This window comes from Providencia sp. PROV114 (assembly GCF_032704305.1).
Taxonomy (GTDB): domain Bacteria; phylum Pseudomonadota; class Gammaproteobacteria; order Enterobacterales; family Enterobacteriaceae; genus Providencia; species Providencia rettgeri.
This window is the reverse complement of record NZ_CP120528.1, coordinates 1,326,441-1,384,111: the sequence shown is the minus strand read 5'-3', so window position 1 is coordinate 1,384,111 and position 57,671 is coordinate 1,326,441. Positions and strand designations below refer to the sequence as shown.

49 protein-coding genes (2 of these 49 cut by a window edge) are annotated in these 57,671 nt (G+C 41.1%); 16 read left to right on the top strand and 33 right to left on the bottom strand.

The genetic code is table 11. From position 1 onward, the window contains the following. The 5 genes from lpdA to nadC form a co-directional block, all read right to left on the bottom strand. On the bottom strand, positions 1 to 800 hold the 5' portion of the coding sequence (gene lpdA / locus P3L37_RS05940; RefSeq protein WP_004913111.1) for a dihydrolipoyl dehydrogenase. 628 nt of this gene lie to the left of the window's left edge; 800 of the gene's 1,428 nt are visible here — the first part of the coding sequence; its start codon is at positions 798 to 800; its stop codon lies off the left edge, out of view. A gap of 204 nt (positions 801 to 1,004) precedes the next feature. Beyond that, positions 1,005 to 2,864, bottom strand: a complete 1,860-nt coding sequence (aceF, locus tag P3L37_RS05935; protein WP_109912932.1) for a pyruvate dehydrogenase complex dihydrolipoyllysine-residue acetyltransferase — start codon at positions 2,862 to 2,864, stop codon at positions 1,005 to 1,007. A 13-nt stretch (positions 2,865 to 2,877) separates the two neighbouring features. After that, positions 2,878 to 5,544 (bottom strand): pyruvate dehydrogenase (acetyl-transferring), homodimeric type, encoded by a 2,667-nt coding sequence (aceE, locus tag P3L37_RS05930; RefSeq protein WP_004913119.1) that lies wholly within the window; start codon positions 5,542 to 5,544, stop codon positions 2,878 to 2,880. Between the two features lie 170 nt (positions 5,545 to 5,714). After that, a complete protein-coding gene (gene pdhR / locus P3L37_RS05925; protein ID WP_004261987.1) occupies positions 5,715 to 6,485 on the bottom strand; it encodes a pyruvate dehydrogenase complex transcriptional repressor PdhR in 771 nt (256 codons plus the stop codon). 724 nt (positions 6,486 to 7,209) lie between these two features. Further along, a complete protein-coding gene (gene nadC, locus P3L37_RS05920; RefSeq protein WP_110732100.1) occupies positions 7,210 to 8,112 on the bottom strand; it encodes a carboxylating nicotinate-nucleotide diphosphorylase in 903 nt (300 codons plus the stop codon). Between the two features lie 106 nt (positions 8,113 to 8,218). On the opposite strand from nadC, the gene ampD reads away from it, so the two are divergent. From ampD to yacG, 7 genes are all read left to right on the top strand, one after another. Then, a complete protein-coding gene (gene ampD / locus P3L37_RS05915; RefSeq protein WP_110732286.1) occupies positions 8,219 to 8,761 on the top strand; it encodes a 1,6-anhydro-N-acetylmuramyl-L-alanine amidase AmpD in 543 nt (180 codons plus the stop codon). A gap of 268 nt (positions 8,762 to 9,029) precedes the next feature. Next, the gene (gene ppdD, locus P3L37_RS05910) at positions 9,030 to 9,455 is read left to right on the top strand and encodes a prepilin peptidase-dependent pilin (RefSeq protein ID WP_109912934.1); all 426 of its coding nucleotides are present in this window, start codon (positions 9,030 to 9,032) and stop codon (positions 9,453 to 9,455) included. Between the two features lie 12 nt (positions 9,456 to 9,467). Beyond that, positions 9,468 to 10,868 (top strand): ATPase, T2SS/T4P/T4SS family, encoded by a 1,401-nt coding sequence (locus tag P3L37_RS05905; protein ID WP_272667422.1) that lies wholly within the window; start codon positions 9,468 to 9,470, stop codon positions 10,866 to 10,868. Between the two features lies 1 nt (position 10,869). After that, positions 10,870 to 12,057, top strand: coding sequence for a type II secretion system F family protein (locus P3L37_RS05900; protein ID WP_110732101.1), 1,188 nt, complete (start codon positions 10,870 to 10,872; stop codon positions 12,055 to 12,057). Positions 12,058 to 12,212: 155 nt separating this feature from the next. Then, positions 12,213 to 12,818 (top strand): dephospho-CoA kinase, encoded by a 606-nt coding sequence (coaE, locus tag P3L37_RS05895; RefSeq protein WP_004913145.1) that lies wholly within the window; start codon positions 12,213 to 12,215, stop codon positions 12,816 to 12,818. Positions 12,819 to 12,826: 8 nt separating this feature from the next. Further along, entirely contained in the window at positions 12,827 to 13,585 is a 759-nt protein-coding gene (zapD, locus tag P3L37_RS05890) for a cell division protein ZapD (protein WP_109912936.1), read from the top strand. A gap of 16 nt (positions 13,586 to 13,601) precedes the next feature. Beyond that, complete coding sequence (gene yacG, locus P3L37_RS05885; protein ID WP_004262008.1) at positions 13,602 to 13,799, top strand: DNA gyrase inhibitor YacG; 198 nt, start codon at positions 13,602 to 13,604, stop codon at positions 13,797 to 13,799. Between the two features lie 77 nt (positions 13,800 to 13,876). Here the strand turns inward: yacG and mutT are convergent, their stop codons facing one another. From mutT to secM, 3 genes are all read right to left on the bottom strand, one after another. After that, positions 13,877 to 14,284, bottom strand: coding sequence for an 8-oxo-dGTP diphosphatase MutT (gene mutT, locus P3L37_RS05880; protein ID WP_109912937.1), 408 nt, complete (start codon positions 14,282 to 14,284; stop codon positions 13,877 to 13,879). Between the two features lie 61 nt (positions 14,285 to 14,345). Beyond that, positions 14,346 to 17,057: a preprotein translocase subunit SecA gene (gene secA / locus P3L37_RS05875; RefSeq protein WP_109912938.1), complete on the bottom strand. Its 2,712-nt coding sequence runs from the start codon at positions 17,055 to 17,057 to the stop codon at positions 14,346 to 14,348. Between the two features lie 86 nt (positions 17,058 to 17,143). Next, positions 17,144 to 17,674 (bottom strand): secA translation cis-regulator SecM, encoded by a 531-nt coding sequence (gene secM, locus P3L37_RS05870; RefSeq protein WP_211889125.1) that lies wholly within the window; start codon positions 17,672 to 17,674, stop codon positions 17,144 to 17,146. Positions 17,675 to 17,749: 75 nt separating this feature from the next. Between secM and P3L37_RS05865 the strand changes: the two genes are divergently transcribed. Continuing rightward, positions 17,750 to 18,271 (top strand): DUF721 domain-containing protein, encoded by a 522-nt coding sequence (locus P3L37_RS05865; RefSeq protein WP_109912939.1) that lies wholly within the window; start codon positions 17,750 to 17,752, stop codon positions 18,269 to 18,271. Positions 18,272 to 18,309: 38 nt separating this feature from the next. Here P3L37_RS05865 and lpxC read toward each other — a convergent pair whose 3' ends face one another. The 21 genes from lpxC to leuO all read right to left on the bottom strand — a co-directional run bounded on the left by lpxC (position 18,310) and on the right by leuO (position 43,620). Then, positions 18,310 to 19,227 (bottom strand): UDP-3-O-acyl-N-acetylglucosamine deacetylase, encoded by a 918-nt coding sequence (gene lpxC, locus P3L37_RS05860; RefSeq protein WP_004913165.1) that lies wholly within the window; start codon positions 19,225 to 19,227, stop codon positions 18,310 to 18,312. Between the two features lie 99 nt (positions 19,228 to 19,326). Then, entirely contained in the window at positions 19,327 to 20,484 is a 1,158-nt protein-coding gene (gene ftsZ / locus P3L37_RS05855; RefSeq protein ID WP_004262022.1) for a cell division protein FtsZ, read from the bottom strand. Positions 20,485 to 20,544: 60 nt separating this feature from the next. Beyond that, positions 20,545 to 21,801 carry a cell division protein FtsA gene (ftsA, locus tag P3L37_RS05850; protein ID WP_004262024.1) on the bottom strand — a complete coding sequence of 419 codons (1,257 nt, stop codon included), beginning with the start codon at positions 21,799 to 21,801 and terminating at the stop codon, positions 20,545 to 20,547. Between the two features lie 35 nt (positions 21,802 to 21,836). After that, positions 21,837 to 22,643 (bottom strand): cell division protein FtsQ, encoded by an 807-nt coding sequence (gene ftsQ / locus P3L37_RS05845; protein WP_004913170.1) that lies wholly within the window; start codon positions 22,641 to 22,643, stop codon positions 21,837 to 21,839. Position 22,644: 1 nt separating this feature from the next. Further along, positions 22,645 to 23,565: a D-alanine--D-alanine ligase gene (locus P3L37_RS05840; protein ID WP_004913172.1), complete on the bottom strand. Its 921-nt coding sequence runs from the start codon at positions 23,563 to 23,565 to the stop codon at positions 22,645 to 22,647. 2 nt (positions 23,566 to 23,567) lie between these two features. Further along, positions 23,568 to 25,031: a UDP-N-acetylmuramate--L-alanine ligase gene (gene murC, locus P3L37_RS05835; RefSeq protein ID WP_196723720.1), complete on the bottom strand. Its 1,464-nt coding sequence runs from the start codon at positions 25,029 to 25,031 to the stop codon at positions 23,568 to 23,570. A 46-nt stretch (positions 25,032 to 25,077) separates the two neighbouring features. Next, positions 25,078 to 26,151, bottom strand: a complete 1,074-nt coding sequence (gene murG, locus P3L37_RS05830; RefSeq protein WP_109912941.1) for an undecaprenyldiphospho-muramoylpentapeptide beta-N-acetylglucosaminyltransferase — start codon at positions 26,149 to 26,151, stop codon at positions 25,078 to 25,080. Continuing rightward, entirely contained in the window at positions 26,148 to 27,341 is a 1,194-nt protein-coding gene (ftsW, locus tag P3L37_RS05825) for a cell division protein FtsW (protein WP_109912942.1), read from the bottom strand. The genes murG and ftsW overlap by 4 nt, the downstream gene beginning before the upstream one ends. After that, entirely contained in the window at positions 27,341 to 28,651 is a 1,311-nt protein-coding gene (gene murD, locus P3L37_RS05820; protein WP_004913186.1) for a UDP-N-acetylmuramoyl-L-alanine--D-glutamate ligase, read from the bottom strand. The genes ftsW and murD overlap by 1 nt, the downstream gene beginning before the upstream one ends. Before the next feature lies 1 nt (position 28,652). Next, complete coding sequence (gene mraY / locus P3L37_RS05815; RefSeq protein WP_004262035.1) at positions 28,653 to 29,735, bottom strand: phospho-N-acetylmuramoyl-pentapeptide-transferase; 1,083 nt, start codon at positions 29,733 to 29,735, stop codon at positions 28,653 to 28,655. After that, complete coding sequence (gene murF, locus P3L37_RS05810; protein ID WP_198635043.1) at positions 29,729 to 31,093, bottom strand: UDP-N-acetylmuramoyl-tripeptide--D-alanyl-D-alanine ligase; 1,365 nt, start codon at positions 31,091 to 31,093, stop codon at positions 29,729 to 29,731. Before murF ends, mraY begins: the two co-directional genes overlap by 7 nt. Next, entirely contained in the window at positions 31,090 to 32,577 is a 1,488-nt protein-coding gene (murE, locus tag P3L37_RS05805; RefSeq protein WP_272667423.1) for a UDP-N-acetylmuramoyl-L-alanyl-D-glutamate--2,6-diaminopimelate ligase, read from the bottom strand. Before murE ends, murF begins: the two co-directional genes overlap by 4 nt. Further along, positions 32,564 to 34,330: a peptidoglycan glycosyltransferase FtsI gene (gene ftsI, locus P3L37_RS05800; protein WP_004913194.1), complete on the bottom strand. Its 1,767-nt coding sequence runs from the start codon at positions 34,328 to 34,330 to the stop codon at positions 32,564 to 32,566. Before ftsI ends, murE begins: the two co-directional genes overlap by 14 nt. Before the next feature lie 11 nt (positions 34,331 to 34,341). Next, a complete protein-coding gene (gene ftsL / locus P3L37_RS05795; RefSeq protein WP_004913196.1) occupies positions 34,342 to 34,662 on the bottom strand; it encodes a cell division protein FtsL in 321 nt (106 codons plus the stop codon). Next, positions 34,662 to 35,615 (bottom strand): 16S rRNA (cytosine(1402)-N(4))-methyltransferase RsmH, encoded by a 954-nt coding sequence (rsmH, locus tag P3L37_RS05790; protein ID WP_004913197.1) that lies wholly within the window; start codon positions 35,613 to 35,615, stop codon positions 34,662 to 34,664. The genes ftsL and rsmH overlap by 1 nt, the downstream gene beginning before the upstream one ends. A gap of 2 nt (positions 35,616 to 35,617) precedes the next feature. Then, positions 35,618 to 36,076 carry a division/cell wall cluster transcriptional repressor MraZ gene (mraZ, locus tag P3L37_RS05785; protein WP_004262043.1) on the bottom strand — a complete coding sequence of 153 codons (459 nt, stop codon included), beginning with the start codon at positions 36,074 to 36,076 and terminating at the stop codon, positions 35,618 to 35,620. A gap of 699 nt (positions 36,077 to 36,775) precedes the next feature. After that, on the bottom strand, positions 36,776 to 37,786 hold the full coding sequence (gene cra / locus P3L37_RS05780) for a catabolite repressor/activator (RefSeq protein ID WP_004913203.1): 1,011 nt from the start codon (positions 37,784 to 37,786) through the stop codon (positions 36,776 to 36,778). An 84-nt stretch (positions 37,787 to 37,870) separates the two neighbouring features. Then, complete coding sequence (ilvN, locus tag P3L37_RS05775; protein ID WP_004262045.1) at positions 37,871 to 38,362, bottom strand: acetolactate synthase small subunit; 492 nt, start codon at positions 38,360 to 38,362, stop codon at positions 37,871 to 37,873. 2 nt (positions 38,363 to 38,364) lie between these two features. Beyond that, complete coding sequence (ilvI, locus tag P3L37_RS05770) at positions 38,365 to 40,092, bottom strand: acetolactate synthase 3 large subunit (protein ID WP_004913206.1); 1,728 nt, start codon at positions 40,090 to 40,092, stop codon at positions 38,365 to 38,367. A 370-nt stretch (positions 40,093 to 40,462) separates the two neighbouring features. Then, on the bottom strand, positions 40,463 to 42,295 hold the full coding sequence (locus tag P3L37_RS05765; RefSeq protein WP_222960410.1) for an AMP-dependent synthetase/ligase: 1,833 nt from the start codon (positions 42,293 to 42,295) through the stop codon (positions 40,463 to 40,465). 356 nt (positions 42,296 to 42,651) lie between these two features. Then, on the bottom strand, positions 42,652 to 43,620 hold the full coding sequence (gene leuO, locus P3L37_RS05760; protein ID WP_004913213.1) for a transcriptional regulator LeuO: 969 nt from the start codon (positions 43,618 to 43,620) through the stop codon (positions 42,652 to 42,654). 893 nt (positions 43,621 to 44,513) lie between these two features. Between leuO and leuA the strand changes: the two genes are divergently transcribed. The 7 genes from leuA to P3L37_RS05725 all read left to right on the top strand — a co-directional run bounded on the left by leuA (position 44,514) and on the right by P3L37_RS05725 (position 53,435). After that, positions 44,514 to 46,091, top strand: a complete 1,578-nt coding sequence (leuA, locus tag P3L37_RS05755; protein ID WP_004262054.1) for a 2-isopropylmalate synthase — start codon at positions 44,514 to 44,516, stop codon at positions 46,089 to 46,091. 2 nt (positions 46,092 to 46,093) lie between these two features. Continuing rightward, positions 46,094 to 47,182, top strand: coding sequence for a 3-isopropylmalate dehydrogenase (leuB, locus tag P3L37_RS05750; RefSeq protein WP_222960408.1), 1,089 nt, complete (start codon positions 46,094 to 46,096; stop codon positions 47,180 to 47,182). A gap of 1 nt (position 47,183) precedes the next feature. Beyond that, positions 47,184 to 48,587, top strand: coding sequence for a 3-isopropylmalate dehydratase large subunit (leuC, locus tag P3L37_RS05745; protein ID WP_004913219.1), 1,404 nt, complete (start codon positions 47,184 to 47,186; stop codon positions 48,585 to 48,587). Between the two features lie 7 nt (positions 48,588 to 48,594). Continuing rightward, positions 48,595 to 49,200, top strand: coding sequence for a 3-isopropylmalate dehydratase small subunit (leuD, locus tag P3L37_RS05740; RefSeq protein WP_109912697.1), 606 nt, complete (start codon positions 48,595 to 48,597; stop codon positions 49,198 to 49,200). Positions 49,201 to 49,700: 500 nt separating this feature from the next. Beyond that, entirely contained in the window at positions 49,701 to 51,380 is a 1,680-nt protein-coding gene (gene sgrR / locus P3L37_RS05735; protein WP_109912698.1) for an HTH-type transcriptional regulator SgrR, read from the top strand. A gap of 560 nt (positions 51,381 to 51,940) precedes the next feature. Beyond that, on the top strand, positions 51,941 to 52,627 hold the full coding sequence (gene mutH / locus P3L37_RS05730) for a DNA mismatch repair endonuclease MutH (RefSeq protein ID WP_004913228.1): 687 nt from the start codon (positions 51,941 to 51,943) through the stop codon (positions 52,625 to 52,627). A 76-nt stretch (positions 52,628 to 52,703) separates the two neighbouring features. Then, on the top strand, positions 52,704 to 53,435 hold the full coding sequence (locus P3L37_RS05725) for a TerC family protein (protein WP_004913230.1): 732 nt from the start codon (positions 52,704 to 52,706) through the stop codon (positions 53,433 to 53,435). On the opposite strand, the gene P3L37_RS05720 is transcribed toward P3L37_RS05725, so the two are convergent. After that, a complete protein-coding gene (locus P3L37_RS05720) occupies positions 53,432 to 53,680 on the bottom strand; it encodes a helix-hairpin-helix domain-containing protein (RefSeq protein WP_110732106.1) in 249 nt (82 codons plus the stop codon). The genes P3L37_RS05725 and P3L37_RS05720 overlap by 4 nt on opposite strands. Before the next feature lie 164 nt (positions 53,681 to 53,844). Between P3L37_RS05720 and P3L37_RS05715 the strand changes: the two genes are divergently transcribed. After that, positions 53,845 to 54,720 (top strand): alpha/beta fold hydrolase, encoded by an 876-nt coding sequence (locus P3L37_RS05715; protein WP_272667425.1) that lies wholly within the window; start codon positions 53,845 to 53,847, stop codon positions 54,718 to 54,720. Between the two features lie 62 nt (positions 54,721 to 54,782). On the opposite strand, the gene P3L37_RS05710 is transcribed toward P3L37_RS05715, so the two are convergent. From P3L37_RS05710 to speA, 3 genes are all read right to left on the bottom strand, one after another. Continuing rightward, on the bottom strand, positions 54,783 to 55,562 hold the full coding sequence (locus tag P3L37_RS05710) for an acetoin reductase (RefSeq protein ID WP_004913238.1): 780 nt from the start codon (positions 55,560 to 55,562) through the stop codon (positions 54,783 to 54,785). Positions 55,563 to 55,898: 336 nt separating this feature from the next. Next, the gene (speB, locus tag P3L37_RS05705; protein ID WP_109912701.1) at positions 55,899 to 56,819 is read right to left on the bottom strand and encodes an agmatinase; all 921 of its coding nucleotides are present in this window, start codon (positions 56,817 to 56,819) and stop codon (positions 55,899 to 55,901) included. A gap of 442 nt (positions 56,820 to 57,261) precedes the next feature. After that, a protein-coding gene (gene speA, locus P3L37_RS05700; RefSeq protein ID WP_004262076.1) for a biosynthetic arginine decarboxylase crosses the window boundary here: on the bottom strand, positions 57,262 to 57,671 show its end. 1,495 nt of this gene lie beyond the right edge of the window; the window shows 410 of its 1,905 coding nt (coding positions 1,496–1,905); the start codon falls outside the window, past its right edge — the gene reads right to left on this strand; the stop codon is at positions 57,262 to 57,264.

The window sequence follows — 57,671 nt, the reverse complement described above, 5'->3', positions numbered from 1 at the left end:
ACAGCATCATAACGTTGTGGTTCTGCGGAAGCTTTTTTACCTTCCATAGAAACATAGATACCGTCTTCTTTCGCTTCAACGGCTGTAACTTTAGTTTCTAACAATAGGTTGAATTTTTTACTGATTTGTTTGGTGAATACTTTAACCACATCTTTGTCAGCCGCTGGGATGACTTGGTCAAACATTTCAACCACATCGATTTGAGAACCCAGTGCATGATACACAGTCCCCATTTCTAAACCGATGATACCCCCACCCATAACCAGCAGACGCTCAGGAACTTCTTTCAGTTCTAATGCATCGGTTGAATCCCAAATACGTGGGTCTTCATGTGGAATGAATGGTAATTGAATTGGACGGGAACCCGCAGCAATGATTGCGTTATCGAAATTGATAGTTGTGCTACCATTTTCACCTTCAACAACCAGCGTGTTGGCACCTGTAAATTTACCTAAGCCGTTAACCACGTTAACTTTACGGCCTTTAGCCATACCAGCCAGACCACCCGTCAGCTGATTAATTACTTTTTCTTTCCATAAGCGAACTTTGGAAATGTCAGTTTTTGGCTCACCAAAAACGATACCGTGTTCTGCTAAAGCTTTTGCTTCTTCGATCACTTTTGCAACATGGAGTAAAGCTTTAGAAGGGATACAACCAACGTTTAAACAAACACCACCAAGGGTTGAATAACGTTCTACTAAAACAGTTTCTAAACCTAAGTCAGCGCAACGGAAAGCCGCAGAATAGCCTGCAGGGCCTGCACCAAGCACAACGACTTGGGCTTTAATTTCAGTACTCATCATGACCTCTTTTTGTTTTGTCCAGCGGTACTGCTGAATAAACGATCTTCCACTGGAAAAGTACACACCGAGAGCAGTTTACAGAATTGTTAACACCCTGAAAAGGCTCATTTCGTGATGTAACTCCCAACCTTTCGTAGCAGCAGCAAAAAACTCTGCCTCAGCCTAAATAAAACAGACCGGCTCATTCGCCGGTCTTATTATTTACATCACTAAACGGCGAATATCGCTCATTAATTGCCCTACCAGGGTGATGAAGCGCGCTCCATCAGCCCCATCGATGACACGGTGGTCAAAGGACAGTGACATTGGCAGGATCAGGCGAGGAACAAACTCGCTACCATTCCAAACAGGTTTCATTGAAGAACGTGACAGCCCCATAATAGCAACTTCAGGTGCGTTCACGATTGGTGCAAAACCGGTAGTTCCGATACCACCAAGGCTTGAAATCGTGAAGCAGCCACCTTGCATATCAGACGCAGTCAATTTACCTGCACGCGCTTTCTTAGAAACTTCCATCAGTTCGCGAGATAACTCTAAAATACCTTTTTTGTTAACGTCTTTGAATACAGGAACAACAAGGCCATTTGGAGTATCGACTGCAATACCGATGTTGATATATTTTTTCAGGAACAGACGCTGCGCATCTTCAGAAATGGAGCTATTAAAGCGTGGCATTTCTTCCAGAGCACGAGCAACCGCTTTCATGACAAAAACTAATGGTGTGATTTTCACATCCAGTTTTTTCTTCTCAGCTTCTTTGTTTTGTTGCTTACGGAACTCTTCAACTTCAGTGGTATCCACTTCTTCCATCAGTGTAACATGTGGGATCATCACCCAGTTACGGCTTAAGTTAGCGCCAGAAATCTTTTGGATACGCCCCAGTTCAACTTCTTCGACTTCACCGAATTTGCTGTAATCCACTTTCGGCCATGGCAGCATACCTGGTAAACCGCCACCTGCAGCTGCAGGAGCTTCCGCACGTTTTACTGCATCTTTCACGTAAGCTTGAACGTCTTCACGCAGGATACGGCCCTTACGTCCAGTACCTTTCACTTTCGCTAAGTTAACACCAAATTCACGCGCTAAGCGGCGAATGACTGGAGTTGCATGGATGTATGCATCGTTTTCAACAAATTCAGTTTTGTTGTCAGTTGCTTTCGCTGGCGCAGCTTGTGCAGGAGCTGCCGCAGGAGCCGGAGCAGACGGTTGAGCAGCTGGAGCCGCTGCTGGTGCTGCACCTGCCACTTCAAAGGTCATGATCAGCGAGCCAGTTTTCACTTTATCGCCAGTCGCAATCTTGATTTCTTTAACTGTTCCCGCAAATGGTGCTGGGACTTCCATTGAAGCTTTGTCGCCTTCAACCGTAATGATTGATTGCTCAGCGGAAACAGTATCACCCACTTTGACCATCACTTCGGTAACTTCAACTTCATCGCCACCGATATCTGGAACGTTAACATCTTTAATTGCTGAAGCGGTTGTAGCTGCTGGTGCCGCTGCTTGTGCAACTGGAGCCGCAGCAGGTGCCGCGCCTGCAACTTCAAATACCATGATCAGCGAGCCAGTTTTCACTTTATCGCCAGTCGCAATTTTGATTTCTTTAACCGTTCCAGCAAATGGCGCAGGAACTTCCATTGAGGCTTTGTCACCTTCAACAGTAATTAAAGATTGCTCAGCTTCGACTTTGTCACCGACTTTAACCATGATTTCAGTAACTTCAACTTCATCGCCACCGATATCTGGTACAGCGACATCTTTAGATGCTGCTGCGCTTGGTGCTGCCGCTGGAGCCGCTGGGGCTTCTGCAGGAGCAGGCGCTGCTGCACCCGCCTCCGCTTCGAATACCATGATTAATTTGCCTGTTGTCACTTTATCGCCAACAGCAATTTTAATTTCTTTTACCACACCCGCTTGTGGCGATGGGACTTCCATAGAAGCCTTATCACCTTCAACGGTAATAAGCGATTGCTCAGCTTCTACTTTATCGCCAACTTTAACCATCACTTCGGTGACTTCAACTTCATCAGCACCGATATCAGGCACTTGGATTTCAATAGACATTGATTTTTACCTCTTATGCCAAACGTGGGTTAACTTTATCTGGGTTGATGTTGTATTTTTTAATCGCTTCTTCAACGACTTTTACATCAATCTCACCACGTTTAGCTAATTCACCTAACGCTGCAACGATCACATAGGATGTATCCACTTCAAAGTGGTGACGCAGGTTTTCACGACTGTCTGAACGACCGAAACCATCTGTACCCAGAACACGGTAATCACTTGCAGGAACATATGTACGAACTTGTTCTGCGAACAGTTTCATGTAGTCAGTTGATGCAACTGCTGGTGCATCATTCATCACTTGTGCAATGTATGGAACACGTGGTGCTTCAGATGGATGCAGCATGTTCCAACGCTCACAGTCTTGGCCATCACGAGCCAGTTCAGTGAAAGAAGTCACGCTATAGACATCAGAACCAATTCCATATTCTGCAGACAGAATGTCAGCGGCTTCACGCACGTGGCGCATCATAGAACCTGAACCTAACAGCTGAACTTTACCTTTGCTACCTTCAACAGAAGCCAGTTTATAGATACCTTTACGGATACCTTCTTCTGCACCTTCTGGCATTGCTGGCATGTGATAGTTTTCATTCAGCGTTGTGATGTAGTAGTAAACGTTTTCTTGTTTCTCACCGTACATACGTTCTAAACCGTTTTGCATGATCACCGCAACTTCGTAAGCGAAAGCTGGGTCATAAGAAATACAGTTAGGAATAGTCAGTGATTGAATATGGCTATGACCATCTTCATGCTGTAGGCCTTCACCATTTAGTGTTGTGCGGCCTGAAGTACCACCGATTAAGAAACCGCGTGCTTGTTGGTCACCCGCTGCCCACATCAAGTCACCAATGCGTTGGAAACCAAACATTGAGTAGTAGATATAGAATGGGATCATTGGCAGGTTGTTAGTGCTGTATGATGTCGCAGCCGCTAACCAAGAAGAACCCGCACCCAGCTCATTGATACCTTCTTGCAGGATTTGACCTTTCGAGTCTTCTTTATAGTAAGCAACTTGCTCACGGTCTTGCGGAGTATATTGCTGACCTTTAGGACTATAGATACCGATTTGACGGAACAGACCTTCCATACCAAATGTACGCGCTTCATCCGCGATAATTGGTACTAAACGCTCTTTGATCGATTGGTTTTTCAACATGACGTTCAACGCACGAACGAACGCGATAGTTGTTGAAATTTCTTTAGATTGTTCTTCCAATAATTGGCTGAAATCTGCCAGTGCAGGGATATCTAGTTTTTCGTCAAAGGTTGAGCGACGAGCGGGTAAATAACCACCTAACGCTTGACGGCGCTCATGCAGATATTTGTACTCTTCGGAATCTTTTTCAAACGTAATGTATGGCAGTTTTTCAATTTGCTCATCAGCGACTGGTACATTGAATTGATCACGGAAATGACGAACGCCATCCATGTTCATTTTCTTCACTTGGTGAGCAATATTTTTACCTTCTGCTGTTTCGCCCATACCATAACCTTTAATGGTTTGCGCTAAAATAACAGTTGGTTTGCCTTTAGTTTCTTGTGCTTTTTTGAATGCAGCATATACTTTCTTCGGATCGTGACCACCACGGTTCAGAGCCCAAATTTCATCATCAGTCATATCTTTAACTAATGCTGCAGTTTCTGGGTAACGATTAAAGAAATGCTCACGAACGTATGCACCGTCACGTGATTTAAAGGTTTGGTAGTCGCCGTCTAAGGTTTCGTTCATTAATTGAACAAGTTTACCGCTCGTGTCTTTACGCAGTAATTCATCCCAACGGTCGCCCCACATAACTTTGATAACTTGCCAGCCAGCACCATTAAAGATACCTTCTAGTTCATTAACAATTTTACCATTACCTGTAACTGGGCCATCTAAACGTTGCAGGTTACAGTTGATAACAAATACTAAGTTATCTAATTTATCGCGAGTCGCGATAGTAATTGCACCTTTAGATTCTGGCTCATCCATCTCACCATCGCCAAGGAATGCATATACGCGCTGAGCTGATGTATCTTTCAGTCCGCGGTTATCAAGGTATTTCAGGAACTTAGCTTGATAGATAGCATTAATTGGACCCAGACCCATTGATACGGTCGGGAACTGCCAGAAGTCAGGCATTAATTTAGGGTGTGGATAAGAAGACAGACCATTTCCACCAATTTCTTGACGGAAGTTATTCATTTGTTCTTCAGTTAAGCGACCTTCCAAGAACGCACGTGCGTAAATACCTGGAGAAATGTGGCCTTGGAAGAAGACTAAGTCCCCGCCGTCATTGTTATTGTGCGCGCGGAAGAAGTGGTTAAAGCACACTTCATACAAAGTTGCTGATGACTGGAAAGAAGCCATGTGGCCACCCAGCTCTAAGTCTTTTTTGGAAGCACGTAAAACAGTCATTACTGCGTTCCAACGAATTGCAGAGCGAATACGGCGCTCTAAATCCATGTTACCAGGGTATGCCGGCTCATCTTCAACAGCTATTGTGTTGATGTAATCAGAATGACCAGATGCGCCAGCGGCAATATTAACACCGCCTTTACGTGCTTCGCTTAATACCTGTTCGATAATAAACTGAGCACGATCAACACCTTCTTCACGGATGACCGATTCAATCGCCTGTAGCCAGTCGCGAGTTTCAATCGGATCCACGTCATTTTTTAACATATCTGACATGGTGTATTCCTTATCTGTTATCTATTTTATATGTTTATGTGGAGCCTATCTTCCTGCTATTTTTCAGTTGCCGTAAAACAGCGGGAAGATAGGCCCTGATGTAGTTGCCGCTTTAACTCTCAATTAGAGTATTCACAATAATATAGACGCAGCAGTCAGGATCTATATTATTAATTCAAATCAGGATGTTGCTGTAACCGACGTAAAGAACGTTCTCTGCGAGTTTGCTCTCGGCTAATATCCAACAGTAAATCTTCGATAAAGGCTAAGTGACGATGAGAAGCTTCACGTGCCTTTTCGGGCTCTCTTGCCATTATAGCGGCAAAAATCTGTGCTCGATGTTCACTAACTGCTTTATACATTTCTTTACGGGTATATAAGAACTCAAAATTCTGACGAATATTTTGTTCTAACATCGGGATCATACAGCGCAATAGGTGTAGTAAAACGACATTATGAGCGGCTTCAGTTACAATTAATTGATATTGTAATACCGCATCTGACTCTGCTTCTAATCCACCATTTTCTTGCGCTGTCTTAATTAATTCATAGCTTTGGCGAATCCGCTCAAGATCCTCATCTGTACCACGAAGTGCCGCATAATATGCAGCGATACCTTCAAGGGCATGACGAGTTTCAAGAAGATCGAATTGAGATTCAGGATTGCCTTCAAGTAGCTGAGCTAAAGGGTCACTAAAGCTTTGCCACATTTTCTTTTGCACGAATGTTCCGCCACCTTGGCGGCGAGATAAAAGGCCTTTCGCCTCTAACGTTTGAATTGCTTCACGCACTGATGGCCGAGATACGTCAAACTGTTTTGCAAGTTCGCGCTCAGGAGGCAGCTTTTCGCCAGGGCGTAGTGTCCCTTCGAAAATAAGATGTTCGAGACGCTGCTCTATTACATCTGATAACTTTGGTTGGCGAATTTTACCGTAAGTCATAATCTGCCATATTCATGAGTGAGTAATTATTGATTACGTATTACCCAGTGTTAATTGGTAATACCAATTTATTTATGGGTTAATAAAGTAACAAAGTATTCACTATCTGTCCATAAAGACCTTGCGCTAAATCATAAAATCCTGCAAATCTTAACAATTTTTTTTAAAATTTAGCATGAATTGATAACTAAATATGCAATTTGACATGACATATTTTAACATTAAAACCGATTTATTATGCTGAAAAATAGAAACTGAATCGTTAAATCAACCAATTAATTGAATTTAAATTCACCAATAATAATTATTTAACCACATAATGCCATTGATAGTACTTTTTACTCATCAAGACCACAGTGATGTTAATAAATCGTTAAATTCACAACCGCTTTTAAACTTAACTTAAATTCACTTGGTTAAATTACACTCAAACCTATTCCTTATCATCTTAGAATAAAGTTGATGTAGAAAATAAAATAGCGTTGTAATGTTTCAATTGATAGGTGGATAAAAGAAATGCAAATGGGTCAATTGACTAGGGGCTACAAAATATTTTGTTGTAACCCCATAAAGATTTAAATCAACACTTAGATACTGTTAATCAACGAATGATCTAGATTCCTAAAGCCTACTTAACGTAAATAGCCACTCAAGATGAAACTACATCAACAATACTATAACTTAGGATCTCAGCTGAGGCAGCTTCGTGTATTAACCAAATTACTTACTGATTTTTATCAATAAAACGCATAGACAAATCCATGGCTTTAATATGTTTGGTTAGCGCACCAACAGAAATAAAGTCAACCCCTGTTTCTGCGAACTCTTTTATCGTATCTAATGTGACATCGCCTGAAACTTCAAGTGCAGCTTTACCTGCCGTTAACACCACAGCTTCTTTCATCATGACTGGAGTAAAGTTATCTAACATGATGATATCCGCTTGCGCTTTTAAGGCTCGTAATAACTCATCTAAACTTTCAACTTCAATTTCTATAGGGACATCTGGATGCACGCTACGCGCTAATTCAACAGCTCGTTCGACTGAACCAGCTGATATAATATGGTTTTCTTTTATTAAGTAGGCATCAGATAAACCTAAGCGATGGTTAACCCCCCCCCCCATCAATACCGCATATTTTAAAGCGGTCCTTAAGCCCGGAATAGTTTTACGTGTGTCAAGTAACTTCGCTCTTGTACCAGTGATTTGTTTTACATATTCAGCAGTTATACTTGAAACAGAAGAGAGCGTTTGAATGAAATTCAAAGAGGTGCGCTCACCTGTTAATAGAATTTGGGATGGGCCCTGCATCTCACAGAGAACTTGGTTAGGAGTAACAGTTTCACCGTCTTGAACTTTCCAATCAATTTTGACTTGCCCGCCAAGTTGAAGAAAGACCTCATCTAACCATTGCTTCCCACAAAAAACGCCATGTTCGCGAGTAATAATTCGAGCACTCGCTTGCGCATCTATATTTAACAGCTGACCAGTGATATCTTTTTTATAATCAATAGACTGACCTAAATCTTCTTTCAAAGCCACGCTGACCATAAAAGGAATATCAATTTGTAACCGCTCAAAAAGCATTTCACGTCTTTGCTGTTCATCATATCGCCGTATCGTCATTTTTAACTCCAAAATGTGCACTCGCTTTGTTTCATCTATGCTAATCTTTTCGTTTGCAGATAACGAGTGTTAACAAAAAAGAAAAGAGAATACTATGGATAACGATATGAAAATACACAATGGTTGGCTAAATAATGTGACTCATATCCCTTCTCCACACCATGATGAGCGCCCCACGAATACCATACCTTCTCTGTTAGTCATTCATAATATCAGCCTTCCACCAGGCCAATTTGGTGGCCCTTATATAAACCAATTATTTACAGGGACTTTAAACCCTGATGAACACCCATTTTTTAATGAAATCAAACATCTTCGAGTTTCTGCTCATTGCTTAATACGCCGTGACGGCACCATCATTCAATATGTCCCCTTTCATTTACGAGCTTGGCATGCTGGGCAGTCTTCCTACCAAGGCCAAGAAAAATGTAACGATTTTTCTATTGGTATTGAATTAGAAGGCACTGATTTTGAACCATTTACCGAAGTACAATATCAATCCCTTACTTATTTAACTAATTTACTTATAATTGAGTACCCACTAATTAAAAATAATATTACCGGCCACAGTAATATTGCTCCTGGTCGCAAAACAGATCCTGGACCATTTTTTGATTGGACGCATTATAAAAGTAAATTAAATAATTAATGATTCAATTATTATTCCGGGTAATATCTATATTGATCTTACCCGTGAATACAAAACAGGCGCATTTATCTTCACTTAATTTATCGAAAAACTCCACCTCCTATTTTATCTTTATTATTTATTGCGAAGCTGATCGAAGAAAAATGCAATCTTATCTATTTCCCAATAAATATTTACAAAGTGCTTCTCACTGTTTTTTTTAGCATCTAACTTTAACTTAAAAATTTAATTATGATGAAACCTCACTTAACAACGGAGGTTTTTATTTATGAATCAACAAGGATTTTCACTTATTGAAATTATGGTAGTAATTGCAATTATATCAATTCTAAGTGCTATTGCGATCCCTGGCTATCAAAGCTATATGCAAAAAGCAGCAATTACCGATGTACTCCAGACCGTTATTCCTTATAAGAACAGCATAGAAATATGCAGTTTTAATCGAGGGAGTTTATCGCATTGCAATGGAGGTAGTGATGATATTCCTACAAATATAACAGGGAAATACATTAATAAGATAGACGTTAAATCTGGAGTTATTACGTTCTCTACTGGTAAATCATTATCAGACTTAAAAGTCACATTAACACCAACCCTTCCAACCTTAGATAAACCCTTCAACTGGGCAGTTGTTTGCGAAAATAAAACTAATGCTAACTTAAAATCACTATGTGAAAAAACATTTATCTTTTAATTGGGAATATTTATGAATATATCTAATAATGACCAATTTATTTATAAAGAACTTAAGAGCTTATGTGATAAAAATTACATTATAATCATAGATTATAATCAAAAAAGATTATCTATCGCCGCTGCTAAAAAACCGGATGATAACTTAATAGCCACATTAAAATTTATTGCTAGCGTCCCTGTCTGTTATGATATTTGGCCAAAAGAAAAAATAGACCATTATTTTAATAACACAGTACATGAAATAAAAGAGGAGGAAACAAATTATCATCCTCAAGAAACCGAACTATTAAACACATCATCCCCTGCAATTAATTTTGTTGAGGAATTATTAAAAACAGCAGTTCATAAACGCTCATCTGATATACACCTTGAACCAACCAAACAAGGGTTAAAAATTAGATTACGTGTAGATGGGAAGCTATATTTTATTCCCTCTCCTCCTTATGAAATTAATAGCGAAATTATTGCTCGTATAAAAATACTAGCAAAAATGAATATAGCGGAAAAAAGGCTTCCACAAGATGGTCAAATGAGTTGGTATTTTGACGGGCAAAATTATAGTATTCGTCTTTCTAGCATTCCGACCATTCATGGTGAAAAGTTAGTCTTACGTATTTTGAATACGCAATTAAAATATTCTTTAGAGCACATAGGGATGTGCTCTTCCCTTCTTGAACGGTTAAAAGAATATTTAAATCGGCCACAAGGATTAATTTTAGTCACAGGGCCAACAGGAAGTGGTAAAACAGTAACACTTTATAGTTATCTAGAATATTTAAATCAATCCTCAAGAAATATAACAACCATTGAGGACCCTATTGAAATCCCCCTACAAGGGATCAACCAAACCCAAGTTAATGAAAAATACAAACTTAATTTTTCTTTTATTTTGAGGGCGCTTCTACGGCAAGACCCTGATGTCATTATGATTGGTGAAATCCGTGATGAAGAAACCGCTAAGATTGCGACCCGAGCGGCTCAAACTGGTCATCTAGTTTTGTCAACACTGCACACAAATTGTACAATTAGTGCTATAGAGCGAATGAATCAATTGGGGATAGAAAATAGTCAACTTAAATCTTGCTTAAAAATGGTTATTGCACAGAGGCTAGTACGAAAACTTTGTCCTCACTGCAAAGAAACAATACCTAAAAAAACTGAATTGCATAATAACCATATAATCAATGAATGGTCTTCAAAAGGCTGTGGGCTTTGTTTTTCTGGTTTTATGGGAAGAATTGCAATTTATGAATATATAGATCAAAGCAATATCTATGAAATCTTTAAAAATAATACATTAGAAAATCCAAATAATTTTGTTAGCCTTTTTGATGCAGGTATAGAATGCGTTGAAATGGGTGAAACCACACTTCAAGAAATCTATTCTATTATCGGAAATGGAGTAAATTAACATGTTTATTTATTCATATATTGCCATTGATTTTAAAAACCAATTAAAACACAGTACACTAATAGCAAAAAGTAAAAAACATGCTTTTATTAACATAACTGAAAGAAATTTAATTCCTATACAAATAAAATTAAAAACACTATTTACATTAGATAAAAAAAACATTAATTATCGAATTCATTTTTTTCATCAATTATCTTTATTATCATCATCAGGTATTAACCTCATACAATGTTTAAAAATATTGCATACCAACTGTCCCTTTCCATTTTGGACTGATATTATCGAAAATTCAATAATCCATATTGAAAAAGGAGAGAAATTTTCACAATATTTAAAAAAACATCCCACCATTTTTAATGACACAGTAATCAGTATTATTACCGTTGCCGAGAAAACAGGGCAGTACGAGGAAAGCTTTAGTACAATCAATTCAATTTTAGAGCATAACAATAAAGTATCTTTACTCATCAGTAAATCGACACGATACCCAATAATTCTATCATCTTTTTCTATAGTTTTATTAGCCATTATGATGATCTATGTTGTTCCTCAATTTGAAAGTATCTATCAAAATGTTAGACACGAACTACCACTCATTACAAAAACTATAACTTTCATATCAAGTTTCCTAAGGGAATATTTACCCTACTTACTTAGTCTTATTCTATTTTTATTACCTTTCATATTTAAATTTAAGGAAAAGGCACTGAACTTAATAAAAAAAACAATAATGCATTTACCCATATTAAAAAAATCATTACAACTTCATAATTTAAGTTTATATTTTTTAACGATGCATTCAACTATTAATGTAGGGTTATCATTATCTGAATGTTTAAAGTGTACTATTCAAACCATTAATAATAATCAATATAAAAAAGACTGCAAACACGTACATATGTCGGTACATAAAGGAGAATTACTCTCCTATGCTATGAGGCAAACTAAGTTTTTTCCTGATTTAGCTGTACAGCTAATGTCTATTGCTGAAGAATCTGGGAAAATACACTATTTTTCCAATTATTTATTCAAATATTATTCAGAGCAATATATTTTCATTACCGAAAAAAACCTAAAAAACCTTGAACCTATTTTACTCGTTTTAATTGCTATACTCGTGGGTATCGTCATGCTAGCAATGTATCTACCTATATTTAATTTAGGTAATGTTATAACTGAGTTATAAATAATTTCAGATAGATATAGATATTATGTTTCCCCTTTAATATATAATATATCGATTTATTTTTTAATCTATTCACAGTAATATTACTTTGGATGAAGACAAATGATTTATTTCAGTGTAATCTGTTTTTTTTCAACGAGTAAATGAATAATCATATGCCTTATATAGTTGCTTTAACAGGTGGTATTGGAAGTGGTAAAACAACTGTTGCAAACGAGTTTGCAAAACTTGGAGTTCCCCTAGTTGATGCGGATGTGATTGCACGACAAGTTGTTGAGCCTAACAGCCCAGCTCTAAAAAGCATTACTCGCCACTTCGGTAAGGATGTCATTCTTCCTAACGGAGCTCTAAATAGGCAGCGCTTAAGAGAAATTATTTTTTCCAAACCTGATGAAAAAAAATGGCTGAATGCTCTACTTCATCCATTGATCCAACAAGAAACACAAAAACAATTTCAACAAATAAATTACCCTTATCTATTATGGGTAGTCCCTTTATTGATTGAAAATAATATTCATCATTTGGCAGATAGGGTATTAGTTGTTGATGTTACTGTTGAAGAGCAAATTCAACGTACTCTAAAAAGAGATAAGACCAGTTTAGAACAAGTTACTAATATACTTAATGCACAAGTTAGCCGTGAAAAACGACTTGATTATGCCAATGATATAATAACAAACCATTCTCATGATAGGGATCTCTCAACCAAGGTAGCCGCGTTACATAACCAGTACTTAACACTAGCAAAAATAAAAAAATAGGAATTAAAATGGGCGAGTTAATTGCAACAAATTTTATTACTTATGAATACCCAATGAATGAAAAAATTCGTTCGTGGTTGCGCCTTGAAACACTTTTATCTCAAATTTATGAGCTAAGTAATATTACTTCCTACTCTACTGGTATTGCCTTTTTTCGTTCTGTTTCAGAATTAATTGAAATTCTTGATAGAGGCGAAGTACGTTCTGAGCTCATGAAAGAGCTCGAAAAACAACGAATTCAGCTAGCTAGTTGGGCTGAAGCCCCTAATGCCGATAACCAATTAATTTCTACATTACTTGAACAATTATCTGATACAACCGCCAAATTGATGTCAGCCTCACGTTTTGGCCACCATTTACGAACAGATAAAATTATCAGTATGGTACGCCAACGACTAAGCATCCCAGGAGGCTGCTGTAGCTTTGATCTCCCCACTTTACAGCTTTGGTTAAATATCCCGCAAATTGAAAGAAATAAAACCATCAATGGATGGCTGCAAAGCCTTGACCCACTTAATAATGCATTAAAACTAGTCCTTACATTAATTCGTCAAAGTGGTAATTTCGAAACAAAAGAATCTCATAATGGTTTTTATCAAGATAATGTCGAGGGTAAAGAGTTACTACGTATCAAATTATCAATTGAGCACCTTATTTACCCACAAATTTCAGGCCATAAAACAAGATTTGCATTGCGCTTTCTACATATCGACAGTGAGAATGGTATACTTCCAGATGTAATTAGTTTTGAGTTATCCTGTTGCTAGCTAGAGATATATATTTATGAGCGAAATCATTGAAGTAAACTGCCCAACATGCAAAAAGATAGTTGTTTGGAATGAAAATAGCCCTTTCCGGCCATTTTGCAGTAAGCGTTGTCAACTTATTGACCTTGGTGAGTGGGCTAGTGAGGAAAAAAGAATTGCGAGTCAAGGGGATATCTCTGACAGCGATGACTGGAGTGAACAGCCAGATAAATAAGACGTTAAGTCGCGACACAGTAAATTAAGTGGAAAATATATCATTGTGTATTTTCCACTTAATATCAATATCAGTTATTAAGCTGATTCACTTCTCTGCGTTAATAAATCGACAATAATACGGTTTGCCGGTGGGAACTCATCAGCAATAAGGTCATGTTGACAAACCCAACGCGAATCTTGCCCTTCTTTACCGTACGGTTCATTTTCCCACGCAGTAACGATAAAAAAATAAAGCGTAATGAAACGGTCATCAAACTCATGATCAACGCGATGAAATAACTCGCTCTTAGTCACTACAATTCCGACTTCTTCTTCAAGCTCACGAATTAATGCCGCTTCAGGTGATTCATTAATCTCAAGTTTTCCACCTGGAAATTCCCAAAAGCCAGCCATATGCGTGCCTTCAGGCCGTTTAGTAATAAAAATTTGTTGCTGGGAATTACGAATAATTCCAGCCGCGATATGCAAATGTTTTTTTTCCATAATTTTTTCGTCAAAAAGGCGGGTTACCCCGCCTTTTTTATATTAATGAGTTAATAATAAATTAATTTAAGCGACCGTGACATTGCTTATATTTTTTACCTGAGCCGCAAGGACAAGGATCATTACGACCAATTTTGTGACCTTGAGTTGCTATTTTAGCCTCGGTTTCAGTCATTAAAGATTCAGCACCCGCTTCATGGCTTAATTGTTGCCTTTTCGCTAAACGCTCAGCTTCTTCACGACGCTGTTGCTCTAATGCTTCAACCTCTTCAGGTAAACGAACTTGTACCTTAGATAAGGTGCTAATCACTTCATATTTCAATGCTTCAAGCATGTTAGCAAACATACTGAAAGATTCGCGCTTGTACTCTTGTTTAGGATCTTTTTGCGCATAGCCACGCAAATGAATGCCTTGGCGTAAGTAATCCATTGACGCTAAGTGCTCTTTCCATAATGTGTCTAATGTTTGCAACATGACACCTTTTTCGAAATTACGCATCGCTTCTGCGCCAACAATTTCTTCTTTACGATCATAAACTTCAATCGCTTTTGCCATAATACGTTCACGTAATGTTTCTTCGTGTAACTCTGGCTCTTTATCTAACCACTCTTTGATTGGTAAGTCGAGGTCAAAATCATTGACTAAACGTTGGTGTAACCCTTCGATATCCCACATTTCTTCAAGTGATTGAGGTGGAATATAGGCATCCATCGTAGTGGTTAATACGTCTTGGCGGATGCTATCAACCGTTTCTTTAATGTCGCCGCCATCCAGTAATTCATTACGTTGAGTATAAATTGCACGACGTTGGTCACTTGCAACATCATCATATTCAAGTAGTTGTTTACGGATATCAAAGTTACGGCTTTCAACTTTACGTTGTGCATTAGCAATAGCTTTGGTCACCCATGGGTGCTCAATAGCTTCACCTGGCTTCATACCTAACTTTTTCATCATTCCTGTAACGCGGTCTGAGGCAAAAATACGCATCAGCGCATCTTCCATTGATAGGTAAAAACGAGATGAACCCGCATCCCCTTGACGCCCTGCACGACCACGTAACTGGTTATCGATACGACGTGACTCATGACGCTCAGTACCAATAATATGTAAACCACCTGAGGCTAAAACAGCATCATGGCGAACTTTCCAGTTTGCTTTGATTTCGTCAATTTGCTCTTGAGTTGGTTCTTCTAATGCAGCAACTTCAGTTTGCCAGCTGCCGCCTAACATAATGTCAGTACCACGACCGGCCATGTTAGTTGCGATCGTTACTGCACCTGCTTGACCTGCATTTGCGATGATATCCGCTTCCATTGCATGGAATTTTGCATTCAGTACGTTGTGAGCAATTTTAGCTTTTTTCAATGCATTAGAAATTAATTCAGATTTTTCGATAGAAATCGTACCAACAAGAACAGGTTGCCCATTGGCGGTTCTCTCACGAATATCTTCAATAATTGCCGCAAACTTATCCGCTTCGTTCATATAAACGAGGTCAGGTAAATCTTTACGAACCATTGGACGGTTAGTTGGGATAACAATTGTATCAAGTTTATAAATTGAGCTAAACTCAAATGCTTCGGTATCCGCAGTCCCCGTCATACCTGCAAGTTTTTCATATAAACGGAAATAGTTCTGGAAAGTAATTGAAGCCAAGGTTTGGTTTTCATTTTGAATTTCAACCCCTTCTTTTGCTTCAACCGCTTGGTGTAAGCCATCAGACCAACGGCGCCCTTCCATTGTACGGCCCGTATGTTCGTCAACAATGACAATTTGGCCGTCTTTTACAATATAATCAACGTCTAAGGTAAACAATGCGTGAGCACGTAAGCCTGCCATTACATGGTGCATTAACATGATGTTAGAAGGTGAATATAAAGATTCTCCTTCATCCATTAAGCCTTCTTTTGCTAGAAGTTCTTCGATTAATACTAGCCCACGTTCTGTTATGGTTACTTGACGCGATTTTTCATCAACCGAAAAATGGCCTTCCCCTTGGAAAGTATCTGAATCTTCTTTCTCTTGACGTTGCAAATATGGAATAAGTTTATCTACTTTTTGGTACAGTTCAGAGCTGTCTTCCGCAGGACCTGAGATAATCAGCGGTGTACGTGCTTCATCGATAAGAATTGAGTCGACCTCATCCACCAAAGCATAATGCAATTTACGCTGAACACGCTCTTCAGGGCTAAATGCCATGTTGTCACGTAAGTAGTCAAAACCAAATTCATTGTTAGTACCATAAGTAATATCTGCCGCATACGCTTCACGTTTTGCAGGTGGAGCCATACCTGGCAGGTTGATACCCACAGTTAAACCTAAGAATTCAAATAATGGACGGTTATTTTCAGCATCACGCTTGGCTAAGTAGTCATTCACCGTAACTACGTGAACCCCTTTGCCACTTAATGCGTTGATATAAGCTGGTAGTGTTGCCGTTAATGTTTTACCTTCCCCCGTACGCATTTCTGCGATACAGCGTTCATTCAGTACCATTCCACCGATAAGCTGTACATCAAAGTGACGCATACCAAATACACGTTTACTTGCTTCGCGAACAGTTGCAAATGCCTCAGGGATGATGCTTTCTAAACTTTCGCCCTTCGTTAAACGCTCACGAAACTCTACCGTTTTTGCTTTTAATTCATCATCAGATAACTTTTCGAAATCGGGTTCAAGACGATTAATTTTTTCAACTTCTTTACGTAAACGGCGCAAGGTACGGTCATTACGACTACCAAAAACTTTGGTCAAAATCTTTGTTAACATATTTTAATCTCTAATAATCAATTAATTGTTTTAAATTTTATGGCGCAAGACAGCACAGCACTAAGCTGGCTTGCTATGGGTAAAGATTAAGCTGTTAACGGGCCGGCACGAATGCCGTGGACTTGAGCAATCCAAATTGCAGGTTGGTAGGCAATAATATGGGGATAGTTATAATGACTAAATTGGATAACACTTTCATCCCACTGAAGTGAACGCTGTGCTAACATGGCATACAGCGTATCTAGCATCAACTGTGGGGCAATAAGCTTTTCAGTCTCTTCTGCTGCCGTGTTTACATCATCGTCTTCCGTTGCCGAAAAAGCAAAAGTAAGCTGCCGAATGACATTCCTTACCGCATGTTGCTGCCAGTAATTAACTGAATAGGATGACGATGATGATGAAGAGCGCTGAGAATTCTGTTGAGAAAATAAATTGTCAAAGGCATTAACAGCTTGGCTCTGGCGATTAACGGGGGAAGAGTTAACCTGTGTGTGTTGAGATTCTGATAACGCATTTAAAATTGTAGGCAAGCCGACACCCGTGGCAACCACACCTAATAGCAGGTGGGACCAAAAGTATTTTCTTCCGAGTTGTCGCCAAAAATTTAAAATGCCCATCAAACTCTTATATAATGAATAAGTGACAAAATTATTATTTGTAATTCGTTGTTTCATTCTCAGCCGGAGCTAAAAATGAGAGATAGTCATCCACAAGCACTTTTTGATGTTCTTGAAGGATCATTGGCAACATCATCGAACACTTTACAAACTATTCAACGTAATGCAAAAGCGATTATCAAACTGAATCGTGCTGTAAAAGGGTTACTGCCGGCTGAAATCAAACCTATGTGCCGTGTTGCAAACTACCGTAATAGTATTATGGTCATTGAAGTGGCAAATGCCAGTTGGATGACCCGACTTAATTACGAAAAACTCAATCTTCTTTCTGCATTAAGAACGTCCATTCTACCATCTTTATCTTCTATCGACATCAGAATCAATCCCGATCTTATGCGAAAATCGAGGCAAAATAGCTCAGTAACTAAGCAAACGGCCTCAATGAGTCAAAAAATGAACGAACGCCAGATAAGCACACAAACCGCACAAGCACTTTTGAAATTAGCAGAGAATAGCCCGAAGGGATTAAAAGAAAGATTTGAGCGGCTGGCTGCACTAGCCGGAGAGAGTACTAGTGCAACCAACAGAAAGGGCTAACTTCGATTAGCTTTCGAAGATAGCTGCATAATCACGTCTTATGCAAACACCGCTGAAGGTGCTTTGAATGCGACAGGCAATTGAGCTTCGTCTTCAAATGTGACGAGATCCCAAGCTGATTCTTTCGCTAAAACTGCTTGTAACAGCTTGTTATTCAGTGCGTGGCCTGATTTAAACGCGGTGAAAGCGCCAATAATGTTATGTCCACACATGAATAAATCACCAATTGCATCCAACATTTTGTGACGAACGAATTCATCTTCAAAACGTAAACCATCTTCGTTAAGAACTTTATAGTCATCAACAACGATGGCGCAGTCAAAACTACCGCCTAAGCACAAGCCTTTTGATTGCAGATATTCAATATCACGCATAAAGCCAAAAGTACGCGCACGGCTAATTTGATTTACAAATGATTCCGCTGAGAAATCAAGTGAGTAGCGTTGTGTGCTACTATCAATCGCTGGGTGCTGAAAATCAATTGTGAAATCAAGGCTAAACCCATTATAAGGTCGCATTTCAGCCCATTTATCACCATCTTCAACACGTACTGTTTCTTTTATACGTAAAAATTTCTTAGCACAATTTAATTCTTCAATACCGCCATCAAGCAGTAAGAATACAAATGGTGCGGCACTGCCATCCATAATAGGGATTTCAGGCGCATTGACTTCAATAACAATGTTATCGATACCTAACCCTGCTAAGGCAGCATTCAAATGCTCAACAGTCGAAATACGCACGTTATCTTCATTAACTAAGCAAGTACATAACATGGTGTCACGAACTGATTTCGCATCTGCCGGAAAATCAACCGGTGGATTAAGGTCAGTACGACGGTAGATGACCCCGGTATTGGCCGGCGCTGGACGTAATGTAAGCGTAACTTTCTTGCCGGTATGTAAACCAACACCAGTCGCTGTAATAATACGTTTTAGTGTCCGTTGTTTGATCATCGTATTTTTCTCGCAATGTTATAAGTCCTACTGATCATCATACAAGATAATCAGTAGGAAATTTTAGCACAAAAAGCGGAGAAACCAATATAAATAAAATTAATCGGCCTGCTTACGCAAGAACGCAGGAATATCAAGATAATCTGGTTCTTTATTTGTTTGCGTATTTTGGTCATTGACCGCTTTAGCCGCTGGCTTCTCTTCTGTTAATGAAGACATGCTATTTTGCATTTGCTGATAGCGCTGTTCCATTGACGCCTGCTGAGACATCTTGTTGCTAACTAGAGTAATTTCTGGACGTTTGTCCATACCAATACCTGTAGCAACAACAGTGACACGCAGTTCTTCGTGCATTTCTGGGTCAAGAGATGTACCGATTACCACAGTTGCATTATCAGATGCGAAGGCACGGATAGTGTTACCCACCGTTTCAAACTCATCCAAGCGCAGGTCGAAACCAGCTGTAATGTTAACCAACACACCACGAGCGCCAGACAGGTCAATATCTTCCAATAATGGGCTAGAAATGGCCATTTCAGCGGCTTCTTCTGCACGGTCTTCACCGCGAGCTACACCTGACCCCATCATCGCGTAGCCCATTTCTGACATCACAGTACGCACGTCAGCAAAGTCTACGTTCATTAAACCTGGGCGAGTAATCAGTTCAGCGATACCTTGTACTGCACCTTTTAGTACGTCATTTGCCGCACCGAAAGCATCCAGTAATGAGATACCACGACCAAGTACTTTTAATAATTTATCATTTGGGATAGTGATCAATGAGTCAACATGTTTTGACAACTCAGTGATACCCGCTTCTGCGAATGCCATGCGCTTTTTACCTTCGAAATTGAAAGGCTTAGTCACAACAGCAACTGTCAGAATACCCAATTCTTTGGCAACTTCGGCAACAACCGGAGCTGCACCAGTCCCTGTACCGCCGCCCATACCCGCTGCGATAAAGACCATATCTGCGCCATCTAAAGCATTACGCAGCGCCTCACGGTCTTCTTCAGCGGCATTACGGCCGACTTCAGGGTTTGCACCCGCACCCAGACCTTTGGTAATACCTGTACCGATCTGGATAGTTTGTCCAACTGCGGTTTTACGCAGCGCCTGTGCGTCTGTATTGACAGCGAAGAACTCAACGCCTTCAATACGTTCACGCACCATGTGTTCAACGGCGTTGCCGCCGCCGCCGCCAACGCCGATGACTTTAATCACCGCATCGTTGGTTAGCTCCATTGGTTCAAACATAATGTCTCTCCGTTTTGTGCTTACTACTTTTGAAGCTAATAATATGCTTCTTTATCAAAATTAAAATTCTTTTCTCAGCCAACTGGTTATTTTACTAAACCACCCGCTAACTGATGCACGTTTTTCTACTTCGGTATCATCACCTAAATGGCTTTCTTTACCGTAATGCAGAAGCCCTACCGCTGTTGAATAATATGGCTCCTGCGCGTAATCCGTTAATCCTGTGATGTTGAGCGGTGTACCAATACGCACTTGCGTATGGAACACTTTTTGAGCGCACTCGACCAAACCGTCGATTTGCGCAGCTCCACCAGTCAACACGATACCAGCTGCCAAATGGTGTTTGACACCTTGTTGACGTAACTGTTCCTGTAAATTTAAAATTTCTTCATTTACTAAATTTAACAGCTCAGTATACCTTGGCTCGATCACTTCTGCTAAGGTTTGACGCTGTAAACTTCTTGGTGGTCGCCCACCAACACTTGGTACTTCAACGGTTTCATCTTTACTGACGATAGAACCGACTGCACAACCATGGCGCACTTTAATGGCTTCTGCATCACTGGGTGGCGTTCCAAACGCATATGCGATGTCACTTGTCACCACATTGCCTGCATATGGAATCACTTTCGTATGGCGTAAAGCCCCACCAGTATAAACCGCCATGTCCATTGTGCCGCCACCGATATCGACGACACATACACCTAATTCACGCTCATCTTCCGTTAAAACGCTATAACTTGCAGCGAGACCGGCAAAAATAAGCTGATCAACTTTTAACCCACAACGTTCAACGGCTTTGACGATATTCTTCGCCATATCGTTATGGCAGGTGATCAAATGAACTTTTGCTTGCATACGTACACCCGATAGACCAACTGGGTTTTTAATCCCTTCTTGGTAATCTATTGCAAATTCCTGTGGTATTACGTGCAAAATTCTGTGTTCATCACGTACACGTACCGATTTTGCTGTATGCACAACACTGTCAACATCTTCTTGCGTCACTTCTTCTTCTGAAACTGGCACCATACCAATCTCATTTTGACAACTGACGTGCTTACCTGATAGCGCAAGGTAAACCGATGAAATTTGGCAGTCAGCCATTAATTCGGCCTGATCAATGGCTCTTTGTACACATTTTACCACTGATTCAAGGTCGTTTACGCCACCTTTGTCCATTCCACGAGATGGACAACTTCCCACCCCAATAATATTAACCATACCATCGGGCAGAATTTCGCCAACAAGGGCTGATACCTTGGAAGTTCCAATTTCAAGGCCTACCACTAATTTTCTGTCCGTTGCTTTAATCATTTTTTCTGCCTAATTTTTGTTATTAGTCATCGTCTTTATTGTAACTCCGGTGGAGCATCGACCAATAGTGGCGCCCAGCCCACCGCAGCACCACTGGAATAACGTAAGTCAACATAGTCAACGCGTTTATCCGTTGTTTGCTGCAAAAGCGGATACAGTTCAAGGAACCGATTTAACCGCTCTGACACATCTTTCTTACCTAATTCGATTCTAACATCGTTGTCTAAAATAATTTGCCAGGCATTTCTGGCTGTCATCGATAATGATTTTAGCTTTAGGTTATGTGCTGCTAACGTGTTCTTAAAAACTGCAAATTCCTTAAGGACATCTTTTTGGCTACCTTGTGGCCCATACAGCAACACATAATCCCCTTTACCATTTTCGCTAACTGGCAAGTTAAATACTCTGCCTTGTTCATCTACCATGTTTTGATCATTCCACCTAGCGAATGGGCGGTATTCAACAATGTGAATTTTCAATTCATCTGGCCATTGTTTACGCACCGTCACTTGGCGTACCCATGGCATCATGCTTATTTGGTTCTGGATAGCGTTGACATCAACGGTCATAAATGTCCCCGGCTGCCCTAAAGCTAAAATGGCCTTTCTGACATCATCATTTGTGGTGTAATGGCGCTCCCCCGTTAACACCAATTTAGACATCGGCAACCTGTCAGCATCTTTCATCCAAGTCATCACCATCCAACCACTCCAGAGGATAGTGCCAAGCACAAATAGGAAGAAAAATAACCCACCTAAAAATGCACCATTACTCGGTCCTGAACGTGGATCCTCGTCATTATTCTGATTATGATGCCTAACGTTTAGTGCTGCTTGTGACATATCAACGAGCCAATTTTAAAATTTGTACAACTAACTGTGAAAAACTCATACCAGCCTGTCGAGCTGCCATCGGTACTAGACTATGGCTTGTCATACCCGGTGATGTATTAACTTCCAGCAGATAAAATTGACCATCATTATCTTGCATTACATCAACTCGTCCCCAGCCTTCGCAGCCAACGGCTTGGTAAGCTTTCAGTGCTAATTCTGCGAGCTCAGATTCGAGCTGTTCACCTAAACCACTTGGGCAAAAATATTGAGTTTCATCAGATAAATATTTTGCTTCGTAGTCATAAAAAATACCCGGTGGTTGAATACGAATTGACGGTAACGTGTTATCTCCCAACACAGCAACCGTGAACTCTGGGCCACTCAGCCATTTTTCAATTAACAACGTTTCATCAAATTGAAACGCGAGGTCCAAAGCAGCCGGCAATGACTCTAGGCTATCAACTTTACTCATGCCAACACTAGAACCTTCTAGACTAGGTTTCACAATCAGAGGTAGCCCTAACAATTGCACTTTAGCGACAATTTGCTCATGAGATGCCTGCTTATACTGCTGCTGTGTTAAGTAAACATATGGCGATACACTTAACCCTGCACCTTGCCATAATTGTTTTGTTCTCAGCTTATCCATACTCAGCGCTGAAGCCATAACACCACTACCGGTATAAGGGAGGTTTAGTGTTTCTAACAACCCTTGTAATGTACCGTCTTCACCACCTCGGCCATGTAACGCAATAAAAACTTTATTAAAACCTGCATCTTTCAAGGTTTCTACAGGGAAATCTTGGGGGTCAATAGGATGAGCATCAACACCTGCTTGGCGTAACCCCGCCAGCACAGCATTTCCTGACTGAAGTGAAACTTCACGTTCAGCAGATGAGCCTCCTAATAGAACCGCAACTTTCTCTGTCATTTTTATTCCTCAACCATCGGTGGCTGTAATTTTGCTTCAGCTAGGTTTTTAGCTATTTTACCAATATTTCCTGCGCCTTGAACTAAAATTAAATCATTTTCATCAAGAGTTTGAGCTAATATATGCGGAATTTGTTCAGTATCGGCAACATAAATAGGATCAATCTGACCACGACCACGAATTGTTCTGCACAATGAGCGGCTATCTGCACCCGGTACATGCTTTTCACCCGCTGAATAGACATCTAGCATTAGCAGTACATCTACCTGCCCTAAAACATTCACAAAATCATCGTATAAGTCACGAGTACGGGTATAACGATGTGGTTGGAATACCATAACAATGCGTTTATCTGGCCAACCCGCTCTCGCGGCTTTAATCGTTGCATCCACTTCTGTTGGGTGGTGGCCATAGTCATCGACTAGCATCACTTCACCCTCTTTGCCATTCACATTACGCAGAGGGAAATTCCCTAAGAAATCAAAGCGGCGCCCCGTACCTTGAAACTCAACTAGTGCAGATAAAATATGTAAATCGTCAATACCTTCTTCTGTGGCAACAGCTACTGCGGCTGTCGCATTGAGCGCATTGTGACGTCCCGGTGCATTTAGAACCACAGTCAGCTCTGGCATATTTTCACGAGCAATGGTGAAAAAGCCTTGATTTCCTTTTTGCTCATATTGCGTAATACGCACATCAGCATCTTCACTAAAACCATAAGTAGTAATGTAGCGACCAATTTTAGGTAGCAACGAACGAATGACAGGATCATCAATACACATTACTGCACGCCCGTAGAACGGCAGATTATGCAAGAAATTAATAAATGTATTCGTTAAATTATCGAAGTCGCCTTGGTAAGTATCCATATGGTCAGCTTCGATATTTGTCACGACCGCAACTAACGGTTGCAAATGTAAAAACGATGCATCGCTTTCATCGGCTTCTGCAATCAAGTAACGGCTACTACCTAAACGCGCGTGCGTTCCTGCTGATTTAACTAACCCCCCATTCACAAATGTGGGGTCAAGACCTGCTTGTGCATAAATCCCAGAAATCATTGCTGTAGTGGTCGTTTTCCCGTGGGTACCTGCAACGGCAATACCATGACGGTAACGCATTAATTCAGCCAACATTTCCGCACGACGAATAACAGGAATACGCAATTCTTTGGCGGCTTGAATTTCAGGGTTATCACTCGAGATAGCCGTTGATACGACAACAACACTCGCGTCTTCAACGTTCTCTGGGCGGTGATTAAAGTAAATCGTTGCCCCTAATGCGGTTAATTGTTGAGTCACTGCATTCGGTGCTAAATCTGAACCACTAATTTCATAGCCTTCATTTGCCAACACTTCAGCGATACCACCCATGCCAGCACCGCCGATGCCGACAAAATGGATGTGCCTAACTCTTCTCATTTCTGGCACTGATGTTCTTAATTTCGCTAATTGTTGTGTATTCACTATATTTCTTCGCTTCTAATTAATTCGATATCAATTATGGCTAATATTATTTAGCCACTTCGCAAATCACGGTAGCAACTCGCTCAGTTGCGTCTGTAATTGCACAGCTATGCGCTTTTTCGGCCATTGAGAGTAATTCGTTTCTATCCCATTGTTCTAATAAGCTCGCCACAGCATCTGCGGTAAATTGTGATTGTTCTAAAATTTTAGCCGCTCCCGCTTTTTCTAGCGGTAATGCATTCCAATATTGTTGACGATCTTTATGTTGAAAAGGCACAAAAATAGCCGGTAAACCTGCGGCTGCAATTTCACTCACTGTTAATGCACCTGACCGACAGACAACAATATCTGCCCATGCGTAAGCTTGCGCCATATCATCAATAAATTCAGTAACTTTATACTCGGAATTGACTGAAACTTGCATATGTTCATTATACAATGCTTCTGTCGATTCCTTACTGCCTTTTCCCGCTTGATGCCAGATATTTAACTGTTTGCCTACTTTTTCAGCAACTCGCGGCATCACTTGATTTAGAATTCGAGCCCCTTGGCTGCCACCAACAACTAATACACGTATAGCACCTTCACGACCAGCTAAACGAACCTGTGGCGCAGGTAGTGCTAAAACATCTTCACGTACTGGATTACCGACAACTGGTGCGTTAGGAAATGCCCCCGGAAAGGCTTGTAATACTCTTTTTGCGATTCGAGATAACCATTTGTTCGTTAAACCCGCGATACCATTTTGCTCATGAAGTACAACAGGAACACCGCATTGCCATGCTGCAATACCGCCGGGCCCCGAAACATAGCCCCCCATACCTAATACAGCATCGGGTTGATAACGCTTAATAATTGTTTTGGCTTGGCGAATCGCTTTATAAATACGCCATGGCGACCCCAGTTGCGCTGCGATACCTTTGCCCCTGAGACCCGAAATTTGAATGAATTCAATATCGATACCATGTTTCGGCACTAATGTAGCTTCCATTCGGTCAGCCGTACCTAACCAACGGATCTCCCAGCCTTGAGCCTGCAAATAATGAGCCACGGCTAACCCCGGAAAAACATGCCCTCCGGTTCCACCTGCCATGACGAGTAATTTCTTTGCCTGACTCATTTAGTGCTCCTTACAAACGCCTGCGCTTTTTCAAGGCGTGTTTCAAAATCAATTCTCAGTAATATCGCAATGGCAGCAGCCATCACCAGTAAACTCGAACCACCATAACTAATTAGCGGTAGTGTTAAACCTTTTGTCGGTAACATACCTGATGCGGCGCCAACGTTAACTAACGCTTGGAAGGTAAACCAAATACCAATAGAACAAGCCAAATAACCACCGAATAATTGGTTTGACATCAATGCACGACGGCCGATCATCATTGCTCTAAATGCCAACATAAAGACCATCAGCAGAACCAATACAACGCCAAAGTACCCGAGCTCCTCAGCTAAAACCGAGAAAATAAAGTCTGTGTGTGCTTCTGGCAAATATTCTAATTTTTGTACTGAATTTCCAAGCCCTTGCCCAAATACTTCACCACGACCAAAGGCCATTAAAGATTGAGTTAGCTGATAACCACTTCCAAACGGGTCATCCCATGGATTCAAAAATGACGTGACTCGACGTAAGCGGTACGGCTCGAACCAAATCAAAGCCAATACCCCCACCGCACAAGCGGCAATACCGATAATAAAGGGGGCTAACCTTGCTCCTGCTAAAAACAACAACCCGAGAGTGGTAACCACTAAGACGATAACTGTCCCTAAGTCAGGCTGTAATAAAAGCAAAGACGCCATAACAATCAAAATACACATCGGTTTGATAAAGCCAAGAAAACGGGTTCTGACTTCATCAGATTTACGCACTAAATAACTGGATACGTAGCAAAACAACGTAAATTTCGAAATTTCTGCCGGCTGAATTTTTACCAAACCGATGTCTATCCAGCGTGATGCCCCGTTAACGGAACTCCCTGCAACCAACACCACGACTAGCATGCCAAGAGAAGCCATCAACAATATGAAGTTGTACTTCTCCCAAACCGCCATCGGAATACGCATAACACCTAGAGCTAAAATAAATGCGATAACGATATACACCACATCACGCTTAGCAAAATAAAACGGGTCTTCGGTTAAGCGCTGGCCAACTGGCATGGACGCAGAGGTGACCATAATAAAGCCAACCGCGGCTAAACCGAATGCCAACCACACCAATGTACGGTCGTAAAGCGTTGAGCCTGAAATCACGCCATTTTTTTCACCAATGACCCAATTTTTTAAACGCATCGCACCCGGTATCGTCATTAACCTAGCTCCTGGGCTAATTGAGCAAAGACAGTTCCACGCTGCTCAAAACTTTTAAACTGATCCAAACTGGCGCACGCTGGGGATAACAGCACCATGTCCCCCGCTTTTAGTTGAGGCGCAATTTGGCGTAAGCTTTGTTCCATCGTCTCAGTCAAAACTGATTTTTCAGGTGCCATATCCGCTAACTCTTTGCCATCACGGCCAAAGCAATATAAACGGTAGTTATCCGCAGCAATATATTGTTTTAATGGTGAAAAATCAGCTGACTTGCCATCACCACCTAATAATAAGTAGATATTGCCGTCCACATGTAACCCATTTAACGCCGCTTCAGTACTTCCAACATTGGTGGCTTTCGAGTCATTAATCCAGCGAACACCGTTATTGAATAACACTAATTCGAAACGATGCGCTAACCCCGCATAGTCTTTCAATACTTGAAGGCAAGCTGGGCGAGGAATACTCACCGCATCTGCCAGTGCTAGCGCGGCCAACGCATTGAGGTAATTGTGTTGGCCAGTTAAGTGCATCTCATTGACAGCGAGCAGCTCTTTTCCTTGAGCCACTAACACCCGTTTTTGGGTATCAAAGAAATAATCACCACTATTTAAGCCAAAGCTAATACATTCTTCCAAGGTATGATTGACAGGTAAGGTCAGTGCATCTTGTACGTTAACAATGCAGTTTTTAGCATCGTTATAAATTTTTAATTTAGCTTCACGATACTGCGCTAGACCTAATGGGTATCTATCCATATGATCTTCACTAATATTTAAGACTGTCGCGGCGGTCGCTTCTAAACTTGAAGTGGTTTCTAATTGGAAGCTGGAAAGTTCTAAAACGTATAGACGATGCCCTGCATTGAGTAATGAAAGCGCTGGCGTACCAATATTGCCACCAACACCAACTGAAATACCCGCAGCTTTAGCCATTTCACCAACCAATGACGTGACGGTACTTTTACCATTTGAACCTGTAATGGCGACAATCGGTGCATCGGCTTCACGACAAAACAATTCGATATCACCCACAATTTCGATGCCGTTTTCTGCCGCTTCCTGCAACTGAGGTGTTGCCAACGCAATCCCTGGACTCGCGACAATTAAATCGGCTGCCTGTAACCAGCTATTATTCAAGCTGCCACTATGGCATTCCACGTTCGCAGGGAGTTTATCTACCCCCGGAGGCACTGCACGGGTATCCATAACACGAGGCACAACGCCGCGCGCAAGGAAAAAATGAACGCAAGATAGGCCAGTGATCCCCAGCCCAATAATAACGACGTTCTTACCCTGATAATCGACCATCTTAACGCACCTTCAAGGTTGCCAGCCCAATGAGGACTAACATTAATGAGATAATCCAGAAGCGCACGATAACGCGAGGTTCTGGCCAACCCTTCAATTCATAATGGTGATGAATTGGTGCCATGCGGAAAATACGTTGCCCGCGCAATTTAAATGAACCGACTTGTAAAATAACGGATAATGTCTCAACCACAAACACACCACCCATAATCACTAATAAAAACTCTTGGCGCAGTAATACAGCGATAGTTCCTAGTGCACCACCAAGAGCCAATGAGCCAACATCACCCATAAATACTTGGGCTGGATATGTGTTAAACCATAAGAAGCCTAACCCTGCCCCCACAATGGCAGTACAGACAATCACTAATTCACCTGCATGTGGTAAAAATGGAATATGTAAGTAACTGGCAAAATTAACATTACCTGTTGCCCATGCCACTAATGCAAAACCTGCAGCGACAAATACCGTTGGCATGATAGCCAAGCCATCCAAACCATCTGTTAGGTTTACTGCGTTACTGGTTCCTACAATCACAAAGTAAGTCAGCAAAATATACAGCATGCCCAGTTGTGGCATCACATCTTTAAAAAATGGCACCACTAGCTGCGTTGCTGGGGTGTCTTTACCAATCGCGTACATGGAAAAGGCAACAATTAACGCAATCACGGATTGCCAAAAATATTTCCAACGTGCGATTAGACCACGAGTGTCTTTACGTACCACTTTACGGTAGTCATCAACAAAACCGACAATGCCATAGCCAACTAACACAAGTAATACACACCAAACATAAGGGTTGTCTAAGCGAGCCCATAACAAAGTTGAAACGGTGATTGAAAATAAAATCAATAACCCGCCCATAGTTGGGGTTCCGCGCTTACTAAAGTGAGACTCAGGGCCTTCATTACGAACGACTTGGCCTATTTGCATTTTTTGTAAATAAGCAATTAAATGCGGCCCCATCCACAAAGCAATGGCAAGTGCCGTCAGCAAACCGACAATGGCCCTGAACGTCAAATAAGAAAAGACGTTCAGAACAGAAAACTTGTGGACCAACATTTCGGCAAGCCAGACTAACATTCGAAGCACTCCTTCAATGCATTCACAACATCTTCCATCGCGGAACTGCGTGAACCTTTAACTAAAATAGAAACAACGTCCTTCTGCTGTGCTAGCGGAATTAGTCGGGTTAATAAATCGGATTTCACTGTGAAATGCTCACCACATTCACTAAATTGGCTGATCAACTCACTTAATTGACCAACACTGAATACTTTGTCTAAGCCTGCTTGTTTAGCGGCGACACCAACACGCTGATGGCAATCTTCTGCATAATCGCCCAGTTCACCCATGTCCCCCACCACTAAGATGCGGTAACCTGGCATTTTTTCGAGAACATGGATTGCTGCGATCATCGAACCATCATTTGCGTTATAAGTGTCGTCTAAAACCACCTTGTGCTCCGCTAAGCGCACAGGGTATAACCGCCCCGGTACCGACTTCGTTTTCGCTAAGCCATTTTTAATATTGTCGAGGCTAGCACCGACTGAAATGGCTAATGCACTCGCCGCTAACACATTAGCGATGTTATGCAGCCCTGGTAATGGCAAGGTGATATCAACACTACCAACGGGAGTGTGTAACACAAAATCCGTTGTCAGCTGGTTCACTTGGATATCAGAAGGATAGAAATCCACTTTTGCTTGTGGCGTTAGTGAGTAATACCAAACGGTTTGACGTGGCTGAAACTGCCACTTTTCACTGTAGCTATCAAGGTTAACAATTGCAGTTCCTTCTTCTGGAATACCTTGATAAATTTCACCTTTCGCTTTAGCAACCCCTTCCGGTGAACCAAAACCCGCTAAGTGTGCAGCAAATAAATTGTTAACTAATGCGGCTTCTGGTTTGACAATATTGGTTGTGTAGGCAATTTCATTTGGATGATTAGCGCCCATTTCTATCACTGCGAAATCATCATCATGGGTTAAACGAAATAGGGTCAAAGGCACACCTATATCGTTGTTTAAATTACCAGCAGTATATAAGGTTTTACCGCGCTCAGATAAAATGGACGCAGTCATTTCTTTGACCGATGTTTTGCCTGAAGACCCCGTTAAGCCAACGACCCGGGCTCTACTCTGCTGACGAACCCATGCAGCCAGTTGGCCCATCGCGATACGCGTGTCTTTCACGATAATTTGTGGGCAATTCACTTCTAGTTTGCGCTCAACGAGTAACGCCTTAGCGCCCGCCATAACGACTTGCTGCGCAAAATCATGGGCGTCGAAGCGTTCACCTTTTAACGCAATGAATAGGCAATTTTCAGCAATTTTACGGCTATCAGTACTAACCGCGCTAACCATTGCATTGGTGTCTGGAGCTGATTCAATCTGCCCTTGGGTAATTTGTGCCAATTGAGCGAGTGTTAAAGGGATCATGCGATTACCCCCAACAAACGAGCTACCGTTAGACGGTCTGAGTAATCTAACTTGCGCTGACCAATAATTTGATAATCTTCGTGCCCCTTACCTGCAATCACAATCACATCATCAGGAGATGCCTGCAAAATAGTGTTTGTCACGGCTTCTGGACGACCCGGTATGGCCAAAGCACGGCTGGAATCTAATAAGCCCGCCATAATATCATTAATAATATCGATAGGGTCTTCACTGCGCGGGTTGTCGTCTGTGATCACGATTTTATCTGCATACTCTTCTGCAGCAGCCCCCATTAGTGGACGCTTGCCTTTGTCACGGTCACCACCGCAACCAAATACACACCATAATTGACCTTTGCAATGTAAGCGTGCTGCCGCTAAAGCTTTTTCTAAGGCATCAGGAGTATGCGCATAATCAACGACGACTGTCGGTTTATTCGGTGCACTGAATACTTCCATACGCCCACATACTGGTGATAATGAAGAGGTAGTAGCCAGCAGTTTATCTAACGGATAATCCATCATTAGTAAAGTTGCCATTGCCACTAATAAATTGCTGACATTAAATGCACCCATTAATGGGCTTTCAAAGCGCCCATTTCCCCATGAGGAATCAAAATGGATGCTGGCACCTTTATCGTGATATTCAACCTCAGTGGCTTTTAACCATGGGCCTTGCCAGTCATTTGGGATACGGTTTTCCATGGTCACTGCGCACGCCTGTGGTAAACGTTGTAGCCATTTCAAGCCAATAGCATCATCCGCATTAATGATTTGCGATTTTGTATTATGCGTGGAAAACAACAGCCATTTTGCGGCTTCATAGCTTTCCATATCGCCATGATAATCAAGGTGATCACGACTTAAATTGGTAAACACCGCGGCATCAAACTGTAAGGCAGCAACTCGGCCTTGCACTAAGCCATGGGAAGACACTTCCATCGCTGTTAATGTCGCTTTTTGGTTCAATAATTGGGTCAATTCAAGTTGGATATCTACCGCAGAGCCGGTAGTATTTTCGCTTGGCGACACATGGCCTAATAGGCCATTACCCACGGTTCCCATTACAGCGCTAGTTTCCCCTAGCCCTTGAGCCCACTGAGCAATTAATTGTGTCGTCGTTGTTTTACCGTTTGTACCCGTCACACCAACGAGTTTCATATTAGCTGATGGCTGCTGATAAAACTCCCCCGCAAGGGCTGATAAACGATTATTCAGGTCATTTAAATAAATGACAGGGACGCCATGAACGAAACGAATTTCACCTTCAACAGTTTCACCTTCCGCTTCCGCTATCACAGCAGAAACCCCTTGAGCAATTGCTTGAGGAATATAGTGTCGCCCATCTGATTGATGGCCTTTTATTGCAATAAACAGATCGCCCGCGGCAGCCTTTCGACTGTCTAGCGTCATCTCACGCAGTGAGATTGGAGTTGTGCTCACACCAAAGGGTGAGAGTAGATCACAAAGATTACGATCTGCCACTTTTAACCTCTTTTTGACTATTTACAATTTCATTTTGTTCATTTGGTTGCAATGCATCGGGTTCAACGTTCATCAACCGTAGAACCCCTCCCATGATTGAACCAAATATCGGTGCAGATACCGCACCACCGTAGTATTTACCTGCACTAGGCTCATTGATGAGCACTACTAACGCATAGCGTGGGTTACTCGCAGGAGCCACACCCGCGGCGTAAGCTAAATATTTTTCAACGTAACGCCCTTCAGGACCCACTTTCTTCGCAGTCCCTGTTTTAATAGCAATGCGATAGCCTTTAATTGCTGCTCGTGCTCCCCCGCCTCCGGGTAAAGCCACACTTTCCATCATATGAACCACTGTTCGCATGATCGGCTCAGGAAAAACACGTGTTCCTGATACAGGAGGGTCAACCTTCGTGATAGATAATGGCCGATAAATACCAAAACTACCGATAGTTGCGTAGGCTCGCGCTAACTGTAACGGTGTTACCATTTGCCCGTAGCCAAAAGAAAAGGTGGCCCTTTCTAAATCAGACCACCGTGTTTTTTTACTTGGAAAGATGCCACTACTTTCCCCGACTAACCCCAGATTAGTCGGCTTGCCAAACCCAAAGCGGCTATACACATCCACCAGCTCAGTGGCAGGCATCGCTAACGCAAGTTTTGAAACACCTACGTTACTCGACTTCTGTAAAATCCCAGTAATTGTTAGTTCAGCATACCGTGCTACGTCTTTGATCTCATGACCACTAATACGATATGGATAAGTATTAATTACTGAGTTTTCTTTAATAATTTTGTTGTGTAGCGCACTCATTACCACCATGGGTTTCACTGTTGAGCCCGGCTCGAAAATATCGGTGATAGCACGGTTACGCATCGCATCCATTGATGTACCCGTTAAATTATTTGGGTTATAGGATGGACTATTTGCCATTGCTAAAATTTCACCGGTATGAACATCCACTAAAATTGCTACGCCCGATTCAGCTTTATTTTCCTGTACACCACGTGTTAATTCACGGTAAACAATGGATTGAATGCGTTCATCAATACTTAATGTCAGATTATGCGCAGCTTGGCTGTCAACAGAGGAAATCGTTTCAATCACTCGCCCATTACGGTCTTTGCGAACTGTACGTTCACCTGGTGCACCTTTTAACCAACGGTCAAAGCTTTTCTCGACACCTTCAATGCCTTCGCCATCAATATTTGTTACCCCCAATAAGTGAGCGGTAACTGGGCCTGATGGATAATAACGACGAGACTCTTTGCGTAAGTAAATACCAGGTATTTTTAGTTTTTTAACGTAATCGCCAATAGATGGGTTAACTTGACGCGCTAAATACACAAAACGGCCTCTTGGATTGGCCGATATTTTGCTGGTAATTTGTTCTAATGGGATCTCAAGGGCATCCGCTAATGCTTTCCAGTGCTCGTCATTGCTGATCCCCCCTTTTTCGAACACTTCTTTGGGGTCAGCCCAAATTGCATTAACTGGCACACTCACCGCCAGTTGCCGCCCTTCTCGGTCGCTGATCATGCCTCGGGAAGTTGCGACTTCTTGCACTCGTAAAGAGCGCATATCGCCTTCTTTCACCAGTTTCTCTGGTGCGATAATTTGCAGATAAGCCACCCGCGTCAGCAACCCTGCTAACGCCAAGACAATGCATCCGCACAGCAAAATAAAGCGCCAGCGGACAAAGCTGGTACTTTCTTCTTGTTTCTTATTTTTCGCTGTTTTTGGTGCTTTCATTAGGAACCTTTTTATTGCTTAGAAACAATAATTTTTTCTTGTGATGGTTCAACTTGTACCATCTGTAATTTTTCAACCGACAAACGTTCTATTCGGCTATGGCTCGCAAGGGCGTTTTCTTCAAGGATCAAATTGCGCCATTCGATATCTAATAAGTCTTTTTCTTCATACAATTTATCTTTAGCTGCCGTTAACAAACGCGTTTCATGTGCGGTAGTCACAACAAAAACGGCACTGATTATAATTGCAGCCAATAAAATCAAAGGAACGATGCCATAACGAAATAAATCACGCCCAATGACGCGAGCTAGGCTGTGCCTTTCTGGAACCATTATTCCGCCGCCTTTTCAGCAAACCGCAACACAGAACTCCGTGCGCGAGGATTTTCGTCAATTTCGTTTTCCGAAGGTTTCATCTTACCTAGGTCACGTAACTGCGCTGCGCCTAACTCTTTAATCTGCGCTTCAGTCAGTGGAATACCGGCTGGCACTGATGGTCCTTTACTATTTTTGCGAATAAACCGTTTTACTAATCTATCTTCCAAAGAATGGAAGCTGATAACCGATAAGCGCCCTTGTGGTGCTAAAACGTTCATAGCGCCTTCTAACGCTTTTTCAATCTCTTCCAATTCGCTATTAATATAAATACGAATCGCTTGGAAGCTACGTGTTGCAGGGTGTTTATGTCGGTCTTTCATCGGACTGACTTTGGCAATTAACTCTGCAAGATGCCGTGTACGTGTTAATGGCTCTTCCTCTGGGTTATGGTTACGTTCAACAATCGCTCTCGCAATTCGTTTCGCAAAACGCTCTTCTCCAAAGGTTTTCAATACCCAAGCAATGTCATCCGCTTCTGCGTCCATCAACCATTGCTGTGCGGATTGCCCTTTGGTTGGGTCCATTCGCATATCTAACGGCCCGTCACGCATAAAGGAAAAACCACGCTCTGGGTCATCTAACTGCGGTGAAGAAACCCCTAAGTCAAGTAATACGCCATCAATTTTCCCTGTTAACCCTTCTTCTTCCACATACTCTGCAATCGCAGAAAATGGGCCATGCTTAATCATAAAACGCGGGTCATCGATAGCCTGTGCCGCTTTTATGGCTTCTGGATCACGGTCAATGGCGATTAACCTTCCTTGTGCGCCAAGCTGGCTTAATATCAACCTTGAATGGCCACCACGACCAAAGGTGCCATCGATATAGATACCGTTAGGTTTAATGTTTAAACCGTTCACGGCTTCATCCAGTAATACTGTTACGTGTTTAAATTGCTGTTGCGTCATCATTAAAGTGACAAATCCTGTAAGCGGGCTGAAAGTGGTTCATTGGTAAGGCGCTCAGCGGCAATATCATCTTCCACTTGCTGATACCAAGTCTGTTCATCCCAAAGTTCAAATTTATTAATCTGGCCAACCAACATGACCTCTTTGGTTAGCCCTGCGTGTTGACGCAATGTACTGGCTAACAAAAGACGCCCCGCGTTGTCCATTTGGCATTCACTTGCATGACCTAATAACAGCCGTTGCACGCGTCGTTCTGCTGGGTTCATCGTCGATAGCCGAGAAAGTTTTTCCTCGATAATCTCCCATTCAGGTAAGGTATAAAGCAACAGGCATGGCTGGTGAAGGTCAATGGTACAAACCATTTGCCCTTTCGATTCCTCGTTCAGCATTCCTCGATAACGAGTTGGCACGGTTAGACGCCCTTTGCTGTCGAGATTAACCAGTGTTGCCCCACGAAACATACCCGATTAAACCCCTTTTATTTTCCACCCACCCACTTTACCCCACAATTCACCACATATAAAGTTTACGAATGGTATGAAAACGTTGTCAAGCCAGTAACATCCGGCTTTAGCTTTATTTACAGAACAATTCAGAAAAAATAAGGGGAGGTAAAATCTAACTTGGAAATAAAATGGGAAATAACAAGTTGATATGATTAACATATTTTATTAAGTATCACCTAAATAAGCGCTAACATAATAGTTTGCTGTAAAATCATACAAATTAATGGAAATTCAACTTATGTCTCATTTTTAATCAGTGTATCTTGTACCGGTTATTTACTTCTGTTGAGTCCTCAAATAGTCATTAATTTTTAAATAGGCCCAAAACGTGCTGCCAATAAAATAAAATCATTACATATCAATAGAATAAATAACTGTTTTAATAAACAGTAATTTAATTCAAAATATTTATCGCACAAATCAGTAATACAACCATAATAAATTTATATTAATTTATTTATCCGATTTAGCTTTCATTTTAAAATCCGCAACAAACCAATTAAGATAAATCCTAAAGTTAAATATTTACCTAATTTTTGCCTATAAAAAAAAAGCCCCTACAAGATAGGGGCCGTTATATTACTCATTATTGTGACCAACATCACTCATTATCGTGTAAATATTCACTGTTCGATTAAAGTTAAGTCTATTTTATTACTGCTTACGACCTAAACTTCCACGGCGACATAAATCACGACGAATACGTGTAATACCAGGTTCTGGTTTTTGCTTTTCATCAAGGCTGGCAAGCACCAATTCTAAGATGCGTTCAGCGATGTCTCTATGGCGCTGTGCCAAAGAAAGCACTGGGCATTCAAGGAAGTCTAATAATTCATTATCACCAAATGTGGCAATAACCATATGCTCAGGTAAACGACCACTGCGCTTCAATGCGACATCTAGCACGCCTTGTAGTAAGGAGAATGATGTTGTAAATAGTGCGTCTGGCATCTTGTTGCCACTATCAAGCCAATGAGCAAAAACCTCTGCGGCTGAATCGCGTTCATAGCTATTTGCATACAGGTAATCAATCTTGCGCGGGTCTTCATGCCATGCTTTACGGAAACCTTGCTCGCGCAGGTAACTGACTGATAATTCAGGTAACGCCCCCAAATACAATACCGATTCAGCTTTAAATTTGCGTAATTCTGCTGAAATCATGAAAGCATCTTCTTGGTCATCACCAACAACACTAATAAAGTGTTCTTTTTCAAGGGCTCTATCCAGTGCGATAATCGGTAAAGAACGATTCGCCCAACGCTGATAGAACGGGTGTTCTGGCGGTAATGCTGTCGAAACAATTATGGCATCAACTTGTCGTTGTAAAAGGTGTTCAACACAACGAATTTCGTTGTCTGGTTGGTCTTCTGAGCATGCTATCAACAATTGATAACCACGCTGACGCGCCTGCCTTTCAAGGTAATTTGCTATACGGGTATAGCTCGTATTTTCCAAGTCAGGGATCACTAACCCTATAGAACGGGTACGCCCTGCTCGTAGCCCCGCAGCAACTGCATTTGGATGGTAATTGTGCTCTCTGACGACTGCCATCACTTTTTCTACAGTTTTATCGCTGACTCGATACTGCTTGGCCTTGCCGTTGATCACATAACTAGCCGTTGTGCGGGAAACACCCGCTAGACGGGCTATCTCATCCAGTTTCACGTTAACCTCTTTACAATTTTGGGAATAGCCCCGAGTCATTCGGGGCCTTAAACGCGATTATTCTACCTTCGGAAGATAAATTTTTCATCGCATAATTTTATCACCGCGCGAAACACCGACGATCCCTGAGCGTACAACTTCAACAATTTCAGCAACACCACGCACTGATTCGATGAAAGCGTCCAGTTTTTCGCTTGTCCCCGCTAGCTGAACGGTATAAAGCGTTGGGGTGACATCAACAATTTGTCCACGGAAAATATCTGCACAGCGCTTCACTTCATCACGCCCATATCCAGAGGCTTGTAGCTTCACTAACATGATTTCACGTTCGATATGTGCTGACGCTGTCAGCTCACTGACGCGCAACACATCAACTAGTTTATGCAATTGTTTCTCAATTTGCTCCAGAACCTTTGCATCCCCTTTAGTTTGGATAGTCATACGTGACAGGGTTGGGTCATCTGTTGGTGCAACGGTCAAACTTTCAATATTATAACCACGTTGAGAGAACAGACCTATGACACGGGACAAAGCACCTGATTCATTTTCTAATAAAACGGATAAAATACGACGCATGATCAGGTCCTCTCTGTTTTGCTCAACCACATTTCATCCATTGCACCACCACGGATCTGCATTGGATAAACGTGCTCAGTTTCATCAATATTGACGTCAACGAAAACTAATCGCTGATTTTCATTCACTTCAACAAGGGCTTGTTTTAGTTTTTCTTCTAGCTCATCAGGTGTTGCTATCGAAATACCAACGTGGCCATACGCTTGTGCTAACTTGATGAAATCAGGCAATGATTGCATGTAAGATTGTGAGTGACGGCCTTGATAAATCATATCCTGCCACTGTTTTACCATGCCTAAAAAACCATTATTTAAGTTGAGCACTAAAACCGGTAAGCCATATTGCAGAGCGGTTGAAAGCTCTTGAATGTTCATCTGGATGCTACCATCCCCTGTCACACAGACAACGGTCGATTTTGGATGCGCTAATTTCACCCCTAGAGCAGCAGGTAAACCAAAGCCCATCGTGCCGAGTCCTCCTGAGTTTATCCAATGGCGAGGTTTATCAAAGGGATAATACAATGCGGCGAACATTTGGTGCTGCCCAACGTCAGACGTTACATACGCTTCACCTTTCGTTAAACGATAAATCATTTCAATGGCTTGCTGTGGTTTAACTTTTGTTTGGCTTGTTTCGTAACGTAAACACTGTTTGCTGCGCCATTGCTCAATTTCTTTCCACCACGCAGTGAGTGCTTGGTTGTCTTGTTTGGCTGAAGCTTGGTCTAACTGACCTAACATTTGTTTTAATGTGAGTTTTGCATCGCCAACAATTGGGATATCGGCATTGACCGTTTTTGAGATAGACGTTGGGTCAACATCAATTTGAATGACGGTCGCATTTGGGCAATATTTTTCTAAATTGTTCGTTGTTCTATCATCAAAACGAACACCAACAGCAAAAATCACATCCGAGTTATGCATCACCTTGTTGGCTTCATAGGTTCCATGCATCCCAAGCATTCCCACGGATTGCTTGTGCGTTTCTGGGAAAGCCCCTAATCCCATTAAGGTTGATACCACCGGTAATTGCAGTTTTTCTGCCAACTCTATAAGTTCAGCAGAGCAATTCGCGTTAATCGCCCCTCCGCCAATATAGAAAACTGGTTTTTTGGCTGAAACCAATTTAGTTAATGCTTTTTTGATTTGGCCTTTGTGTCCTTGTAATGTAGGGTTATAAGACCGCAAAGAAACGTTCTCTGGATAACGGTAAGCAAACTTCAAAGCTGGGTTAACGGTGTCCTTAGGAAAATCAATCACCACAGGCCCTGGACGGCCACTTGCTGCAATATAAAACGCTTTCTTGATGGTTTCAGGAATTTCTTCTGCGCTTTTAATTAAAAAACTGTGCTTGACTATTGGCCTTGAAATTCCAACCATATCGCATTCTTGAAACGCATCGTTACCAATTAGCGAGCTTGCAACCTGCCCTGATAACACCACCATTGGTACGGAGTCCATATAAGCCGTCGCAATACCGGTAATCGCATTTGTTGCCCCAGGACCAGATGTCACTAAAACAACCCCAACATCCCCTGTTGAGCGTGCATAACCATCTGCCATATGAACGGCGGCTTGTTCATGGCGCACTAAAATATGTTCTACCCCACCAACTGTATGAAGTGCATCATAAATATCTAATACCGCACCGCCTGGATAACCAAACACGTGCTTTACTCCTTGGTCAATCAACGACTTGACGACCATTTCCGCTCCCGACAACATCTCCATGAGTTTGCCCCCAGACATTATTTGCAAGTGAAGAGGTATGAACTACCTCTTTATTTTTATCATTAAAATTGTGAAATTCGTGCTATTAACATATCGCTCTGGCTGAAACGAAGCAAACACCATTTCAGTGCAAGGATCACGAAACTTTCACATCATCTTGAACATGGGTATTTGATAGATAAATTGACTGCGTATAAAAATAATGGGAGAAAGAATGACTGCTATGAATGGAAAAACAGTGCAACTTTAATTAGTTGGAACCATTCTGATTTTAATATTAAGTGATAATCTGAATAAATAAATATGAATAGAACAAAAACAAGACCTGACCTACCCATAATACAGGTAAGTCAGGTAATTAGATGGTAAATTATTCTTTGTACATCGATTCAATTTCTAATTGATAGCGCTCAGAAATAATTTTACGGCGCAGTTTCAACGTCGGCGTTAATTCACCTTTTTCCATTGAAAATGTGGTAGGTAGTAATATAAAACGCTTAACTTGGTGGAAATTATCGATATTTTTTTGCAAATCTTTTAAACGGCTCTCAAATAAGGCCACAATATTTGAGTCTTTTAAGAGCTCTAAACGATCTCGATATTTCAGGTTTATTGAATGGGCATATTCTTCTAAGCTGTCATAACAAGGCACGATCAGCGCTGAAACAAACTTGCGTGCATCCGCAATAACTGCAATGTGTTCAATAAACTTGTCTTGCCCTAATACCCCTTCAATCATCTGTGGTGCAATATATTTTCCGTTAGATGTTTTCATTAAATCTTTTAGCCTATCCGTAATATATAAATTGCCTTGTTCGTCAATCTTTCCTGCATCACCCGTTTTTAGCCAGCCATCTGCTGTAAACGTATCCAAGGTTTCAATTGGTCGATTGAAATAGCCTTTCATGACCACTGGCCCTTTTACTTGTATTTCATCGTCTTTACCAATACGCACTGAAACAGAAGATAGTGGTGTACCTATCGAACCTAATGGGTATTTACCTTCTTCCCAGCAAGATACCGTGGCACAGGTTTCTGACATACCATAGCCATATTTAATATTTACCCCTGCTGAAAGGAAAAATGCAATCACATCGTCATCAAGACGGGCGCCAGCTGCTGGCATGAAACGAATTCGACCGCCTAACCCTTCGCGAATTCTACTGAGAACCAGTTTATCAACCATCGGAAAAATAGCGCGGTTAACTAAAGAGGGTTTGTGGCCTTTTGCTAAGACTTTCACACGGCGCTTGCCAAGAGATATTGCACAGCGAAATAGCGCCCTACGGATGAGAGGTGCTTTGGCCACTTTACTGTGTATTGCTGAATAAACTTTTTCATAAAAACGGGGAACCGCACACATCACAGTCGGTTTTACTTCCGTTAATGCTTCTCGAACTTGATTGGTGTCTGTTAAATAAACGTTTAACGCCCCAACGTGCATAACGTAAAAGCTCCACGCACGTTCAAAAACATGTGAAAGTGGTAAAAAACTTAAAGAAACATCATCAGCAGTTAGTTGTAATCGTTCGTCATGGAGATACAGTTGGGCAGCCATGTTGTAGTAATCCAACATAACGCCTTTGGGCTCCCCAGTAGTGCCTGATGTATAAATGATGGTAAATAAATCACCGAGATTATGTGCAGCGATGCGCTCATCAAGTTCCGTTTGGTATGCGGTTTGTGCTTGCGCCATAAATGTGGATAAATGCAGGGTGTCGATTGAAATATCAGCCAACTCAACATTGTCGTTCATCACGATAATCGTCGTTAATTGAGGACAAAGAGCTGGCAATTGGCATGCAACTTGATATTGCATATCGTCCCCAACAAACAACACTTTAATATTGGCATCATTAATAATATACGCCGCTTGCTCAACACTGCTAGTTGCATAAAGTGGCACTGTGACAGCCCTAATTTGTAACGCGGCAAAGTCAACCAATGACCAATTCATGCTGTTATGGGCAAATAACCCAATATTTTCTTGTGTGATAACGTTTAATGCTAAGAGACGACGAGAAATCGCTGATGTGTGATCGCCTACCTCGCCCCAAGTTAATGAGCTCTGTTGCCCGTTATCCCATTGACTGAAAGCTATCCGGTTCGCCGATTCGTGCGCAGTAACCCTGCTACGTAAGCGATTAACCAAGTGGTATGGATATAGATTTTCAGTAATCAAAGTGTATTCCCTATAGGTCATTATCGATATAAGTTACTCGGTAGATTCACAAGCACTTAACTATTCTTATTATTTCAGCTTACAAGTGTTAGCTGAATATTCGCAGTGTATCGACTAAAGAGATGCGTGAAAAGCATTTATATGTAAATTTTGTGCAAATGTTATGTCTGCTACAAAACTCATCATAACGCTCACGATAATGAGTTAATTACCTTGTTGGCGTATCTATCTTTGTTATAAGCACGTCTATAGAAATATAGAGGTTATTGGCTTTAAGGGGCAATTTCATTTGTTATTGCCCCTTAACAATATGCGTTATTTATTGCTCACAATGTCTGAGCTCGCCAACAACCTCTAACAATTTTTAAATAGGAGTACTATGCAGCAACAGCCTGTTCAGAGAGTTCCTCAATCAACTGATTAAATTGAGATTTCATCCATTGATGGCCTTTATCCCTAACCGTTGATTCATGCCAAGTTAAATAGCAAGGCAGTGTATCTCGAAGCCAAGGCAACGTTAATGTCCGTAATTTTAGTTGTCCAAAGTAATGACTCACTAGCCATTTTGGCACAATAGCGACGAGATCAGTTTGAGCAACAAGACTCAGGACACTATTTAAGTCAGTACCTTGATAGCTAATCGTATGCGATAACTCAGTATTATTATAATAAGGTTTACTAAATGATCCCATGTTATCCATTGACATAATAGCATGACGTTCATTATTTAATTCAATTTCAGAAATTGAATTACCAATACGTGGGTGATGACTAGCCACCACTAATACCAATTCATCATCAAATAAAACCTGATGTTGAAATTCTGTCTTTTCTAATTGATTATAGCCAAGGAAAAAATCCATTTCTTGGTATTTTAATTGATGAGCAATTTTATTATCCATAAAAGAATGAATGACTATATTAATATTAGGCGAAACTACCTTAAATTTTTCGACAATAATAGCAGCTAGACGAATATCTAACGGTGAACAAATAGATAAATTAAATACTCGATCACTAGTTTGTGGATTGAAACCTGCACTAGGTAATTCATTATGAACTAATTGTAATGCTTGCCTAATAGGCCCGAACAGTTGCTTAGCACGAGATGTCGGCTGAATACCACGCCCATACCGGACAAACAACTCATCATTAAACATTGATTTTAAACGTGAAACTGCGTTACTCACCGCAGGTTGAGACATCCCTAGAACTTGCGCTGCTTTTGTTACGTTTTGCATCTGCATAACCACGTCAAAAACCGTTAATAGGTTGAGATCAACATTACGTAAATGAATATCGCTACTGTCTTTTTTAGCTGTTGAAATTGTATCAAAATCAGTCATTTTTTACTCCACTAATATATTTATCATTTTTCATTAACGAAAAGAGTCATTCATCTTAAAAAACCGACGAATATATAAATTCATTAAATATTATTCTTAAAACAACTTATAGATAATAAGTCATTTCGCTTTCCCTGCATTTATTAAAACGACGTTTATATTACTTTACCTATTAATTAAACTTGCAGTATAAATATCATTATAAAACGTAAATATTCATCAAAATAATGAATGATAACCACTTATTAGCATTGCAATCACTCACCGTAAAAATAATAAAGCAATTTTTGCAAGAAATCATAATAAATCGTATGTAGAATCAATAAATATTCTCATTATCAGATTATTTTTTAAATACTCATTTATTAGATAATTAACTTAATTAAAAAGTATTGGCGAAGATGATTCATTCCCTACCTTGAGTCTCACCTTACATCAAAAAATAAAAATTGCATAAAAATCAATAACTTTAATCATGAAAGCATTTGAATGAGCATAGCAAAAGAATTTTACCCTTATAACAACGCAAAAATCCAGACAAAACAGAAGGGATACACAAAAAAACAGCAACAACCACCAGCCAGAAGCCATAATTCATGATTGGTAAAAATATGCTAAAAATCTATTATTGACATTAACTTTAAGATAACGTATCAATAAATACAGTTTGATTAAGATACTCAAGAGAGACAGTTAAAAATGACATTTTCTATTCGCCTACTAAGCCTACTACTACTCGCATTAAATTTGCGCGGTATGCTTATGGACGAAAAATAGAAACAAACTGTCCACAAACATTAAAAACCCGCGCAACCCGCGGGTTTTTTTATGCCTGCGGCTTTGGAAGAACATAACTCTCAGCAAAAAACAAAATTCGATATGAGGAACACAATATGAGCAACCAAGTCATTATCTTCGATACCACCTTACGCGACGGTGAGCAGGCATTACAGGCAAGTTTGTCAGTCAAAGAAAAATTACAAATTGCCTTCGCATTAGAGCGTTTAGGGGTTGATATCATTGAAGCGGGTTTCCCAGTCTCTTCACCGGGTGACTTCGAATCCGTACAAACCATCGCGAGAGAAATCAAAAACAGCCGAATTTGTGCATTAGCGCGTTGTATTGAAAATGACATTGATGTTGCAGCTGAGTCATTAAAGGTTGCCGAAGCCTTTCGTATCCATATTTTCTTAGCTACCTCCAATTTACATATGGAGAAGAAATTAAATAAATCCTTTGATGGCGTAATGGATATGGCAATTAATTCCATTAAGCGCGCAAGACGCTATACCGATGACGTTGAATTCTCCTGTGAAGATGCGGGCCGTACTGACCCTGATAATTTATGTCGTATCGTAGAAACGGCTATTAATGCAGGTGCAACAACAATCAATATTCCAGATACTGTAGGTTATACAACACCTTACCAGTTTGGCGGAATTATCACTGATTTGTATAACCGTGTGCCAAATATCGATAAAGCTGTTATTTCTGTGCATTGCCATGATGATTTAGGGATGTCAGTTGCTAACTCAATCAGTGCTGTGCAAGCCGGTGCCCGCCAAGTTGAAGGTACCATCAATGGCTTAGGCGAACGCGCCGGCAACACGGCATTGGAAGAAGTGATTATGGCCATTAAACTGCGCGAACAAATGTTGAATGTGCATACCAATATTAATCACAAAGAAATTTACCGTACCAGCCAATTAGTTAGCCAATTATGTAATACACCAATTCCAGCTAATAAAGCCGTTGTGGGTAGTAACGCATTTGCTCACTCATCAGGTATTCACCAAGACGGTGTGTTGAAAAATCGTGAAACCTACGAAATCATGACACCAGAGTCTATCGGCTTAAAAGAACAACAATTAAATTTAACCTCACGTTCAGGCCGTGCCGCTGTTAAACACCGTATGGAGGAAATGGGGTATCACGAAGGTAAAGACTTCAAATTGGATGAATTGTATACTGCATTTTTGAATTTAGCTGATAAAAAAGGTCAAGTCTTTGACTATGACTTAGAAGCCTTAGCTTTCTTTACGAAACAACAAGATGAAACTGACCACTTCGTGATGGACTATTTCAGTACACAATCAGGCTCTAGTATTGTTGCAACAGCAACAGTCAAAATGCAGTGTGGCGATGAAGTGAAGTCTGAAGCGGCGACCGGTAATGGCCCCGTTGATGCCATCTACCAAGCCATCAGCAACATCACACAATTCCCTATGAAATTAGTCTCGTACCAGTTATCTGCTAAGGGCCATGGTGAAAATGCGTTAGGCCAAGTGGATATCGTGGTTGAATGCCATAACCGTAAGTTCCACGGGATGGGATTAGCAACAGATATCGTCGAATCTTCAGCGAAAGCCATGGTGCATGTATTAAATAGCATTTGGCGCTCTGAACAAGTTGAAAAAGAAAAACAAAAAATAAATCAAGAATCACAATCAAACACAAAGGAAGCAGTTTAACAATGTCTAACTATAAAATTGCCGTATTACCGGGAGATGGCATCGGTCCAGAAGTGATGGCGCAAGCTCACAAGGTTTTAGCCGCTATCAGTAAACGTTTTGCAATAACAATTAACACCACTGAATACGATGTTGGCGGCGCGGCAATCGACAAACACGGTGAACCGTTACCGCAGGCTACAGTAACAGGTTGTGAGGAAGCTGATGCGGTATTATTTGGCTCTGTCGGTGGGCCTAAATGGGAACACTTACCACCTGATAGCCAGCCTGAACGCGGTGCATTATTACCTTTACGTAAGCATTTTAAATTATTCAGTAATTTACGCCCTGCTCGCTTATATCAAGCATTAGAAGCATTTTGCCCATTACGTGCAGACATCGCAGCTCAAGGTTTCGATATTCTTTGTGTCCGTGAATTAACCGGTGGAATTTACTTCGGTCAACCGAAAGGCCGCAAAGGTGAAGGCCAAGAAGAATATGCATTTGATACTGAAGTTTATCACCGCTATGAAATCGAGCGTATCGCGCGTATTGCTTTTGAATCGGCTCGCAAACGTAATAACAAAGTCACATCAATCGATAAAGCAAACGTGTTGCAAAGTTCAGTATTATGGCGTGAAGTGGTCAACCAAATTGCTCAAGAATATCCAGATGTTGAAGTCAGCCATATGTATATCGATAACGCAGCAATGCAAATGATCAAAGCCCCATCTCAATTTGATGTGGTGTTATGTTCTAACTTGTTCGGCGATATCATTTCTGATGAATGTGCGATGATCACCGGTTCTATGGGCATGTTACCTTCTGCAAGCTTGAATGAAGCTGGATTTGGTTTATATGAACCTGCAGGCGGCTCTGCACCAGATATTGCAGGAAAAAATATTGCCAACCCAATTGCACAAATTTTATCTGCTTCCATGCTGTTAAGATTTAGCTTAGACCAAACGGATGCGGCAGATGTCATCGAGCGTGCAGTCAATAAAGCCTTAGAAGAAGGTTATAGAACATCAGACTTAGCAGGTGCAGGTCAGTCAATAAGTACCAGTGAAATGGGCGATATTATTGCTCGTTATATTGCAGAAGGGGTTTAACATGGCCAAGACTTTATATCAAAAATTGTATGATGCCCACGTTGTCCGTGAGGTCGAAAATGAAATCCCTTTGATTTATATCGATCGTCACTTGGTACATGAAGTTACATCACCTCAAGCATTTGATGGTTTGAGAACTAAAAAACGCCCATTGCATCAACCAAGTAAAACATTTGCCACCATGGATCACAACGTATCGACGCAAACCAAAGATATTAATGCTTGTGGCGATATGGCTCGTATTCAAATGCAAGAGTTAATGAAAAACTGTAAAGAGTTTGGCGTAACTTTATATGATTTGAATCACCCATACCAAGGTATTGTCCATGTGATGGGGCCTGAGCAAGGTATCACTTTACCCGGTATGACCATTGTATGTGGAGACTCCCACACCGCAACACACGGTGCATTTGGCTCATTAGCCTTTGGTATCGGGACGTCAGAAGTTGAGCACGTGATGGCGACCCAAACACTGAAACAAGCACGCGCTAAAACAATGAAAATTGAAGTCGTCGGCAAAGCTCCTGCTGGCATTACTGCAAAAGATATCGTTTTAGCAATTATCGGTACAACTGGCAGCGCAGGCGGTACTGGCTATATTGTTGAGTTTTGCGGTGAAGCCATCGAAAACTTGAGCATGGAAGGCCGTATGACGGTATGCAACATGGCTATTGAATTAGGTGCGAAAGCGGGGATTATCGCACCAGATGAAACCACCTTTGCCTATATGAAAGGTCGCCAATTTGCACCTAAAGGCCAACAGTGGGACGACGCGGTTGCGTATTGGAAAACGTTAAAAACTGATGATGATGCACAATTTGATAAAGTCATTACTATTCAAGCAAGTAGCATCGCACCACAAGTCACATGGGGAACTAACCCGGGGCAAGTAATTGCCATTAACCAACCGATACCTGCCCCAGAATCATTTGCAGACCCTGTTGAGCGTGCTTCTGCGGAGAAAGCATTAGCTTACATGGGGTTAGAGTCCGGTATTAAATTATCTGATGTAAAAATTGATAAAGTATTTATTGGTTCATGTACTAATTCGCGTATTGAAGATTTACGTGCAGCAGCTGCAATTGCTAAAGGAAAAAAAGTTGCCAATGGCGTGCAAGCCATCGTTGTTCCGGGATCTGGCCCTGTTAAAGCCCAAGCGGAACAAGAAGGTTTAGATAAAATTTTCATTGAAGCGGGCTTTGAATGGCGTTTACCTGGATGCTCTATGTGCTTAGCGATGAATAACGACCGTTTAAACCCTGGCGAACGCTGTGCATCAACCAGTAACCGTAACTTTGAAGGTCGCCAAGGTCGAGCAGGCCGTACTCACTTAGTTAGCCCAGCAATGGCGGCTGCAGCAGCGATTAATGGCCATTTTGCTGATGTACGTGATATTCAAATCTAAGGAGAAAATGATGGAAAAGTTTATTACACACGTCGGGATTGTTGCTCCTTTAGATGCAGCCAATGTGGATACTGATGCCATTATCCCTAAACAATTTTTGCAAAAAGTGACTCGCACTGGTTTTGGCCAACACTTGTTTAATGACTGGCGTTTTTTAGATGAGAACGGGCAACAACCTAACCCTGATTTCGTCTTAAATAAGCCAGTTTTCAAAGGGGCAAGTATTTTATTAGCTCGTGAAAACTTTGGTTGCGGTTCATCCCGTGAGCACGCACCTTGGGCATTGACTGACTTTGGTATTCAAGTGGTTATCGCCCCAAGTTTTGCTGATATTTTTTATGGCAACTCGTTCAACAACCAATTATTACCAATTAAATTAAGTGAAACCGAAGTAGATGAGCTGTTTAACTATGTTAATGACCATGAAGGTTGCCAGTTTACGGTAGACTTAGAAGCTCAAACAGTAACTGCGGGTGATAAAACCTATCATTTTGAAATTGATAGCTTCCGTCGCCACTGCATGATGAATGGTTTGGATAGTATTGGTTTGACGTTGCAGCATGTCGACCAAATCAAGGATTTTGAGCAGCAAATCCCTGCATTCATGAGCTAAGATACTCGTCATATTTCACGTGGCGTGGGTGTTAGCATCGCTCGGCTACACGCCACATGAACTATTTAGAGTATCCCACATTCAGATTTTTTACTCCCATAAATGCGGAACCTGTCAATATTTACCAGCTTTACACTCCTTAGTCACTTCCCCATTAATTTCTTCCTGTATAATTAATAACAAAATAAGATTTTTGCTTTTAACTGAACAATTTTTTCTAAATAGTTCGCGTTATAGCAAGGCGGCAAGTGAGGATACGCCTAGGAGCATACATAAGTATGTGACTAGGGTAGCTGAACGAAGCTAACACAGCTATAACGAGAAATATGACGAAAAAATAAAAAAAAGCCGGTAAAAACCGGCTCGGTGATAATACACCATTACTCTAAATGGGGGAGTCGGCCTGCAACTGCAGACCAAACGAGCTACTTACTACCTTCTATTATCGTGAGAATTTAGGAAATTAAAATTGATGTATTTTTTGCCGGAGTTCCTCTTTTATGTCTAATTCGCGATTACAAACCCAATTCATTCGTCTCTGGCAACATTTTCAGGGCCAAGACAGTGAAACAACACTACAAGACATCGCTGATACGCTGTTTTGCTCTCGCCGTCATGTCCGTACTCTGCTTAATAATATGCAGTCACAAGGTTGGCTTAGTTGGCAGGCAGAGTCTGGTCGAGGAAAACGCTCTACCCTTATTTTTCATGTTAATGGCTTGGAGCTACAGCAGGCACAGGCTGAACAACTACTCAAAGAAGAAAGTATTGAAAAACTTGTCGCCCTAGTGGGTGATAAGGAAACCATTCGTCAAATGGTATTGTCTGAACTGGAACGCAGCTATCGACAAGGTAAGAATTTATTACGAATTATTTATTATCGAGATTTCCCGACATTGCTTCCTGGTGCGCCAATGCGCCGCTCAGAAATTCACTTGATGAGCCAAATATTTAATGGCCTTACCCATATAAATGAGGAAAAAGGGGAAGTAGAAGATGGCCTTGCCCACCATTGGCAATCCACCAGCGATACCCAATGGCGTTTTTATTTACGCCCCGCTATTTATTTCCATCATGGGCGAGAAATGGTTACCGACGATATTATTTATTCCCTTTTACGCTTAAAAACCTGTTGGCCGCTATTCTCACATATTCAATCCGTTAGCTCACCGCAGCCTTATGTCATTGATATCACGTTAAGTGAGCCTGATAAACAACTACCTTGGTTATTAGGTAGCCACCATGCCGCCATTTTACCGAAAGAGTGGGAGAGCCTCGAAAACTTTAGCCGTTCCCCAATCGGCACTGGCCCTTATCAAGTAGAAAAAAACTTGCCACAAAAGCTGACCATTACGGCTTTCGACCGCTATTTTGGCTATCGTGCGCTACTCGATGAAGTGACCATTTGGGTAGTTCCTGAACTCTCTGAGCAAATGGTCTGTACAACATTAAAAATGGATGGTGATAAGCACCATAATGGCTCGCTCGAAAGTCGTATGGAAGAAGGCTGTTATTTCCTGTTAATGGATCAGCGTTCACCGATAGCTCAGCGTGAAGATGTTCGTAAGTGGTTATGTAGCTTTTTAACCCCTGTCAACCTACTTGCACATTGCGAACCTTTTTATCAGCGCCATTGGGCACCTGCTTATGGCCTGTTACTCCATTGGCATCACAGTAAAATGCTAACCTTGTTTCCCAAGCCTGAAGATTTAACTGAGCTTACTGTCACTTTTTATCGCCACCACCATGAGTTCTACGCAATTAGCCAAATTATGAAACGGGTTTTACAGATGCAAGGTGTGGAACTTAAGATCAATATCATTGATTACGATGATTGGTTTAATGGCAATGGAGAAAGTGATATTTGGTTAGCAACAGCTAACTTTTTTAAACCTCTCGAATTTTCCATCTTTGCAACCTTGTACGAAATGCCATTGCTACGACAATGCCTTAATAACCCTCTCAGCAATGAACTTAATCTGTGGCGTAATAACCAATTAGATGTCGAAGCTTGGTGTGAAAGCTTAGTTGACTCACAAATCTTTCACCCCGTTTTTCATCATTGGCTTGAATTGCAAGGCCAAAAAACCATGCGCGGTGTACGAATGAATACCTTTGGCTGGTTTGATTTTAAATCTGCGTGGTTTAAACCGTCTGAGGATAACCTAGAAAAATATTGATAGTTATAAACAGATGAAATGAATAATAAGGATGTTATTCACTTTTTCTGTGGATATCCATGTGAACAACCTCATGGTAATCAGGGTATATCCCCAAGTCGCTTTTTTATCAAAAAAAAGCACAGTTGAATAATCACTGATAAATCAAACAAATAAATAGCAAAATAGCCTTTCATCCACTGACTACTTTTTTAACTAACATGCTTAGGACTTTAACTGAGCAAAGATCAAACAACGTTGTATTTATCCACAAGATATGTGCTTAACTTACTCATATTTTGTGATTTGTGTCATAAAAACCGTTTCGTCAAGGCTGTAAATACACACAGTAATCTCTATTTTTCACAGTTATCCAGAAATCCTGTGGATAACCTAGTGCATGATCCTGTGATTATCTTGGGATGAACTTGAATAACCTCTGTAATAATTTATAACTTGGATGAATAAATGATATTATACCCCTATATATCAGATAGTTAAAAATACCAAAGAAAAAGTGTTATACTTCTTGAGTTATATGTATTTTCACTGGCTACTTTTTATACATTACTATTCAAACCATGACGCCATTTATTGCACCACCACCACCTGATAACGAAGCGACCTTAATGAGCCGAGCGCAAGCTCTTGCTGGCTACACGCTTGGTGAGCTCGCCCAACACGCAGCTATCCCTATTCCTCAGGATCTCAAGCGCGATAAAGGCTGGGTTGGTATGCTATTGGAATATTATTTAGGCGCGAATGCGGGAAGTAAGGCAGAGCAAGATTTCGCCCATATTGGAATTGAATTAAAAACCATTCCGATTGACCGGTATGGTGTTCCACTTGAAACCACTTTTGTTTCTGTTGCACCGTTAACAGGAAACAGTGGTTTAACATGGGAAAATAGCCATGTTCGCCGCAAGCTGTCCCGTATTTTATGGTTTCCTATTGAAGGGGAAAGGCAAATCCCACTCTCACAACGTAGAGTTGCAAACCCATTAATTTGGAGCCCGTCCCCGTTTGAAGAACAGTTGCTACGGCAAGATTGGGAAGAGTTAATGGACCTCATTGTGTTAGGCAAAGTGGAAAGTATTACTGCACGTCATGGGCAGGTATTACAAATTCGCCCTAAGGCCGCAAACAATAAAGCACTAACGGAAGCTATTGGTGAGTTTGGTCAGCCTATTATGACGCTACCACGTGGTTTTTATCTTAAAAAAGATTTTACCGCGCCCTTACTAGCACGGCATTTTAGTTTAAGTTAGTCGCTAACCATCGCCTGTACCAAAGCAGACGATAAATTATTATCACTGTTTAATTCGTTAATTAGAAGGTACCAAGATGTTTGAGTGGATACTGGATCCCAATGCCTGGATGGCACTCGCTACATTAACCATATTAGAAATTGTCCTAGGCATCGATAATATTATTTTCCTCAGTATTGTGGTGAGCAAACTTCCTAGTCACCAACAAAATAGTGCCAGACGGACTGGGCTTATTGCAGCAATGGTGATGCGTCTTGCATTATTGGCTTCTATTGCGTGGTTATCACGCCTTACCACCCCACTTTTTACTGTCGCTGACCATGTGGTATCCGCTCGCGATCTCATATTATGTGCAGGTGGGATCTTCCTTATTTGGAAAGCAAGCCAAGAAATTTTTGATACGATTGAAGGAGAAGGTGAAAATAGCCTAGCAAATAAAAAAGTGAGCTCATTTTGGGGGGCTATCGTTCAAATTGCTTTGTTAGACATTATCTTCAGTTTAGATTCCGTGATCACGGCTGTGGGGCTATCAGACCACTTATTTATCATGATGGCTGCGGTCGTCATCGCTGTGCTCATTATGATGCTTGCAGCCAAACCCATTGGCGACTTTGTTGAGCGCTACCCTTCTGTAAAAATCTTAGCCTTATCATTTTTGATTCTTGTTGGTTTCACCTTACTACTTGAAAGTGTTCAAGTTCATGTATCAAAAGGCTATATCTACTTTGCGATGTTCTTTTCCATGGCAGTACAAGTTCTCAATATCTTGCGTAGTAAGAAATGGAAAACGAGAAACCAAACTGATTAAGATGGCAATCTAACCGCTTGTTTAGCTGCTAAAATAGCCCCTTCTACCGCTTTTTTCGCTTGTGGGCTATTTTTCCAGCAACTTGAGCCTGTTAATGCGGCCCCATAAATTAAAATTTCATCGTAGGAAGCTTCACTTAATTGTGCGAGTGAACTAAACCCCATTTGTTCTAAACGGCTAATCACTGTGGGCCCGACCCCTTTAACTGCCAACAAAATCTGTTTTTCTGATTCAGAAAATGCCATTTTACTCTTCTCATTGTTAATGAATTGATATTTATTAAGCTAATATTTTGCATTTTACCTATTTAATACTTTAAAATTGCAACTATAACAATGCCAGTTTTAATAATTATTAGCTGACCTATCTTATCACCCAATCTGTACCTGCTCTGTGTTAGGAATTCACCATGTATAACGCACCACTGACCAACACACATCAACACACGATGAAATTACCTGATAACCGCCAATTTTGCTGGTTTGAATCAGGCCCTAAAACAGGTTTTCCTGTTATTTTTTGTGCAGGAGCAGGGATGAGTGGTTCATTAGGGTTTGGTTTGGATTTACTCGAACAACTGAACATTCGTTTGATTGTTCCTGAACGTGCGGGCCTTGGTGAATCCACTTTTCACCCTGAAAAATCATTGAAAAGCTTTGCTATGGATGTGCAAGCACTGCTAAATGAGCAATCCATTACCCGATTTTCTGTCGTTGGTTTTTCTCAAGGTGCTGTTTTTGCGATGGCTATCGCCCACTATTGCCAGCCTATTTCACTGTCTATTGTGTCTGGGCAAGACCAATTTGAATACCCTGCAACTCGCGCGATACTCCGCACGGATGTCGTGAACATGCAAGAACAAGCTCTTAACACCCCTGAAGCCCTGTCAGATTGGCTATTAAAGAATGTCACTGGTGAGTGGCTGTTGGCATTTATTCTTAATTGCAGCGCAGATATTGACCAACAACTTTATAATGAAGAACAATTCCTTGATGCCTATACTGCGTGTATTCGACGCGCTTTTGCACAAGGTAATCAAGGTTATGTACAGGATTTAATCCTCTCTTTACAGCCTTGGGGATTCACCCCTGAAGATATTCAATGCCCGACATCCTTATGGTATGGCGAATTAGATATGAGCACCGTGCACTCCCCCGATTTTGGTAAAATTTTGTCCGGTCGCTTACTAAACTGCAACCACCATTTACATTCGCAAGAAGGCGGCTCTTTGCTTTGGACTCAAGCAGACAATATCTTAGTTGATATTCAAAAATACGCCGCATAAACAAAAACCGCGATGAGTTATTCATCGCGGCTATTATTGCATCCTAGATTCATATGAATGAATTAACGATACACAATCCCGCCATCAGTCAAAATAGATTGGCCAGTAATATAGTCAGAGTCATCGCTCGCTAAAAATGCAACCAAACCTGCCACATCATCTGGCGTTTGTGCACGACCTAATGCGATGCCTTCGACATATTTTTTATAGGTTTCACCTTTTGGCGTACCTGTGATTTCAGAGAAGCGCTCATCAATCTCTACCCACATATCTGTCCCAACAATACCTGGGCAATAAGCATTCACAGTGATACCTGAACTGGCGTATTCTTTTGCCGCGGCTTGCGTTAATGCGCGTACGGCAAATTTTGTGGCAGAGTAAACGCCTAACATTGCAAAACCATCATGTCCTGCAATAGAGGATGCATTGATGATTTTTCCTTTGTGTTTACGTTCTTGGAATTTTTCACTAGCAGCTTGAATGCCCCACATGGTTCCATCTACGTTGATTTTGAAGATTAAATCCATATCTTCTTGGCGAACATCAGCGATTGGCTTAACTTGTGCAATCCCCGCGTTATTAATCATTACATCAAAACCACCCAATTCAGCTTCTGCATGAGCCACCGCAGCAAAAACTTGGTCACGTTGACTGATATCTGCGGCAAATGTTGTTACTTTACGGCCTAACGCTTCAATTTCTTTGGCAACATCTTGGAGCTTGTCTTTTTTCAAATCCACCAGTGCGATATCAGCGCCTTCTTTCGCTAAACGCAATGCGATACCACGACCAATACCTTGAGCTGCACCAGTAACTAAGATAACTTTATTATTTAACGCCATACTTTTCTCCTACTGAATAATAGCCAAATTGACTAGTTCACCTTTAATATTAAGTTAGCAACAATAACAATAAGTTACAAAGTATTAATTTTAGCCTAATATTTGTTATTTATAAAAAATATTTCACTATTTACAAGGTTAATATGTTTTTTTTACCGTAGAAAAATACATATAGACGTAAATTATAAGATTATTGTTAATAAAAATCATTCTCAATTTAATAAACAAAAAATGCGGTTTATTGATTTTTAGTATAATTGATAACCACTTATATAAAATATGGACATAAAAAAGCCACCAATCGGTGGCTTAATGATGCAATTGAAAATAAATGACTTATTTTTTAGCGGCTTGGATATACAGCATCTCTAATGCGATAGATGCTGCGGCTAATGCCGTGATTTCAGATTGGTCATAAGCCGGAGCGACTTCCACTAAATCCATACCCACGATATTTAATGACTGTATTCCACGCAATAATTTCAATGCACGATCTGACGTTAAACCACCAATAACAGGGGTTCCTGTGCCCGGTGCAAATGCAGGGTCAAGGCAGTCTATATCGAAAGTCAGGTAAACAGGTAGGTCACCGACAATCTCTTTGATCTGCGCGACCATATCATCCACACTGCGATCATTCACCTGACCTGCATCCAATACAGTAAAGCCATTATCGCTGTCATGTTCGGTACGAATACCAATTTGTACTGAATGATTTGGGTCGATCAGACCTTCTTTTGGTGCATGATAGAACATGGTTCCGTGGTCAAATTTGCTGCCATTGCCATAGGTGTCAGTGTGTGCATCGAAATGAACCAAGGCCATTTTACCGAAGTGTTTTGCATGAGCGCGCAGCAATGGCAGTGTAACGAAATGGTCACCACCAAAGGTCAAGCAGCGTTTACCTGATTCAAGTAGTTTTTCAGTATGTGCTTGCAGTTTATCACTCATGTCTTGCGCATCACCGAAAGCAAACACCACATCACCACAATCGACAACATTTAAACGTTCGGTTAGTTTAAAGTTCCACGGCCAACGGTGACTTTCCCATGCAAGGTTAGTAGACACTTGGCGAATAGCGGCTGGCCCATGACGGCTACCTGCACGGCCTGAGGTTGCCATATCGAAGGGCACACCCGTGATCACCCACTCAGCGTCTGAGCTGTAAGGCTGAAAATTCAGCGGAAAACGTAAGAAACCAAATGCGTTAGAAACCAGTGAATTATCAACTTGATTGCCTAAAGTACTATTAATCATTTTTCTTCCTCAAATAGGCCAGCCCGTTAGCAAGCCCTTTTTATATTTGGTTCGAATAGTTTTACCTAATTAACTTCGCACAGTATAAATAATAAACAAATCATGTTATTTGCACAAAGTTATTATCTGTTCACTATCTTAATGCCCTATGAGTCATTTAATGCGCTAAATAGTTTATGTTGTGGCTAGGCGGCAAAATGAGCCAATTCCTAGGAGCATACACAAGTATGTGACCCGAATAACTGAGCGTTGCCACACCACCACCACTTGAAGCATAACGAACATTGAATATATTAATCTCATATATTAATGCGCTAAATAGTTCGTGCTGTCGCTAGGCGGCAAAATGAGCTAATCCCTAGGAGCATACACAAGTATGTGACTAGGGTTGGCAAATGCAGCCAACAACGCGGCGGTGCGAAATATAACGCGCATTGAGCATTTATTCGTCTTCTAAATAAGTATACCCATATAGGCCATTCTCGAACTCTTCCACAAAGTCTTTTTGAAGTTGCTCACTTAAACCGGTGCCTTTTACTTGCTCTGTAAAGCTTTCTAGTAGGACTTCCGGTACTAATTTGACGTATTGCAGCATATCTGCCACAGAATCGCCCTCTTCACTTTGCAAGTAACGCAAGTTGCCTTGGCTATCAACCCAGACATCTATCGCGGCAGTATCACCAAATAGGTTATGCATGTTACCTAAAATTTCTTGGTATGCCCCAATCATAAAGAAACCTATCATTGGTGGGTTTTCTGGGTCATATGCAGGCATTGGCATTGTGGTTTCAACGCCATCACCATCCACATAATGGTCAATAATACCGTCTGAGTCACAGGTGATATCTAACA

Coding starts and splice junctions, on each gene's coding strand:
- aceF (WP_109912932.1), bottom strand. CDS start 2,864: ATGTCTATTGAAATCCAAGTGCCTGATATCGGTGCTGATGAAGTTGAA.
- aceE (WP_004913119.1), bottom strand. CDS start 5,544: ATGTCAGATATGTTAAAAAATGACGTGGATCCGATTGAAACTCGCGAC.
- pdhR (WP_004261987.1), bottom strand. CDS start 6,485: ATGACTTACGGTAAAATTCGCCAACCAAAGTTATCAGATGTAATAGAG.
- nadC (WP_110732100.1), bottom strand. CDS start 8,112: ATGACGATACGGCGATATGATGAACAGCAAAGACGTGAAATGCTTTTT.
- ampD (WP_110732286.1), top strand. CDS start 8,219: ATGAAAATACACAATGGTTGGCTAAATAATGTGACTCATATCCCTTCT.
- ppdD (WP_109912934.1), top strand. CDS start 9,030: ATGAATCAACAAGGATTTTCACTTATTGAAATTATGGTAGTAATTGCA.
- P3L37_RS05905 (WP_272667422.1), top strand. CDS start 9,468: ATGAATATATCTAATAATGACCAATTTATTTATAAAGAACTTAAGAGC.
- P3L37_RS05900 (WP_110732101.1), top strand. CDS start 10,870: ATGTTTATTTATTCATATATTGCCATTGATTTTAAAAACCAATTAAAA.
- coaE (WP_004913145.1), top strand. CDS start 12,213: ATGCCTTATATAGTTGCTTTAACAGGTGGTATTGGAAGTGGTAAAACA.
- zapD (WP_109912936.1), top strand. CDS start 12,827: ATGGGCGAGTTAATTGCAACAAATTTTATTACTTATGAATACCCAATG.
- yacG (WP_004262008.1), top strand. CDS start 13,602: ATGAGCGAAATCATTGAAGTAAACTGCCCAACATGCAAAAAGATAGTT.
- mutT (WP_109912937.1), bottom strand. CDS start 14,284: ATGGAAAAAAAACATTTGCATATCGCGGCTGGAATTATTCGTAATTCC.
- secA (WP_109912938.1), bottom strand. CDS start 17,057: ATGTTAACAAAGATTTTGACCAAAGTTTTTGGTAGTCGTAATGACCGT.
- secM (WP_211889125.1), bottom strand. CDS start 17,674: ATGGGCATTTTAAATTTTTGGCGACAACTCGGAAGAAAATACTTTTGG.
- P3L37_RS05865 (WP_109912939.1), top strand. CDS start 17,750: ATGAGAGATAGTCATCCACAAGCACTTTTTGATGTTCTTGAAGGATCA.
- lpxC (WP_004913165.1), bottom strand. CDS start 19,227: ATGATCAAACAACGGACACTAAAACGTATTATTACAGCGACTGGTGTT.
- ftsZ (WP_004262022.1), bottom strand. CDS start 20,484: ATGTTTGAACCAATGGAGCTAACCAACGATGCGGTGATTAAAGTCATC.
- ftsA (WP_004262024.1), bottom strand. CDS start 21,801: ATGATTAAAGCAACGGACAGAAAATTAGTGGTAGGCCTTGAAATTGGA.
- ftsQ (WP_004913170.1), bottom strand. CDS start 22,643: ATGTCACAAGCAGCACTAAACGTTAGGCATCATAATCAGAATAATGAC.
- P3L37_RS05840 (WP_004913172.1), bottom strand. CDS start 23,565: ATGACAGAGAAAGTTGCGGTTCTATTAGGAGGCTCATCTGCTGAACGT.
- murG (WP_109912941.1), bottom strand. CDS start 26,151: ATGAGTCAGGCAAAGAAATTACTCGTCATGGCAGGTGGAACCGGAGGG.
- ftsW (WP_109912942.1), bottom strand. CDS start 27,341: ATGACGATACCGGGTGCGATGCGTTTAAAAAATTGGGTCATTGGTGAA.
- murD (WP_004913186.1), bottom strand. CDS start 28,651: ATGGTCGATTATCAGGGTAAGAACGTCGTTATTATTGGGCTGGGGATC.
- mraY (WP_004262035.1), bottom strand. CDS start 29,735: ATGTTAGTCTGGCTTGCCGAAATGTTGGTCCACAAGTTTTCTGTTCTG.
- murF (WP_198635043.1), bottom strand. CDS start 31,093: ATGATCCCTTTAACACTCGCTCAATTGGCACAAATTACCCAAGGGCAG.
- ftsI (WP_004913194.1), bottom strand. CDS start 34,330: ATGAAAGCACCAAAAACAGCGAAAAATAAGAAACAAGAAGAAAGTACC.
- ftsL (WP_004913196.1), bottom strand. CDS start 34,662: ATGGTTCCAGAAAGGCACAGCCTAGCTCGCGTCATTGGGCGTGATTTA.
- rsmH (WP_004913197.1), bottom strand. CDS start 35,615: ATGACGCAACAGCAATTTAAACACGTAACAGTATTACTGGATGAAGCC.
- mraZ (WP_004262043.1), bottom strand. CDS start 36,076: ATGTTTCGTGGGGCAACACTGGTTAATCTCGACAGCAAAGGGCGTCTA.
- ilvN (WP_004262045.1), bottom strand. CDS start 38,362: ATGCGTCGTATTTTATCCGTTTTATTAGAAAATGAATCAGGTGCTTTG.
- ilvI (WP_004913206.1), bottom strand. CDS start 40,092: ATGGAGATGTTGTCGGGAGCGGAAATGGTCGTCAAGTCGTTGATTGAC.
- P3L37_RS05765 (WP_222960410.1), bottom strand. CDS start 42,295: ATGACCTATAGGGAATACACTTTGATTACTGAAAATCTATATCCATAC.
- leuO (WP_004913213.1), bottom strand. CDS start 43,620: ATGACTGATTTTGATACAATTTCAACAGCTAAAAAAGACAGTAGCGAT.
- leuA (WP_004262054.1), top strand. CDS start 44,514: ATGAGCAACCAAGTCATTATCTTCGATACCACCTTACGCGACGGTGAG.
- leuB (WP_222960408.1), top strand. CDS start 46,094: ATGTCTAACTATAAAATTGCCGTATTACCGGGAGATGGCATCGGTCCA.
- leuC (WP_004913219.1), top strand. CDS start 47,184: ATGGCCAAGACTTTATATCAAAAATTGTATGATGCCCACGTTGTCCGT.
- leuD (WP_109912697.1), top strand. CDS start 48,595: ATGATGGAAAAGTTTATTACACACGTCGGGATTGTTGCTCCTTTAGAT.
- sgrR (WP_109912698.1), top strand. CDS start 49,701: ATGTCTAATTCGCGATTACAAACCCAATTCATTCGTCTCTGGCAACAT.
- mutH (WP_004913228.1), top strand. CDS start 51,941: ATGACGCCATTTATTGCACCACCACCACCTGATAACGAAGCGACCTTA.
- P3L37_RS05725 (WP_004913230.1), top strand. CDS start 52,704: ATGTTTGAGTGGATACTGGATCCCAATGCCTGGATGGCACTCGCTACA.
- P3L37_RS05720 (WP_110732106.1), bottom strand. CDS start 53,680: ATGGCATTTTCTGAATCAGAAAAACAGATTTTGTTGGCAGTTAAAGGG.
- P3L37_RS05715 (WP_272667425.1), top strand. CDS start 53,845: ATGTATAACGCACCACTGACCAACACACATCAACACACGATGAAATTA.
- P3L37_RS05710 (WP_004913238.1), bottom strand. CDS start 55,562: ATGGCGTTAAATAATAAAGTTATCTTAGTTACTGGTGCAGCTCAAGGT.
- speB (WP_109912701.1), bottom strand. CDS start 56,819: ATGATTAATAGTACTTTAGGCAATCAAGTTGATAATTCACTGGTTTCT.